Annotated in this window: 53 protein-coding genes and 1 pseudogene (2 of these 54 cut by a window edge); 24 read left to right on the top strand and 30 right to left on the bottom strand. The window is 37.5% G+C overall.

From position 1 onward, the window contains the following. Nucleotides 1–482 carry the start of a carboxypeptidase-like regulatory domain-containing protein gene (locus tag ACFO3O_RS15765; RefSeq protein ID WP_379980519.1) on the bottom strand. 2,383 nt of this gene lie to the left of the window's left edge, so only the first 482 of its 2,865 coding nucleotides appear in the window; the start codon lies at nt 480–482; its stop codon lies beyond the left edge, outside the window. Nucleotides 483–610: 128 nt separating this feature from the next. On the opposite strand from ACFO3O_RS15765, the gene ACFO3O_RS15760 reads away from it, so the two are divergent. Continuing rightward, nucleotides 611–1,672 (top strand): endonuclease/exonuclease/phosphatase family protein, encoded by a 1,062-nt coding sequence (locus tag ACFO3O_RS15760; protein ID WP_379980517.1) that lies wholly within the window; start codon nt 611–613, stop codon nt 1,670–1,672. Nucleotides 1,673–1,785: 113 nt separating this feature from the next. Here ACFO3O_RS15760 and ACFO3O_RS15755 read toward each other — a convergent pair whose 3' ends face one another. From ACFO3O_RS15755 to dinB, 9 genes are all read right to left on the bottom strand, one after another. Then, nucleotides 1,786–2,220, bottom strand: a complete 435-nt coding sequence (locus ACFO3O_RS15755; protein WP_379980515.1) for a hypothetical protein — start codon at nt 2,218–2,220, stop codon at nt 1,786–1,788. 121 nt (nt 2,221–2,341) lie between these two features. Beyond that, nucleotides 2,342–5,620 (bottom strand): TonB-dependent receptor, encoded by a 3,279-nt coding sequence (locus ACFO3O_RS15750; RefSeq protein ID WP_379980513.1) that lies wholly within the window; start codon nt 5,618–5,620, stop codon nt 2,342–2,344. 175 nt (nt 5,621–5,795) lie between these two features. Beyond that, nucleotides 5,796–7,409, bottom strand: a complete 1,614-nt coding sequence (gene pgi, locus ACFO3O_RS15745; protein ID WP_379980511.1) for a glucose-6-phosphate isomerase — start codon at nt 7,407–7,409, stop codon at nt 5,796–5,798. Between the two features lie 23 nt (nt 7,410–7,432). After that, entirely contained in the window at nt 7,433–8,722 is a 1,290-nt protein-coding gene (locus ACFO3O_RS15740; RefSeq protein WP_379980509.1) for a peptidoglycan DD-metalloendopeptidase family protein, read from the bottom strand. A 19-nt stretch (nt 8,723–8,741) separates the two neighbouring features. Beyond that, entirely contained in the window at nt 8,742–9,680 is a 939-nt protein-coding gene (locus ACFO3O_RS15735; RefSeq protein WP_379980507.1) for a tryptophan 2,3-dioxygenase family protein, read from the bottom strand. 9 nt (nt 9,681–9,689) lie between these two features. Next, nucleotides 9,690–10,493, bottom strand: coding sequence for a DUF3108 domain-containing protein (locus tag ACFO3O_RS15730; RefSeq protein ID WP_379980505.1), 804 nt, complete (start codon nt 10,491–10,493; stop codon nt 9,690–9,692). Nucleotides 10,494–10,619: 126 nt separating this feature from the next. Further along, complete coding sequence (hppD, locus tag ACFO3O_RS15725) at nt 10,620–11,780, bottom strand: 4-hydroxyphenylpyruvate dioxygenase (protein ID WP_379980503.1); 1,161 nt, start codon at nt 11,778–11,780, stop codon at nt 10,620–10,622. Nucleotides 11,781–11,914: 134 nt separating this feature from the next. Continuing rightward, nucleotides 11,915–13,075 carry a homogentisate 1,2-dioxygenase gene (locus ACFO3O_RS15720; protein WP_379980501.1) on the bottom strand — a complete coding sequence of 387 codons (1,161 nt, stop codon included), beginning with the start codon at nt 13,073–13,075 and terminating at the stop codon, nt 11,915–11,917. Between the two features lie 232 nt (nt 13,076–13,307). Further along, nucleotides 13,308–14,417, bottom strand: a complete 1,110-nt coding sequence (gene dinB, locus ACFO3O_RS15715; protein ID WP_379980499.1) for a DNA polymerase IV — start codon at nt 14,415–14,417, stop codon at nt 13,308–13,310. Between the two features lie 229 nt (nt 14,418–14,646). On the opposite strand from dinB, the gene ACFO3O_RS15710 reads away from it, so the two are divergent. The 5 genes and pseudogenes from ACFO3O_RS15710 to ACFO3O_RS15690 all read left to right on the top strand — a co-directional run bounded on the left by ACFO3O_RS15710 (nt 14,647) and on the right by ACFO3O_RS15690 (nt 17,116). Then, entirely contained in the window at nt 14,647–15,315 is a 669-nt protein-coding gene (locus ACFO3O_RS15710) for an NAD(P)H-binding protein (RefSeq protein ID WP_379980497.1), read from the top strand. Next, complete coding sequence (locus ACFO3O_RS15705) at nt 15,299–15,709, top strand: VOC family protein (RefSeq protein WP_379980495.1); 411 nt, start codon at nt 15,299–15,301, stop codon at nt 15,707–15,709. The genes ACFO3O_RS15710 and ACFO3O_RS15705 overlap by 17 nt, the downstream gene beginning before the upstream one ends. After that, a pseudogene (locus ACFO3O_RS15700) lies at nt 15,699–15,971 on the top strand (VOC family protein); the annotation flags it as partial. The gene ACFO3O_RS15705 and the pseudogene ACFO3O_RS15700, both read left to right, overlap by 11 nt. 105 nt (nt 15,972–16,076) lie before the next feature. Beyond that, entirely contained in the window at nt 16,077–16,598 is a 522-nt protein-coding gene (locus ACFO3O_RS15695) for a CYTH domain-containing protein (protein WP_379980793.1), read from the top strand. An 11-nt stretch (nt 16,599–16,609) separates the two neighbouring features. Beyond that, the gene (locus tag ACFO3O_RS15690) at nt 16,610–17,116 is read left to right on the top strand and encodes a YciI family protein (RefSeq protein ID WP_379980493.1); all 507 of its coding nucleotides are present in this window, start codon (nt 16,610–16,612) and stop codon (nt 17,114–17,116) included. A gap of 78 nt (nt 17,117–17,194) precedes the next feature. Here ACFO3O_RS15690 and ACFO3O_RS15685 read toward each other — a convergent pair whose 3' ends face one another. The 8 genes from ACFO3O_RS15685 to ACFO3O_RS15650 form a co-directional block, all read right to left on the bottom strand. Further along, on the bottom strand, nt 17,195–17,893 hold the full coding sequence (locus ACFO3O_RS15685) for a DUF6193 family natural product biosynthesis protein (protein ID WP_379980491.1): 699 nt from the start codon (nt 17,891–17,893) through the stop codon (nt 17,195–17,197). 40 nt (nt 17,894–17,933) lie between these two features. After that, a complete protein-coding gene (locus ACFO3O_RS15680) occupies nt 17,934–18,398 on the bottom strand; it encodes an RES family NAD+ phosphorylase (protein ID WP_379980489.1) in 465 nt (154 codons plus the stop codon). A 2-nt stretch (nt 18,399–18,400) separates the two neighbouring features. Continuing rightward, on the bottom strand, nt 18,401–18,901 hold the full coding sequence (parS, locus tag ACFO3O_RS15675) for a type II RES/Xre toxin-antitoxin system antitoxin (RefSeq protein ID WP_379980487.1): 501 nt from the start codon (nt 18,899–18,901) through the stop codon (nt 18,401–18,403). Nucleotides 18,902–18,963: 62 nt separating this feature from the next. Continuing rightward, nucleotides 18,964–21,321 (bottom strand): penicillin-binding protein 1C, encoded by a 2,358-nt coding sequence (pbpC, locus tag ACFO3O_RS15670; RefSeq protein ID WP_379980791.1) that lies wholly within the window; start codon nt 21,319–21,321, stop codon nt 18,964–18,966. 258 nt (nt 21,322–21,579) lie between these two features. Continuing rightward, nucleotides 21,580–21,969 carry an endonuclease domain-containing protein gene (locus ACFO3O_RS15665; protein WP_379980485.1) on the bottom strand — a complete coding sequence of 130 codons (390 nt, stop codon included), beginning with the start codon at nt 21,967–21,969 and terminating at the stop codon, nt 21,580–21,582. Nucleotides 21,970–22,211: 242 nt separating this feature from the next. Then, nucleotides 22,212–27,809, bottom strand: a complete 5,598-nt coding sequence (locus ACFO3O_RS15660; RefSeq protein ID WP_379980483.1) for an alpha-2-macroglobulin family protein — start codon at nt 27,807–27,809, stop codon at nt 22,212–22,214. Nucleotides 27,810–28,217: 408 nt separating this feature from the next. Continuing rightward, nucleotides 28,218–28,556 carry an antibiotic biosynthesis monooxygenase family protein gene (locus tag ACFO3O_RS15655; protein ID WP_379980481.1) on the bottom strand — a complete coding sequence of 113 codons (339 nt, stop codon included), beginning with the start codon at nt 28,554–28,556 and terminating at the stop codon, nt 28,218–28,220. Between the two features lie 60 nt (nt 28,557–28,616). Then, nucleotides 28,617–29,357: a T9SS type A sorting domain-containing protein gene (locus tag ACFO3O_RS15650; protein ID WP_379980479.1), complete on the bottom strand. Its 741-nt coding sequence runs from the start codon at nt 29,355–29,357 to the stop codon at nt 28,617–28,619. Nucleotides 29,358–29,490: 133 nt separating this feature from the next. On the opposite strand from ACFO3O_RS15650, the gene ACFO3O_RS15645 reads away from it, so the two are divergent. Continuing rightward, entirely contained in the window at nt 29,491–30,819 is a 1,329-nt protein-coding gene (locus ACFO3O_RS15645) for an alkaline phosphatase D family protein (RefSeq protein ID WP_379980477.1), read from the top strand. A 206-nt stretch (nt 30,820–31,025) separates the two neighbouring features. On the opposite strand, the gene ACFO3O_RS15640 is transcribed toward ACFO3O_RS15645, so the two are convergent. The 4 genes from ACFO3O_RS15640 to trxA all read right to left on the bottom strand — a co-directional run bounded on the left by ACFO3O_RS15640 (nt 31,026) and on the right by trxA (nt 34,547). Beyond that, on the bottom strand, nt 31,026–32,522 hold the full coding sequence (locus ACFO3O_RS15640; RefSeq protein WP_379980475.1) for a peptidase associated/transthyretin-like domain-containing protein: 1,497 nt from the start codon (nt 32,520–32,522) through the stop codon (nt 31,026–31,028). A 289-nt stretch (nt 32,523–32,811) separates the two neighbouring features. Continuing rightward, the gene (locus tag ACFO3O_RS15635; protein WP_379980473.1) at nt 32,812–32,970 is read right to left on the bottom strand and encodes a hypothetical protein; all 159 of its coding nucleotides are present in this window, start codon (nt 32,968–32,970) and stop codon (nt 32,812–32,814) included. Between the two features lie 219 nt (nt 32,971–33,189). Further along, nucleotides 33,190–33,789, bottom strand: coding sequence for a thiamine phosphate synthase (locus ACFO3O_RS15630; protein WP_379980471.1), 600 nt, complete (start codon nt 33,787–33,789; stop codon nt 33,190–33,192). A gap of 461 nt (nt 33,790–34,250) precedes the next feature. Next, entirely contained in the window at nt 34,251–34,547 is a 297-nt protein-coding gene (gene trxA, locus ACFO3O_RS15625) for a thioredoxin (RefSeq protein WP_379980469.1), read from the bottom strand. 310 nt (nt 34,548–34,857) lie between these two features. Here trxA and ACFO3O_RS15620 point away from each other — a divergent pair, with 310 nt between their 5' ends. Both ACFO3O_RS15620 and ACFO3O_RS15615 read left to right on the top strand, forming a co-directional pair. Next, nucleotides 34,858–35,142: a DUF2188 domain-containing protein gene (locus tag ACFO3O_RS15620; RefSeq protein ID WP_379980467.1), complete on the top strand. Its 285-nt coding sequence runs from the start codon at nt 34,858–34,860 to the stop codon at nt 35,140–35,142. Between the two features lie 679 nt (nt 35,143–35,821). Continuing rightward, nucleotides 35,822–37,996 (top strand): ATP-binding protein, encoded by a 2,175-nt coding sequence (locus tag ACFO3O_RS15615; RefSeq protein ID WP_379980465.1) that lies wholly within the window; start codon nt 35,822–35,824, stop codon nt 37,994–37,996. Between the two features lie 103 nt (nt 37,997–38,099). On the opposite strand, the gene ACFO3O_RS15610 is transcribed toward ACFO3O_RS15615, so the two are convergent. From ACFO3O_RS15610 to ACFO3O_RS15575, 8 genes are all read right to left on the bottom strand, one after another. Beyond that, the gene (locus ACFO3O_RS15610; protein ID WP_379980463.1) at nt 38,100–38,879 is read right to left on the bottom strand and encodes a hypothetical protein; all 780 of its coding nucleotides are present in this window, start codon (nt 38,877–38,879) and stop codon (nt 38,100–38,102) included. 9 nt (nt 38,880–38,888) lie between these two features. After that, a complete protein-coding gene (locus tag ACFO3O_RS15605; RefSeq protein WP_379980461.1) occupies nt 38,889–40,613 on the bottom strand; it encodes a sodium:solute symporter family protein in 1,725 nt (574 codons plus the stop codon). A gap of 60 nt (nt 40,614–40,673) precedes the next feature. Next, entirely contained in the window at nt 40,674–40,940 is a 267-nt protein-coding gene (locus tag ACFO3O_RS15600; RefSeq protein ID WP_379980459.1) for a DUF4212 domain-containing protein, read from the bottom strand. 96 nt (nt 40,941–41,036) lie between these two features. After that, on the bottom strand, nt 41,037–42,140 hold the full coding sequence (locus tag ACFO3O_RS15595) for a hypothetical protein (RefSeq protein WP_379980457.1): 1,104 nt from the start codon (nt 42,138–42,140) through the stop codon (nt 41,037–41,039). Between the two features lie 80 nt (nt 42,141–42,220). Further along, nucleotides 42,221–43,207 (bottom strand): carboxypeptidase-like regulatory domain-containing protein, encoded by a 987-nt coding sequence (locus tag ACFO3O_RS15590; RefSeq protein ID WP_379980455.1) that lies wholly within the window; start codon nt 43,205–43,207, stop codon nt 42,221–42,223. A 13-nt stretch (nt 43,208–43,220) separates the two neighbouring features. Next, complete coding sequence (locus tag ACFO3O_RS15585; RefSeq protein WP_379980453.1) at nt 43,221–43,895, bottom strand: Spy/CpxP family protein refolding chaperone; 675 nt, start codon at nt 43,893–43,895, stop codon at nt 43,221–43,223. An 11-nt stretch (nt 43,896–43,906) separates the two neighbouring features. Next, nucleotides 43,907–44,248 (bottom strand): hypothetical protein, encoded by a 342-nt coding sequence (locus tag ACFO3O_RS15580; protein ID WP_379980451.1) that lies wholly within the window; start codon nt 44,246–44,248, stop codon nt 43,907–43,909. Next, nucleotides 44,245–44,724, bottom strand: a complete 480-nt coding sequence (locus ACFO3O_RS15575; protein ID WP_379980450.1) for an RNA polymerase sigma factor — start codon at nt 44,722–44,724, stop codon at nt 44,245–44,247. Before ACFO3O_RS15575 ends, ACFO3O_RS15580 begins: the two co-directional genes overlap by 4 nt. Nucleotides 44,725–45,467: 743 nt before the next feature. Here ACFO3O_RS15575 and ACFO3O_RS15570 point away from each other — a divergent pair. From ACFO3O_RS15570 to ACFO3O_RS15500, 15 genes are all read left to right on the top strand, one after another. After that, the gene (locus tag ACFO3O_RS15570; RefSeq protein ID WP_379980448.1) at nt 45,468–46,031 is read left to right on the top strand and encodes a Crp/Fnr family transcriptional regulator; all 564 of its coding nucleotides are present in this window, start codon (nt 45,468–45,470) and stop codon (nt 46,029–46,031) included. A 149-nt stretch (nt 46,032–46,180) separates the two neighbouring features. Then, nucleotides 46,181–46,921, top strand: a complete 741-nt coding sequence (locus tag ACFO3O_RS15565; protein WP_379980446.1) for a DUF3108 domain-containing protein — start codon at nt 46,181–46,183, stop codon at nt 46,919–46,921. Nucleotides 46,922–46,944: 23 nt separating this feature from the next. Next, the gene (locus ACFO3O_RS15560) at nt 46,945–47,394 is read left to right on the top strand and encodes an SRPBCC family protein (protein WP_379980444.1); all 450 of its coding nucleotides are present in this window, start codon (nt 46,945–46,947) and stop codon (nt 47,392–47,394) included. A gap of 8 nt (nt 47,395–47,402) precedes the next feature. Continuing rightward, nucleotides 47,403–47,957, top strand: coding sequence for a hypothetical protein (locus ACFO3O_RS15555; protein ID WP_379980443.1), 555 nt, complete (start codon nt 47,403–47,405; stop codon nt 47,955–47,957). Then, nucleotides 47,957–48,886 (top strand): TolB-like translocation protein, encoded by a 930-nt coding sequence (locus ACFO3O_RS15550; protein ID WP_379980441.1) that lies wholly within the window; start codon nt 47,957–47,959, stop codon nt 48,884–48,886. The genes ACFO3O_RS15555 and ACFO3O_RS15550 overlap by 1 nt, the downstream gene beginning before the upstream one ends. Nucleotides 48,887–48,951: 65 nt before the next feature. After that, nucleotides 48,952–49,968: an OmpA family protein gene (locus ACFO3O_RS15545; protein WP_379980439.1), complete on the top strand. Its 1,017-nt coding sequence runs from the start codon at nt 48,952–48,954 to the stop codon at nt 49,966–49,968. Next, entirely contained in the window at nt 49,968–50,651 is a 684-nt protein-coding gene (locus tag ACFO3O_RS15540; RefSeq protein WP_379980437.1) for a hypothetical protein, read from the top strand. The genes ACFO3O_RS15545 and ACFO3O_RS15540 overlap by 1 nt, the downstream gene beginning before the upstream one ends. A gap of 7 nt (nt 50,652–50,658) precedes the next feature. After that, nucleotides 50,659–51,552 (top strand): alpha/beta hydrolase fold domain-containing protein, encoded by an 894-nt coding sequence (locus ACFO3O_RS15535; protein ID WP_379980435.1) that lies wholly within the window; start codon nt 50,659–50,661, stop codon nt 51,550–51,552. Between the two features lie 114 nt (nt 51,553–51,666). Beyond that, nucleotides 51,667–52,314: a hypothetical protein gene (locus ACFO3O_RS15530; protein WP_379980433.1), complete on the top strand. Its 648-nt coding sequence runs from the start codon at nt 51,667–51,669 to the stop codon at nt 52,312–52,314. 544 nt (nt 52,315–52,858) lie between these two features. Continuing rightward, nucleotides 52,859–53,932 carry a 3-keto-alpha-glucoside-1,2-lyase-like domain-containing protein gene (locus tag ACFO3O_RS15525; RefSeq protein WP_379980431.1) on the top strand — a complete coding sequence of 358 codons (1,074 nt, stop codon included), beginning with the start codon at nt 52,859–52,861 and terminating at the stop codon, nt 53,930–53,932. A gap of 92 nt (nt 53,933–54,024) precedes the next feature. Further along, the gene (locus tag ACFO3O_RS15520; protein WP_379980429.1) at nt 54,025–54,903 is read left to right on the top strand and encodes a TolB-like translocation protein; all 879 of its coding nucleotides are present in this window, start codon (nt 54,025–54,027) and stop codon (nt 54,901–54,903) included. Between the two features lie 87 nt (nt 54,904–54,990). Further along, a complete protein-coding gene (locus tag ACFO3O_RS15515) occupies nt 54,991–55,986 on the top strand; it encodes an alpha/beta fold hydrolase (RefSeq protein WP_379980427.1) in 996 nt (331 codons plus the stop codon). A gap of 262 nt (nt 55,987–56,248) precedes the next feature. Continuing rightward, the gene (locus tag ACFO3O_RS15510; protein ID WP_379980425.1) at nt 56,249–56,617 is read left to right on the top strand and encodes a GNAT family N-acetyltransferase; all 369 of its coding nucleotides are present in this window, start codon (nt 56,249–56,251) and stop codon (nt 56,615–56,617) included. Between the two features lie 27 nt (nt 56,618–56,644). Then, nucleotides 56,645–57,211: a Crp/Fnr family transcriptional regulator gene (locus ACFO3O_RS15505; protein ID WP_379980422.1), complete on the top strand. Its 567-nt coding sequence runs from the start codon at nt 56,645–56,647 to the stop codon at nt 57,209–57,211. Nucleotides 57,212–57,275: 64 nt separating this feature from the next. Further along, on the top strand, nt 57,276–57,671 hold the 5' portion of the coding sequence (locus tag ACFO3O_RS15500; protein ID WP_379980420.1) for a hypothetical protein. It continues 249 nt past the right edge of the window; only the first 396 of its 645 coding nucleotides appear in the window; it begins with the start codon at nt 57,276–57,278; the stop codon falls past the right edge of the window.

Genomic DNA, 57,671 nt, shown 5'->3' with positions numbered 1-57,671 from the left:
CCTCTTGGTCTGAAAAAAGTAGCGCTCCAATCAAAAGCCGCTGCACTTAAATAGGTATCACGACCCGCAGATAGCAATCCAGAGATATTAAATCCTCCTAAATCATCATCTTCCCGATTGAGGTCGTTATCCGATAAAGAAATAAGGCCATTGAGTTGTTGCTCTGCTGTGACATCCACATCAAAAGTAATCTCTCCTAGATCTAGTATATTGTCTTTATAAATAACGATAGGAAATCGTCGTGTCACATAGCCTTCTTTTGAGATCCTAAGAATTTGATCTCCTATAGCTATATCCTGAAATAAAACAAAAGCACCCGACGTATCTGTTTGTGTCGCTTGAGGTGTTCCTTCTAGTGTAACATGTACATTTGGTAACTTTTCTAAGGTGATTCTGTCAATTACAGTTCCTTTTACGGACGTTTGACCCATTGCAAGAGGCATGGTCAAAACCAGTAAAAATCTAAAAATAGCGTACTTCATGAGGGTTTAGTTAATCATAAATCCCGCATAAGATTTTTACATTACACCCAAATATACTCATTTTCAATGTATTCACTATATTTAGCCTAAAATATCTCAGTTTTTTTCAAAAAAATGTAATCCTCAAAATGAATTTAAAAACGTATCTATTCTTCATTTTCCTTGTATCTTTTGCTTTCGCGAAAGCGCAAGACCAAAAAACCTACAAGCCACATACCATCGCTTTTTATAACGTAGAAAATCTTTTTGATGCGGAAAATGACCCCATTACATTTGATGATGACCGTACACCAGAAGGAAAAGACCATTGGACCGAAGCTATATATGCAGATAAAATACAGAAGATGGCACGTGTCATTTCAGAAATAGGCCAAGACATTACAAAAAATGCCCCTGCTATTATTGGACTTGCAGAAATAGAAAATAGAAAAACGGTAGAGGCCCTTGCTAATGATCCTCAATTATTAGATAAAGAGTATGGCATTGCACATTTTGACTCCCCTGATCGAAGAGGAATTGATGTAGCCCTTATGTACCAAAAAGCATTATTTACGCCCATACACATTAGTAAACACGAACTTATTATTTATGACAATGACGATGCTAAAAAACGTAAATACACGCGGGATCAACTACTAGTTTCAGGAGTATTAGATGGCGATATGATTCATGTAATTGTCAATCATTGGCCCTCACGTTCTGGAGGAGAAGCCCGAAGTCGCAAACAACGCATGGCAGCCGCCGCACTTAACAAAAAGATCATAGACAGCCTGCAAAGCAATGACCCGTATGCAAAAATTATCACGATGGGAGATCTTAACGATGATCCTACAAGTCCGAGTGTAAAAAAAGTATTAAAAGCAAAAGGGGATAGAGATAAGGTAAAAGATAAGATGATCTACAATCCTATGGAGTCTATGTTTAAAAAAGGCATTGGCACATTAGCCTATAGAGATGGTTGGAATCTTTTTGACCAAATTTTAATTACAGAACCATTACTACATAAAGACTATAGTTCCTACAGGTATTTTAAAGCAGGTATTTTCAACAAAAATTATCTAAACACCCCAAAGGGTCGATATAAAGGATATCCGTATCGTAGCTTCGCAAATGGAGGATATACGGGAGGGTATAGTGATCATTATCCCGTATATGTTATTCTTATTAAAGAAGTAGTAGAAAACGAATAGTATGTACACGCTCTCGCCTGCCAGCTAGGCAGGTTTACTTTTACGAACCCGCAAAAAAACAGGGAAGGATGTAAACATCTTCCCTGTTTTAGTATATACTTATTTCTATTTTTCTAAAACCACTGATTCCATGGAATCATCGCTAATACAGCAATCAATGCTAGGGTATAAAATATGGCTAGTTTCTTAAATTTGGGTGTAGATAAGCGTTGTTTTTTATGTTTGGAATATCCAATAGTTACCAGCACTACAGCAATAATCATTAGTGTAGGGTGCTCTACAGCAAGTCTGCGAGCTGTAGAAGATAGCCCTCCCATTCCGTTTGATGTAATTGCATTTAATCCGTTAGGGGATACAAAAAATAAGACCAATCCTATTAAAAGCTGTAAGTGCATGGTGATTAATGTAAAAAGTGCCAGACGCATATCTTTGGCACCATATTCTTTTTTTCCAAAAAACTTAGCAAGTGAGTTAATAGTTGTAATCACTAATATAGCCAGCACTAAGTAGGCCCATATTGAGTGTACAAATTGAATCGTAGAATACATAATGGTATGTGTTTAAATAATGACTACCCAAAGATAGGGCATTTTAAACCAAAAAACCGACACTGTGTAGTGTCGGTTTTAAAGTTTTCGCGAAAGCGAAAATATATACTATGCTAAGAGATTAGTTAAAGATATAACGTACTCCTATTTGTGCTTGCCATCTTGAAGACTGAAGACCAAAATCATCAATCTCTTCTACATTAAGACCTGTTGGGTTACCAGCATCATCATATGTAAGTATACTATCTACAAAGCTAAAAACAGGTGTGCTATCTGAAGTAGATACCGTTTGTAATGGCTGAACGTTGCTACGTACAAAATTACGAACACCCCATTCTTTGTTGATTAAGTTTGTAAAGTTGAAGATATCAAAAGATAATTGTAACGTATGCTTCTTCTCTCCTGATCTGAAGTAGATATCTTGTAAAATTTTTAAATCTACTACGTGATTCCAAGGCCCTCTAGATGCGTTACGCTCTGCGTACTCACCTCTACGTGACTTTAAGTAATCATCATTTTCAATGAAGAAGTTAAGACGCTCCCATTGTTGTGCTTGCTCAGCAGCATCTCCTGAGAAGATAATCTCACTAGCATTAGCTGGAACATAAATCAATGCGTTATCTCTAGAATCATCATTTAAAAGATCACGCCCTTCTCTGTAAGTAAAGCTATAAGGTCTTGATTGCGCTCCTTCATAGAAAAGTCCAACGGTAGTCTTTCCTCCAAATTCTCCACCGTACTCAATCTCGTAAGATGCGTTTGCAGAAATACGGCTTCCTAAAGCAAAATCAGAACGAGATAATGGAATATCAGAGTTCTTACCATTTACTGTCTGAATACCTCTCCACTGAGAACTGTTTTGAGAAGAAGTACCATCAAAGATTTTCTTAGACTCTCCATATGCATAAGAGACTTGCCCTTGGAAACCATTTTGGAATGGCTTTCTTATGGTAAGAGATGCGTTTGTAGCATATCCTTCACTCGTGTTTGATGCTAGGATAATTCTTCCATACGTATCATCTATTTCATCACCTCTGTTGTAAAATGGTCTTGTATCTGCTCCTACATAAGATCCTACAGGGTCTTTTAGGTTCAAGTTCTCATATCTAATATCTGTTAAAACATCAGTGTATGTGAAGTCAGCAGTAGCAACTAATCCCCATATTGGTAATTTTTGATCTACAGCAATATTAAACTTAGATACTTGAGGTAATTTAAAGTCTTCAGCAAAAAGATCAATATTACCACCTACACCTCCTGTTCCAGCTGGAACAACTTGTGTTTGTTGGTTAACATCTGGTTGGAAAGCTACTTGTCCAAAAAGGAAACTAAATCCTCCAGTGACACCATTGTTATTATACGTTCCTCCTGGCCATACTAAAGGTAATCTTGAAGTAAATACTCCAACACCCCCACGTACTTGTGTTGTATTATTATCAAATACATCCCAGTTAAATCCGATACGAGGTGCGATATGAGCAGATGGAGTTACATTAGGTCCTACACGAGCCCCTTGTAAATCTTTCCCTTCTGCTTCCAATAAAGGAATTGTACGTCTATTAAAATCAGCATTTGCTGTTCCGTCTTCCCAATAAGGAATATCTACACGAATACCTGCTGTTAACTTAAAGTTATCAGCCACTTGCACTTCATCCTGTACATAGAATCCAGCTTGGAATGTTCCAAAATCTGCAGATCCTGCAGACTCATCACCTACCGCACCATCACCTACAAGAGAATACCCGTGTTGGTATACATCTGCATTTTGTCCTGTTAAGAACTGGTTAAGACCTGAAGATACTAAGTTTCCATCGTCATCAAATTGATCTTCAAATGTGTAATCTCCAAAGTTAAAGGCAAAGAATAAGTTCTTTGCAGAAGCCCACTCTAAGTTCGCTCCCAATGTCACTGTATGACGTCCAGCAAAAATCTCAAAGTTGTTGTTGATAGTAAAGATATCTTGCTCTAGTAAGTTAGCCGTTGAAAAAGGCTCTGCTCCAAATGAAAGTGTACCAGCACCATCTTGAATATCTACTGTAGGAAATGGATTCCCAGCAGGGTCACGGTCATCACTTACTCTTGTATATCCTACTTTAAGGTTGTTGGCAAATTTTGATCCAAAAGTCGCATTCCACTCAAAAGCTCCAGAATATGTGTTTGTTTCAAACAACTCAGATCCGTTAATGAATCCAATGTTTCTATTTCCAGAACTACGTGCTTCAAGGTTTTCAGCTTGAACAACGCCTAAACGTAAATATAATTTGTGATTTTGACTTGCGTTTAAATCTAAACGTAAGTTAAATTTATCACTATCTAACGTTCTTGTGTTTGCATCAAAAATCCCAGGATTGTATCCGTATTCTGACTGTAAGAAGTTTGTCAATGTATTGATATCTTCTAAAGAAGAATTCCCTGTGTAGTTTGAAAACGTAAAAGGTTGTGGCGTTTCATCTTCTTGACGCTCATAGTTTACAAAAACAAATAATTTGTCTTTAATAATAGGACCTCCTACACGTACACCATAGGTTAGTGCAGAAAACTCATCTAGGCTTTCACGACTGTCACCTTCATTCACAAGATCTACTGGCGTCTTACCAGCTAAACTCTCGTTTCTGTAAAATCCATAAGCCGATCCTTCCCAATTATTAGATCCAGCACGCGTTACTGCGTTTATAGATCCTCCTGAGAATCCTGATTGACGTACATCAAAAGGGGCAAGGTTAATCTGAAAAGATTCAATAGCATCTACAGAAAAAGGATTTACACCTGTTTGACCTCCATTGGTTCCTGATCCTGCAAGACCAAATACATCGTTGTTTACAGCACCATCAATATAAATTGCGTTGTAACGGTTGTTTTGTCCAGCTAGAGAGATAGAAAAACCATCATCTCCTTCTGAAAGTTGTGCAGATGGCGTCACACGCGCAAAATCTGCGATAGATCTAGATACTGTAGGTAATGTGTTAATGTCACGCTCAGAAATAGAAGTCTCAGAACCCGTTTTATTACTGTTAAAAATTCCATTATTTTGTGCAGTAATTACGATTTCATCAAGCGCATTGGCAGATTCTGCCATAGTAGTACTAATACGCTTAGACTCCCCTAAAGAAAGACTAAACCCATTATTTGTAAAATCTTCAAAACCTACATATGATATCGTTAGGTTGTAAGGCCCTCCCGATTTCATGTTAGTAATACGGTAAAAACCGTCAAAATCTGTAACGGCTCCATAAACAGAACCTGTTGGTAGGTGAGTAGCAATAATGTTGGCCCCTGGTAATGGACTCTCATTATTATCTAATACTCGACCGTTAATCGAACTCGTAGTTACCCCTTGTGCAAATGACACCGCTGTCATAAAGAAAAGAGCAATTACGGATAAAAATGTAATTTTCTTCATAATGAATTGATTGAATTAAGCAACGCAAAACTAATCAATTCTTCTATCTGTTAAGATTATCACAACGTTAATTAATTAACATTAATGCTGTTTTTATAAACATAATGCATTAATCACCAATAAATTGTAATTATTAATAAAAAATTGCAATTATCAATAACTAATTCTTACTTTTTTATGCTTTTTTATACGAAATTAACAACTGCTTTGTAGACGCGTCATGTACAGAGGATTCGACATCATCAAAGTCTCTAAGTACTTGTTTAGCAAGTTGTTTACCCAATTCCACACCCCATTGATCATAACTGTAAATATTCCAAATGACGCCTTGCACAAAAATTTTATGCTCATACATAGCGACTAAAGCGCCTAAAGTCTTTGGAGAAAGTGTATTTATGAGATACGTAGTAGTTGGTTTATTTCCTTCAAAAACCTTAAAAGGGGTAAGCTGCTCTATACGCTTTCGCGAAAGCGGACTTTCCCTTAATTCTTCTGTTACTTGAGCCTCCGTTTTACCATTCATCAAAGCCTCTGTCTGTGCAAAAAAGTTAGCCATCAGTTTATCATGATGATCTACATTGCCATGAAGACTTTTCTTAAACCCTATAAAATCAGCAGGAATCAATTTTGTTCCTTGGTGAATTAGTTGAAAAAATGCGTGTTGTGAGTTGGTGCCTGGTTCACCCCATATAATATTTCCTGTTTCATATCCAACTGGGTTTCCATTGCGGTCTACACTTTTCCCATTACTTTCCATAATGGCTTGCTGTAAATAGGCGGGTAATCTATGTAAGTATTGTGTATACGGAATAACAGCTTCACTCTCGGCACCGAAGAAGTTATTATACCAAACACTTAATAAAGCAGTAATTACGGGTATATTTTCGTCGAAAGGCTGTTCTTTGAAATGGATATCCATCTCTTGGGCACCTCTCAACAAATCTTCAAAATGATCATATCCTACAGCTAGTGCAATAGAAAGCCCAACTGAACTCCAAAGAGAAAAACGACCCCCTACCCAATTCCACATAGGAAAAATATTTTCTGATGCAATTCCAAAATTTTGAACGGCTTCTAGATTGGTAGATACGGCTACAAAATGACTTCCTACAGCTTCTTCCCCCAACTGATCTACAAACCAAGCACGCACCGTAGTGGCATTACTCAGTGTCTCTTGTGTGGTAAAGGTTTTTGAAACGATCACAAAAAGAGTTGTCTCAGGATCAAGATCTTTTATAGTTTCCATCACATGATCCCCATCTACATTCGAGATGAAGTGTGTGGTCAAATGATTTTTATAATACTGTAATGCCTCTACGACCATCACAGGTCCTAAATCTGATCCTCCTATACCTATATTGACAACATCAGTAATCGTTTTACCAGTAGCTCCTGTATGTGTGCCTTCTATAATACTCTTTGTAAAAGTCTTTATAGCGTTACGCACGCCCGCAACTTCTTCTTTATGGTAGGCTGTAGCTGAAAAGTCTCGTAAAGCAGTATGCATTACAGGACGATCCTCAGTTTTATTTATGGCTTCTCCTCCATAATAACTAGCAATTGCTTCTGAAAGACCCACTTCTTCCGCCAGTTCAATGAGAAGTGATTTGGTTTCTTCTGTAATTCTATTTTTACTGTAATCTACAAGAAAGTCCTGCCATTGTATCGTAAATGTTGCTGCTCTACCTTGATCTTTGAAAAGCTCCTTAAGGTGTGTGTCCCTTATGGTATCAAAATGTAATTGTAATTTCTTCCAAGCATTTGTTTCTGTTGGGTTGATATTCATCATTGGGTAGTCTTTACTATAGATTATTATAAATCTTGTTCTTGAAGTGCATTAGAAGCACCTATACCTTCTTCACTGTCTGTTGTAAAAGGAATAGTCTCTAATTGTTTTTGCAGCGGCTTCATAATACTGTCAAATATAGGCCTAAGCTCATCAGCTAATGGCTCTGATGCAGGTAAGTCTTCTTTAAAAGGATCAACTTGTCTTCCATTTTTCCAAAAGCGATAACATACATGAGGGCCTCCGGTATTTCCAGTCATCCCAATAGTCCCTATAACATCGCCTTGTCTTACAAAATCACCCACGCGCACACTTCTTTTTTGCATGTGTAAATATTGGGTCTCATAGGTTCCATTATGCCGTATTTTTACATAATTTCCATTACCTCCTTTACGTTCTGATTTTGTAACAGTTCCATCTGCCGTAGCAAGAATAGGGGTCCCAATACCGCCGGCAAAGTCAGTTCCTTTATGAGGTCGTACTTTATAACCGTAATATTTAATACGTCTTTTCAGATTATATCTAGAGGAAACTCTATTAAATTTCAGAGGGCCTTTTAGGAAAGCACGTCTTAGGTTATCACCATTTTCATCAAAATAATCAGAACCTCCAGGAAGAGAATCGTTTTGGAAATGATACGCGTATACAGACCTTCCTTTATGCTCAAAAACACTTGCTTTAATTCTTCCAATACCTGCCGGAACAGTATCATTCACAAAGCGTTCTTCATAAATCACTTTAAACCGATCTCCTTCCTGAAGTTTAAAGAAATCTATGGTCCATGCATAAATATCAGCCATTCTGTAAGCAACTAAAACATTGGTATCTAGCTCATCAAAAGTAGAGGACAAATTACTACTAATGACACCTGATATTTCTTTTTCTACAATAGTGATAGGGTGTGATTTTTCTTCTGCTATAACCTCATCTTGAAAATCTACTACGACGTAATCTTCTCTATTTTTTTCATAAATAAAGACTTGTGCCTTTTCTAAGGAATCCTTCGATTTTAGTAACACATAGGGCTTTCCTGCCTTTATCTTACGCGTGTCAAAAACGTCTTGTATCGTATCTGATATTTGTTGTATGGTACCATATCCTACATGGGAATCAAAAAGGATTTTTCCAAAACTATCCCCAGATTTCACCGTGTCTCGTTCTACAATATAATTGTCTAGAACATATCCATAAGCCTCTACAGATGGCTCTTCAACCATTTGCTCCTCAAAAACAGGTGCGGGTTTCTCTTCTTTATCACCACAAGCAATAAAGCTAATTGCTAGCAATGCTATTGTAAAAATGGTTACTAATCTCACAGGTTTTATCATCTGTCCTTTATACATCTTGTCCCCAGTTTGCTAATTCTTCTGTAGTCCAAACCTCTGGAAAAAATATTCTGCGTTGATACTTAGGGTGCATATATTTTGTCCATTCACTTCCTCCTGTTGCTTCGACCACATGTTCTCCATTATTCAAGTAATGATTTGCTGTGTGGTAGTGTGACATCACCCAAGTTACATTGACCGTATAGTCATAGTGTCTCATTGCTTTTAACAATGTTGGATTATTTCGATCTGCTTCAGATAGTGATTTGAATTTTGCATACAAATTTATAGTATTATATTCTTTTGTAAATGCTATAAACTCATTTTTATATTTTTCTTCAAATGCATACAACAAATAACTCTTTTTACCCGTGTTATAGTCTTTTCCAGCGGCTTGCCAATACAAATGTTCTAAGGCATGCTCATAGGGCGTATTTCTATCTATGGTTTCGCGAAAGCGTGCGTCTATCAAATTGATCAAATCGGTGCTTGCAAATTCTATCTTTCTATATTGTGCGCTTTGAAATCCGCTGGCAGGGGTTAACGTCTTTCTGAATTTCATATACTGCTCAAGATCCATCCCGTCTTTCATTATTGTAAAGGAAGAGGTCAGTATATCAAAATAACGACTTATACGCCCCAAGCGTGAGGCAAAAAAATCAACCGTAAGATTTTTGTGATGTGCGACTTGTTCTATTTCCCAAAGTACCATTTTAAAGAGAAGTTCATTAACTTGATGATACATGATGAATACATTCTCATCTGGAAAATTTGTACGTGGTAGTTGGAGATTCAGTAATGCATCTGTATGGATATAATCCCAATAGGTAATGGGCTTGCTCTGTAATAAACCTTCCAGATGATCATCAAGGTCTTGATCTATTTTTTCATATTTATCATCAAGAGCATCAATAATGCGCTCAATATCTGGTTCGATTTTTTTCTTCATAGAATTTGGTTAATTATCTACTACAATCTTAAAGGAATGCTTGAGTCCTTTAAAAGCCTCAAGATCTGCTTTTAGGGACCCTACAGCGAGACTAGCTTTGATACGAATAGGCACCTTGTTTTCATCATCACTCACCCAAACCGTAAGACTTTCTTGCTCTTTAAAGACGCGCCCAGATTGCACCAAAGGTCTAAATTTAAGGCATCTTATTTTACCAAACTCCGTATTCATGACCTCACGTCCTAAAAAACGAAGCTTAAAAGGATAATTCTCACTATCAAAAAACATAGTAACACTTGTTTCATCTCCTTCTTTAAGCTTTGAAGTATCTAGGTGGTTGCGTAAATAATAAAAAGCTGACACCATATCTTGCACGTCAACAGCGGCATCTACAGTAGTACGAGTATTATGCTTCCTATTGAAAATATGTGCTTTATGATTTTTTTGATCAAAGTCTATGACTTTATCTTTGGTATGCCCTCCTTCATCTATTTTTCGAATGAACTTATAGGGTAAATCTGTTTCTTTATCTATATAGCTTTCGTAATAATCTTCTACTTTGAAAAACCATCTAGAAATACCGCTCGTTTCTCCAAATCCTTTTACGTGATAAACAGGAATATCTTTGTACTTTGCTTCTTCAACGGTGAGTGTAGCATATCCAGCAGTAATCAATCCGTAATGTACTCTAAATTTGAACCACTCGCCTTCTTGATAGGCTGGTTTTATTTCCTGTGCATTTCCTACCAAAGCAATTAGTGTAAAAACACCTATGAATAATAATTGTCTAATATGATGTACTAATATTCTCATGCTTGGCACTATTTGGTTATCTAGGGGCTTATTTACAATAGTTATTCCAAAAATACTATAATAAAAAACTTCGCCCTATAAAGGACGAAGTTTTTATATAAATATTGTGTTAAGCTCCTTATAAAATTATAACGTACCCCTTTGCTCTTGTTCTCGCTCTATAGATTCAAAAAGGGCCTTAAAGTTTCCTGCACCAAATCCTTTAGCTCCCATACGCTGAATAATTTCAAAAAACAAGGTAGGTCGGTCTTCTAGAGGTTTTGTGAAAATCTGAAGCAAGTATCCATCCTCATCAGCATCTACAAGAATAGAGAGCTCTTGTAGTTTTTCAATGTCTTCTTTCATTACTTTCATGTGCTCCCCGAGTCGTTGTGGGATATCATCATAATAGGTTTGCGGTGGTGGCGGTAAAAACTCAATCCCGCGAGCTTTTAATTGTGCTACGGTTTTAATAATATCATCGGTAGCCATAGCGAGGTGTTGTACCCCTGCGCCTTCATAAAAATCTAGATATTCCTCAATCTGAGATTTTTTAGGTGCTTTAGCAGGTTCATTGATTGGGAACTTGATACGCCCATTCCCATTACTCATCACCTTACTCATTAATGCAGAGTACTCTGTGTGAATTTGTTTATCATCAAACGACAGGAAATTGACAAATCCCATCACATCTTCATACCACTTTACCCAAGTATTCATTTGTCCCCAACCAACATTTCCTACCATATGATCTATATATTTAAGACCTGTTGGCGAGGGATTATAGTCAGATTTCCATGCTCTAAACCCTGGTAAAAAAGTTCCTTTGTAGTTCTTACGTTCTACAAACATATGTACCGTCTCCCCATAGGTATAAATTCCTGCACGTACCGTCTCCCCATGCTCATCGGTTTCGACTTTAGGTTCCATATATGATTTTGCACCTCTTTTAGTTGTTTCTTCATACGATTTTCGGGCATCATCAACCCAAAGAGCAACCACTTTCACCCCATCTCCATGCTTGACAATATGATCATTAATAGGAGATTTACTATTTAAGGGAGTTGTCAAAACAATTCTGATCTTATCTTGCTTTAACACATAACTCACCTCATCTCTAGACCCTGTTTCCAATCCTTTATACGCATACGATTGAAATCCAAAAGCAGTTTTATAAAAATGAGCTGCTTGCTTTGCATTCCCCACATAAAACTCCACATAATCCGTCCCTAAGAGGGGTAAGAAATCTTGTGCTCCTTCAAATATTTTTTCCAGTCCGTAATTTACGGGTTGTATATCCTTACTCATGATCCTTGATTTTCTTTACTATTTTATTTGACTTTTTGTGTTGAAAATATCAACACGTCTGTATTCTCTTTATACGCTTTCGCGAACCTGCCTGACGGTAGGCAGGAGCGTACTATTATTAATTAAAATTTGAATTAATGATCCAACCATGATTTGTGATAGTCCTCATCGGCGATTTCCATAGCGGCTTCACACACTTTTAAAGGCTTAAAAGTGTCTACCATCACCGCCAATTCTTCAGTACCTTCTTTTCCTATACTCTTCTCTACCGTCCCAGGGTGTGGACCATGTGGGATTCCTGCGGGATGTAATGAAATATGCCCAGCATCCACATCGGCTCTACTCATAAAATCACCATCTACATAATACAATACCTCGTCACTGTCTATATTACTATGATTATACGGCGCCGGAATACTTTGTGGATGGTAATCGTACTTACGAGGCACAAAACTGCACACTACAAACGCATCCGTCTCAAAGGTTTGATGTACTGGTGGCGGTTGGTGAATCCTACCTGTAATCGGTTCGAAATCATGGATACTAAACGCGTACGGATAGTTATATCCATCATATCCTACCACATCAAAAGGATGTGCCGCATAGATCATTTCAAAAATGTCATCTTGTTTTTTGACTTTGATTAAGAAATCTCCTTTCTCATCATTGGTCTCTAACTCATATGGCTGACGTAAATCACGCTCACAAAACGGGGAGTGTTCTAATAATTGACCAAACCAATTACGATAGCGTTTAGGTGTATAAATAGGTCGGCGTGACTCTACAATAAAGAGTCGGTTGTCTTCTGTATCAAAATCTATTTTATAAATCACCCCTCGCGGAATCAGCAAATAATCGCCATATTTAAAATCCAAATTCCCTAAATGCGTACGTAGTTTTCCTGATCCTTTATGAATAAACAAAAGTTCATCAGCGTCGGTATTTTTATAAAAATAGGCTTGCGTTTTTTGTTTAGGTGCTGCTAGAATGATGGTACAATCACTATTGGTCAACACAGGTTTACGACTCTCCAGATAATCCTGTTCTGGTTTGATCTGAAACCCTCTAAACCGATAAGATTTTATACTGTTTTCCAAGGCAATTTTTGGCGCTACAGAGTATTGCTTACGGATTTCTTTGACTTGCGTAGGACGGTGTACATGATAACTATTGGTACTCATCCCATCAAAACCAATGGTTCCAAATAATTGTTCTGAATACAGCTCTCCGTTAGGTTTACGGAACTGCGTATGGCGTTTAGGAGGAATCTCTCCTAAGGTATGATAAAAAGGCATGATGTTGTAAAAATTTAGATTGCTATTAAAGGTACTTAAATTCGAGCAATCAACTACTATTCTGGATTCCTCTTGATAAGAAATTTCAGTAATAATGGAAGGTATGTCCAGCTTTTGTTTGACATCGCAGTAAAGATACGGAAAAAGTTGGAAGCTGAAACACTGAAGTAAGGAGTTCTAAACTGATTGAATACGCTTTCGCGAAAGCGTATTTTTGAAGATTACCCTGCGGTTAAAACTCAAACCGTAATTGCACATCAATCTCTTTTTCTTTAGGGATTTGCTTGGTCTTTTTCTTATCTTCTGTATTCAAATTGGAAAGAGAAATCCCCAATAATCGCACACTATCCTTCATTTTTTCTTGGTACAATAATTCTTTGGCGGTTCCTAGAATCACATCTTTGGTGCGTACATAATAATCCAATGTTCTGCTACGCGTTTGAAGAGTGAAATCAGAGTATTTAATCTTAAGAGTCAGCGTTTTTCCAGCTACTTTACTTTTTGAAAGTCGTTTTTCTACCTCTTCAGCAATATGATCTAAACGCTCCATCATAAAGACTTCGGAGGTGATGTTTTCAGAAAATGTACGCTCCGCAGCGAGGGATTTCCGAATCCGATTGGGTTTTACTTGACTGTATTGAATCCCTCGCACAATATCATAATAATACGCTCCACTTTTTCCAAAATGCTGCTCTAGATATTCTTTGGATTTATTTTTCATATCCAGCCCTGTAAAAATCCCCTTTTGGTACATTTTTTCGGCGGTTACCTTCCCGATTCCATAAAACTTACGAATATCTAAAGTTTCTAAAAACGCTACCACCTCCTCGGGAGGAATCGTTTTCTGCCCATTAGGCTTATTGATATCGCTGGCGACCTTAGCCACAAACTTATTAATACTGATGCCCGCCGAAGCATTCAACCCTGTTTTCTCTTTTATTTTTTGACGTATCCATGTCGCAATCACTGTGGCGCTGGGCATACCCACTTTATTTTCGGTCACATCCAGATAGGCTTCATCAAGGGATAAGGGCTCTACAAGATCTGTGAATTCATGAAAAACTTCTCGTATTTGTTTGGATACTTCGTTATATCTCGCAAAATCCGAACGCACAAAAATAAGCTCGGGACATAATTTACGCGCTAGCACGCCGCTCATGGCACTTCGCACCCCGAATTTACGCGCTTCATAACTCGCCGCACTCACTACACCACGCTCACCTCCACCGCCGACAGCAATCGCTTTTCCTCGTAAACTAGGATCATCCAACTGCGCCACAGACGCATAAAATGCATCCATATCTACATGAATAATTTTACGAATAGGCAGGGAAGTTTCCATGACATGCAAGGTACGGATAAGCCTAGAAGTTTTCAACCCTCATTCTATATTAGAACTTCGTAGTGAAACTTAAAAAAGCAATAAAATATGGTGTTTTCTGAGTTTTAGCATAGTGCAGCTATGGTAAAACTCAAAAAGATAGTGTAACGATCTATTTTGAAGCTTTTTCAAGTTGTAATAGATTTTCTAATGCGGAATAAGGGTTTAATAAATATTGTACATTTGAGATATGCCAAAAACAGCCATCATATTAGGTGCCACAGGACTTACAGGAGGCCTCTTAACCGAGCTTCTCATCAATGATCCTGCCTATTCAAAAATCAAACTCTTTACCAGAAGACCTACCACATTTTCCAGCCCTAAAATAGAAGAGATTATATGTGATCTCCTTGAATTAGAAACCGCCAAAGAAAATTTTACGGGCGATGTCGTTTTTTGCTGTATCGGCACCACAAAAGCAAAAACACCCGATCGAGACCAATATCATAAGATTGATTACGGCATTCCGCTAGAAGCAGCACAACTTGCTAAAGAGAACAACATAGACACCTTCATGGTAATTTCTTCCATGGGCACTTCTGCCAAAAGTCCGTTTTTCTACGTCCGTACCAAAGGAGAAATGGAACGTGATGTCCTAAAAATAGGGATCTCGCAAACCTATATTATAAAACCAGCCTTTATCAATGGCCGTCCCGATGAAGATCGAAAAGGCGAAAAAACACTTAAATTTTTTATGAAAGTAATGGACTTTTTTATGGTAGGGCCTCTTAAAAAATACAAATCCATACAGGGACTACAAATCGCCGAAGCCATGGCATATCTAGGAACACACGACTACAAAGAGCAGAATGTGTTCAATGAGCAAATCAAAACACTAAGTAATGCCTATAGAATTTGACCACATTACGGCTCCTTCAAAAAACCTTGAAGCTTCCATTGCATTCTATAAAAAGATAGGAATGACGCTTATCGAAGTAGAACCTAAGCATCATGCCCACTTTGAAAATAAAGAACATCACACCATCTTTACCGTGTATTACAACACAAAACGCCCAGAGAAGGAGGTCATTATTTACTTTGAAGTCACCCATATTGAGTGGTTGGAAGTCCGCTTTCGCGAACCTGCCTCGCCGACAGGCAGGAGCAAAAACTTCGTAAAAACAGCCATCACTGCTTCATGGGGAGGTAACGAACTTCACTTGAAAGACCCTGACGGAAATTATGTAATTTTATATCAAAAGAATCAGGTAGAAAACATTCCACCTTGGCAAACCGCAACACATGAATCTTAATCAAATCACCATACCCTCTATAAACGTTACACAATCCGTCCGTTTTTACGAACAGCTAGGATTACACCTCATCGTTCACGTACCAGAGCAATATGCGCGATTTGAATGCCCCGATGGGGATAGTACGTTTTCTATTCATAAAATAACCAAATTACCTTCGGGAGAAGGGGTCATTGTATATTTTGAAATAGAAGATCTCGACAAAAAGGTAAAAGAGCTAAAAAATTTAGATGAACATACGATTCATTTTGACCTTCTTCCTACAGACCAGCCATGGTTGTGGAGAGAAGCACGATTGAAAGATCCCGACGGCAATCAGCTTATTTTATACCATGCAGGAAAGAATAGGAAGAATCCGCCATGGCGAATTGGAAGTAGTGTCAAGACAGAAAAAGATTCCCGTCTTCACGGGAATGACACGAAAGAAATAGAACGTAAATTTTTACTCACATCAGATGCTTTTAAAAAAGAGGCTAAGACAGCAACGCGCATTACGCAAGGATATCTTAGTACAGCCCCTGAACGTACGGTGCGTGTTCGCAAAAAAGGAGACAAAGGGTTTCTCACGATAAAAGGAAAGTCAAATGAGAGTGGTATGACGCGTGTTGAAGTGGAGGAAGAGATCGCTTTCGCGAAAGCGGAAACACTCCTCAAACTCTGCCTTCCCGGGATCATAGATAAAACCCGATACGAAGTCAGTAGCGGGCAACACACCTGGGAAATTGACGAATTTCATGGGGCGAATACGGGGCTGCTTCTCGCCGAAATCGAACTCTCACACGAGGATGAATCTTTCTCAAAACCTTCTTGGATCGGAGAGGAAGTCACTGGAGATAATAGATATTATAATTCGTACATCAGTGATCATTCCTATACACTCTGGACCTAAAATAACACAATATGAAAACAAGTATCACCTTCCTTTCACTCATCCTTTTATGTATTTCTTGTGCACAAACTAAAAATCAGAAACAAGAAAAACTCACTGCTACTGAACAATCTTCTGTAGATAAAAAGGCTTCTGTAGCTTCTCAAATCGCACGATTAAAAGCAGATGGCTTTCAGATTTTTGATTATGTAGATGAAAAAACAGGAGATACGGTGATTATGCAACAATACTTCATGGCATTTTTAAAAAGCGGTCCTAACCGAGATCAATCGGAAGAAGAGGCTGCAAAGCTTCAAGAAGCACACATGGCACATCTTGGTCGTATGTACGAAGAAGGATATGCTGATATTTCGGGGCCATTTGATGATGACGGAGAGTTACGCGGTATTACCATATATAATGTACCTACCCTAAAAATGGCAGATAGCCTAGCTCATCTAGACCCTATGATGAAAGCTGGTAGATTGGTTGTGGAGATCAAACCTTGGTGGGCTGGAAAAGGGTATCCGTTACGGTAAAATTATGTCTATTATTGTATATGGAACTTTCTATTTATGGTTTACATTAAACACCATTAAGTACAATAGTATTTTTATTTACAAATCATCTGCTGTTCCTTTTACTGCTGGTTTAATGTTTTTTGGCAAATGAGATTTTAACATCTTTAATGTTTGTATCGCTGTTCCTCTTCCTATTATTACATCATTACTAGAACGAACTTCATACTTTCCCTTTTCATCAATGATTGGAATTACGATTGGTATATCATATGTATATGGATACCCTGTACATCTACTAAAACAAAGTCTCATTAAACTAGTAAAAGGAAACAATTTTCCAATAATTTCATCCTGTTTAGCAATTTCTATAAATTCTTGAAAATCCTTGAAAATCTCATTTTTCAGATATGAATTCCATGCATATTCTACCGCCCTATTTTCATCGAAAGCTATTGCTTTTTTGTTTGGCTTGACCCATATAAATGTTTCTGATAATTCGTTTGTAGAAACATCATTTAAAAGCCAAAAGTCAACTACCCTCACCAACTCATTTAATTCATTTGTTTGTCCATTTGCAAGGCAAACCCCATCTCTCCAAAAATCAGGCAGAAAAACATGCTTCTTCCCTGCTAAGTAAATTTGAGAAAATTTGTTCCTATACTCTACTAGTGCATATGTCAAAGGAAATTTATCTATTGATTCGCTTTCCTGCACCCTTAACGGTGATTTTATTTTTGCAAACTCACTATTAAGAGCATTATTTATGTTTCCGTATTTTTCTATTTCAAGATACATCCCCTATTACTTTTCTTTACATACACTCACCAAAATCTAATCACACCCCCTTCAATAAACGTTTGTCAAAAACAATAGGAAACTCATCTACAATCTTAACCTCAGAAAAATCAGGATGCCTAGGATTAAGCAGTATATTTTCATCCATAGTATTGATTGCAGAAGGCACTGTAAGGCACAAAAAATTAGCCTGAGTCACAAATTGATCTCCTATATCTAATACCTTAGGATGCTCTGATCTATGTATCCAATCTTCAGGTAACTCCTCTAATGTAATGCGACCTGTAGCTATCGTATCTGGAAATTCCAATACGATAATTTTTAAATCTTTAGGAAATACATACACGGGAATATGCACTAGTTTTTCAAGCATCGCCAGCGAGCTATTCGCTGCTGCATATAGCATAGAGGTCCCTCTGCGGTTCCATCTTCCACCATACAAACGTGCCCCTTCTCCAGAAAGGTCTTGGGCATAAGTGTCTTTGGCAATTCTATATACACGCATCCCTACACAACAATACCATGAGCCATCCTATCAAGGAGTACTTCTACAGAGTCTATACCGTATTTTGTGTCTAGCATTGATAAAGGCGTTTGGTTTTCAAAAGCATAATTGGGAATACTTAACCATTTTCTAAACGCTTCTTTACTTCCAAAAAAATCCCAGCCTTTTTCAAAGAGAATAGATACTTCAAGAATTCGTTCTGTTTGAGGCGTAGATAATCGTTTTTTATCCTTGTGAATACGCTCTAAGGTGCGCTCAGAAATATGAAGTAATTGAGCAAGTTCTTGTTTTGAAAAATCAAAAGCCTCTACAGCCAATAAAAATTTTGGATAAGACAACCCTTCTCTAGAAACGTGAACTAATCGTAAGGTGGAACGATCTCTTACTGGGGTATGACCCATGATAACTGCGGGTTCTGAAACTCCAGAAATGTCAATATCACTTCCTGAAACTAAGTTTTGAACTAAGTTTTCAGATGTATTATATACCGTATCGTCACTCATAATCTTCTAAATTTACACAAAGATAAGAAATTTGTCGTGAATATAACGACATTTGTTTTATTTTAAGATTTTGTAACTTTTATTTGCTGTTTCAACTGATTTCCTTCGGCATCTACCACCGTTATTATATAGTCTCCTTCTTCGGGTAAAACGGCTAATTCATGGAAGGTTTCCGTATCTCCTATAAAGATATCATTTAGATACCAAAACACCTTCGTATCTGGACGACGATGTGCTAGCTTTAAAATCAAATCATTGCGTTTTCCATCAAAATCTTTTGGTAAGATAATATCCTCGTTCTTTTTTGGGTATATAAAAGACATAGGTTGCTCTCCTAACATATCACAATCAGGGTGTATAGATGGTAATTCTTTATACTCAGGATGCTTACTCGCATAGTAATAAGCAATCGCAGGAGAGAGTACAAACCGCACTTCAGAGGTCATTTGATCTAACGCATAACAATCTGAATTCACACGATAATTTCCAGAAGCAGTCACATATATTTGTTTGTGATACGTGCAAGACACACTGTGAATACCAGCCTCTGGAACTAATATTTGTTTTGTCTCTGGACAATACACACTTGCTAAGTTGCCACTTTTTGAGCACACACTAACTTCGGTAAGGGCATCAAAGGGTTTGGAAAACCAAGTCCCTTTATTAGGAAGTGTTCGTAATACATCAAAAAACAAAGGTGCTGCTGCTTGTATACCTGTTATACCTGGTCTCCCTTCGCCATCTGCATTGCCTACCCATACCCCAATGGCATATTGCGGAGTAACCCCCACGGCCCATGCATCTTTAAATCCATAACTTGTTCCCGTTTTCCAGGCAATAGGTTGTGCGTCCTCATAAAACTGCCAATTTTCCTCGCCAGTAGGTCTATTGACTTCCCGCAGTGTTTCTAAGGTATGATAAATCGCTCCAGCATCAAAAATAGAAGGATCTGCAAAAAGAGGCTCCTCATGAGAAGTGTGAGGGATGTAAGAATATCCTTGAAAAGCGGTTTTGGTATATTCACTAGAGGTCGCCGTATAGGTATTTAAAGTATGTGCTAGCCCTGCATAGGTTTTGGTCACTTCCCACAAACTACTCTCAGCCCCACCTAAAATAAGAGAAAGCCCATAGTAATTAGCTGACTTATCAATATGTTCAATTTCCATCTCTTGTAAATTAGTATAAAATTTATCCAATCCATACCTACGTAACATTCGTACCGCAGGTACATTAAGAGACCTTGCTAAAGCATTGCTAGCCGGAACCACCCCTTGAAACTCTTTGTCAAAATTTTGAGGTTGGTATCCATTAATATACGTCGGAATATCCAACACCAAACTCTCTGGCAAAATATCACCCGCATCCAACATTCCTGCATATAGTAAGGGTTTCAACACACTTCCTGTGCTTCTAGGACGCATCACAATATCCACATCTTTTTGATGCTGACTCTTGGTAGGGGCGTTACCCACATAGCCTATCACTTCTTTGGTAGCAACATCCATCACAACCATGGCGAGGTTATAAATCTCATTTTGCTGCAATTGTGTATAATGCGCTTCTGCCAATCGATTCAAATCTCTTTGCACATCACGCTGAATGGTCGTTTTAATACGTTTTCCGTTATGTTCTTTGCGGATTTGTTCGGTGAGATGTGATGCTACTTGTGGTAATGCATAGGGTTTTCCAGGCAATTCTTCTAAGATAGAAAGTTGATATGTACGCTCATCAATAATTCCTTTTTTCCATAGCTTTTCTAAAAGTTGATTCCGCTTTCGCGAAAGCGTACCCTCATTCTTTCCCGGTCGTACCATCGACGGATTATTAGGCAGTACTGCCAGTGCCGCACTTTGCCCCCAACTCAGTTGATGCGCCGGAAGCCTAAAATATCGCCAAGCAGCAGTTTCTAGCCCTACCACATTCCCACCAAAAGGGGCATACGTGGCATACATAGCTAGAATCTCATCCTTTGAATATTTGGTTTCTAGACGTGTGGCTTTTACAAGTTCTAACAGCTTTTCTGCATACGTACGTTTATTATTTTTTCGTGAAAGCCTGATCACTTGTTGCGTAAGGGTGCTTCCCCCGCGTCGTTTATCTGTGGTAAGATTTCCATAGATGGCTTTTCCCATTGCTACCGGATTAAAGCCAGGATGGGTATAGAAATACTCGTCTTCAAACAACAACAAACTCTGCTCAAACCGATACGGCACACTATCTAACGTAGGAAATCGCCATTGCCCATCATCAGCAATACGGGCTCCTAACAAATCCCCCGCACTACTCTCCACCACCGTCGATGTAGGATCTTTAAACAAAGTCGCTGGCAAGCAAAACAACCAATACAAAACTACCAACACAAACACCGAAAGCTTGATTTTATGCTTTGTAAGCTTGAGAATGATATGTTGTTTTTTAATGTTCACGTGTGATTTTAAGCGTTATTTTTGGATTGTTATTTTTGTTTTATTTTGATATCTCTACCCCTTCCGTCTATTCTTCCACTTCGTTTCAGAATAGCCACCTTCCCCTGCAAGGGGAAGGAGCACTTAGGCTTATTATTTTGTTATTAAGCACAAGCTATTTGCTTCGAACTTTATTTTAAAAAGCTCTCCTCCTTGAAAGGGAGGAGTGGCATTCGCCCAAGCGAATGACGAGGTGGGTCAACTCACCATCTATTATTCTCTATTCTCCCTATTCTCCATAAAATGATCCTCAATATCCTTCAAAACACTCGGTAGTAAATTAAAAACCATCTTATTCTCAAACCGAATTACTGTCAACCCCTTAGATGCCAGAAACTGTGTTCGTTCCTCATCTTTTACTTGTGCCGTTGGATTCATATGAGTTTGCCCATCTAATTCTATCACCAACTTTTCCGAAGCACAATAAAAATCGACAATAAACTTCCCTACACCATGCTGTCGTCTAAACTTTCTCCCCGCTAATTTTCGTTCTTTCAAATGATTCCATAAAAACGCTTCCGCCGATGTTAAACCATTACGCAATGATTTACGAAAACCTTTTGTGTATTCGGGATCGTGGAGTTTTGGTTTTTTACTTTTCAAGATTGTGTTTTTGTATTTACTTTTATACTTTCTATTCTCACCCCTTCCGTCAATAGTTCCGCTCTCGCTTCACTATTGTCTCCTTCCCCTGCCAGGGGAAGGAGCACTTACTAAGTACTATTTTAATTTGCTTAAAATCTATTTGATTTTAAGAGCTCCCCTCCTTGAAAGGGAGGGGTGGCATTTGCCAAAGGCAAATGACGGGGCGGGTCTCACTAGTCACTCTGCAACTCACCCACTCCCTACTTCTCAATCTCAACCCACGCTCCTTTGTTACGCGCATAATAGGTATTGTCATACATCGCTTCTACCTGTGTGCCCGGCAAATAATACTTTCCTAAATAGGAAGCATTGAGACGTACGGTAAATGTTTTAGTACTTGCCTTACTTAAATCAAAGTAAAAATTGACACGATCATCACGTATATCGGTATATCTAGCAGCGCCTTCTGTACCACCGCTATCTTCGGTAAAACGGGTATTTACAATTTCCCATCCGCTTGGGAAGATTTGTGTAAGTGCTATATTGTCTACAAAGTCTCGACTATCATTACTCACACTAATTTTAGCAACAAATTCTTCTCCTTGTCTCAACTTAGCGATATCTATTGACTGACCATCTGTACCCACAAACCTTGTCGTTACTTTCAGCTTACTACTTCCTGACAACTCTTCGCCTAACGGTAATTTTCCGCTTTGAACTACACGAACAAACACTACATTTTCTTTAGCATTTTGAAGGGTGATGGTGTTACCGCCTTCTTTCGTCTCTAAATCTCTCAAAGCAATCGCTTGTTGCGTATCGATCGTCATTGACTTTCCATCTTTGGTATACTCCAATTTAATTGACTTCCCTCCATTTTTAATGACCATTTTCGCCATAGCCAGTAAGGCATAACTCGTTTCCTGAGTACTTAACCAACGTTCTGATGATAAGGTTTTGGCTAAAGAAATAGCAAGATCTTTTTGTTGATTATCATCCATAGCGACCATTGTTTCCAATGCCATCGCGCGATTACGAAATACAGAACCATAGGTATGATAATTGCTTCTGTCAGGTTGAAAATCAATATTTGCAGTGGCTGCCAATTCTTCAGCAGCTTTTGTTTGCCCCGCTAATGCATAGGCGGCAGCCAATCTCCATTTGCTGTCATTGCTCAGGTTTCTACTTTCGCGTAAGCGGTTCATCGCTGCAAGATCAGGTTGACCTGCCAGTGCTAGGGTGTATAAACGATATGCTTGTACAAGGGTGGTATTATACGCACGTTGACCAGATCGCCATTCACGAGCGGCTTTCTTCTGAAAACGCAACCAATTACTCATAAAGGTAAGGGGTAAGGCATAGCCTTTTTTCTGCGCTTCAATCATAAAATGCCCCGCATAATTAGTACCCCAAGCATCGGCGACGGTTTCTCCCTGCCAATAGCCTAATCCGCCATCTGCATTTTGAAAATCTCCGAGACGTTCTATGCCTCGTTTGATGTTTTCTTGCGCTTTTTTCTTTTGCTCAAAGGTCAAGTCAAACACATCATCCATAAATAATTGTGGAAAAGCACCCGATGTGGTTTGCTCTACACATCCGTGCGGATAGCGAATCAAGTACTGCATCCGTTTGGTAAAATCCATGGGAGGTAAGGTAGAAAACTCGATCGCCGATCCATTAGACCCTGCGACCCCAAAGGTTGAATAATCAATCGTTAAATTCCCCGATGCAGGCAACTCATAATCGGTTACTTTTTGAGTGATCGGATTCGGATTTTCAACATCTATTTCTACTTGATAGGTCGCGCGTTCTCCGTTTCCTTCGGCAATGATTTCGATGGTTTGAATCTCATTCACGGCTGTCACATCAAATTCAAAAGGAACGATTTGCTCGCCTACAGATGAGAAATTAATCGTCTTGGTCGTGCCTTCTGTAGCTTTAAATGCTGCTGATGTTTTGACAGTTATTTTAGCTTGTTTAATCTTAGACTCCATCGCAAAAACGGTCACAGGCAAGGTTACGTGTTCGCCCGGAGATAGCTTTCGCGGAAGCGAACCCAACACCATTAACGGTTTACGCACAGGGACGGTTTTATCTGCAGCGCCATAAGCAGATGTTGTAGGATTGCCTGCCACGACCATCGTCCGTACAGAACCAACATAGTTAGGCATCTGTAGGGTGTGGGTTTTGGTTTCATTTTCGCTTAAAGCGAAAGGACCTATATACGTCACCACGGGTTTAAAACGCTCAGCTTTTCTGTTTTTTGCCGCTGCTGCGGCATCGCCCCCACCAATCGCATAGATGTTTCCTACACTGCCTGAATAGGCGCCAATCACATCATCAAACATATCAAAGGTCATAACACCCAATGCTTCTCTGCTATAAAAATGATCGTGAATAGCAGGAGTTTTATAGCGTGTCAAGTCGAGTAATCCGTCGTCTACTACCGCAATGGTATACGTCATGGCTTTTGCATTGGCTTCACTAACTTTGATGGTATAGGATTCTTCAGGTTTGAGGACATCAGGCATCGTGATTTTAGGGGTTAGTATCGTATTTGGGTCTTCAACCAGCAACGGAATGACTCCATACAACCGAATAGGTAAATCATTTTTGGTTTGCTCATGGGCTTGCAATAAGGAGATATTGACATATACATTGGGCGCCATATCTGAGGTCACCGGAATCTTGAATTGTGTTTCGCCATTTTGGGCATCTACCCACCAGCTATCTAATACTTGAGTCCCATTTTCTAAGCTGATCAGTGCACGCGAACTATCGCCTGACGGAAACGTAATAGTCGCCGCTTCCCCGACTTGATATTTTTCTTTGTCTGAAGAGAATACCAGCATTTTAGCACTTTCGGAATCACTTTGCAAACCACTCCAATTGCGATAAAAATAGGCTACACGTCCCGTGGCATGTCCGCTTTCAGGATCAATCACTCTGATTAAATAGCGTCCACTTTCTTTCTCTGGAATATTCACCGTAAAACTGGTTTTTCCATTACTGCCTGTAGTGACTTTAAAATCTTTTACGGGGGTATGTACAGTTCCAACTTCATAATTGGAATAATTATCCCGCCCGCGACTCCACCACCAGCGCCATCTCATTTTAAATACTTTAACCTCCAAAGTTCTATTACCTGTGGCTTTTCCTTTGGTGTCCGTGGTGACGACATCAAATTCGGTGTTGTCATCTGTAAAATAGCTTCCATAGGCACGTCCTTTGGGCGATTGTAGTCCTACAAAATGATCAAAAGGGGCAATGTCTTTGGTCACGACATCTAATGAGAAGTCGCCACCACCTTCATATGCTTTGGTTACAAAAGTCCCTTTCAGCATCCCTGGAGCACGCTCACTGAGGGCTAATTTTTGACTAATATTTGTACTACCTTCTTCATTTAATTGACCGTCAAGTACCGTCATTTCTACGTCGTTAAAACTACGAACTGGGTCAAAGAAGTTATAGTTAGGAAAGCTTTTAAAACCACTTGAAGAACTTCGGATCGTTACATCTGATTTAATCTTGAGATTACGCGCAGGTGCGCCGTGCAACCACGTTACTTTTGCAGTGCCTTCCAATGTACCACTCGCATCTATGATATCATCTGCAAAGTCTAAGTTGACTTTTAACCGGTTAGGTTTTATGGTTTCTACTTTTAAGGTTTTAGAAAAACTGGCACCGCCAACACTCACCATGGCATTCCAATTTCCAGTAGGATCTGTAGGTGCTGTGGTAATAGGAAAATAATACACATTATTAAGTGCTTTTCCTGATGTAGACACCATGTTTCCAGTGAGCACCTTACGATACGTAAGTTTTCCTCTGGCATCACTTACTTCTAGCTTTACAGGGTGATCTTTTGGCAATGGATTATTGGCATCATTCAATACAAACGAAAGGTGAATGCTATCACCCGGGCGATGCACGCCTCGCTCAGTGTAGAGATATCCTTTCAATCCTTTTTGAAGTCGTTTTCCAGAAATGTCAAACTTACTCATCGAAAGGGCATTTCCATCTTCTATTTTTAAATAGGCATAATTGGCACCTTTTTGAGCGACAGCAAATACCGCATATCCTTTGGGAGTGATGGTCGCAAGTCCTGCGGCATCTGTAGTCACAGTTCCTATAGGCTGTTTTTGATAATTGTATAAAGTGATTTTAGTATTGGCTTCTGGGGTGGTGGTTACAATATCTGTCGCGGCAAAATGATAGCCATTGTCTTTTCCTTTTTTGACAATCAAGGCAAGATCCGAGCCTAAAATATTGCTCTGGATAAACCGATCTTCTTGGTAATAGGCAGGATGGCAGGGGTTTTCCTCTTGTCGCCAATTATAGACTTGATTTCGCCAGCGATAGATTCTATTATCCCAATATTGCTCCTCTCGTTCGTCTTCATTAGTGCTTTCTACCTCGGTAAAACCCTCATCATAATAATCGTCTTCATAGTAATCATCATAGGTGTCTTCTTCTATTTCAGTTCCATCATCTACACACTCATAGGCGACATAGCTTTGCTTGTAACTGATCTCTACCCGATACAATGCTCCTGGATCTGCCTGAAAGATTTTTGAAAGATCAATGCCATGCACACGCCACTGACTATCCCCGACATCATTTGATTCAAAACTAGCATCTTTTAGTGTGATGGTTTTCTTTGTGACGCGTCTTCCCACTTGCTTTAAGCCATAGCTATTATTACTACTTAGATTATTTTCTTGTAAATATTCAAGTACGTTGTTTTCATATATTTTAATAATTCGAACATCCACATGACTCAAATTAACCGCTTCAAAATAGAAAGGATTACTTCCTGCCTGAGGTAAAATTACGCCATTTGTAATCGTACGCAATGCTGGTTTTAATTGCTCAAAAGAAACCGTTTCTGTAAAAGGCATTTTCAGTTTAAACCCATCGGTACTTTTGATTCCCTGAAAAACCTCTACAAGGGATTTCCCTACAATTTTATTTTCTGGATATACATGTAACACATTCCCATTCACTTCAAAACGTAGTGTTCCCGCGCGTTGAATTGTCACCAAGCCTTTAAAATTTTGTTTTTCTTCTAGTGGGTCAGAAAAATTGATCGCCAACGAAGCATTAGCACCCAGCGTCTGATTAATTTTTACAATTTTAAAATTATTCCGCCCAGGAATCAGCACCTCATTCTCCCCTTTGGTTTCCTCGGCATCAATGGCGTCGCCATCCCAACTGACTTGAATTTTTGAGTCTTCCGTTTCTCTTCGGATACTATCAATTTTAAACACATGATAGCGAGCGGTGGTTTGGTCACTCAGCCAGATAATGGATAACGGTTTTCCGTTTTGTGTCGCTTGTATGAGTTGTTTTGCTTTCGCGAAAGCGATCACATCGGCACCCTCAACTTGACCCTCTAGATATTGATATTCCCGATCATACGATTGTAAGGCACGGAGATCTACTTTAAAATCGGGCGTGATGGTTTTGAAACTAAATGCAAACGTGCGCATCTCTTTAGGCAGGTCATCATAGAGTTTATCCAGAAGCACCTCCACTGAATATTCAGTATCTGCCTCAAGAAGTGCATCAGGGACAAATTTTAAGGTACGCTGTCCAGAAATCGTCAATGTTCCCGATGTTTTTGGCGTAATTTTCAAAATCTCTGAAGGAATTTCTTGATCTACTTCATACTGCGTCAACGCCTTTGCTACTTGCACAGTAATAGGATTTGCAATAGACTGCCTGCCGCTTGTAGCGTAGGAAATATACTCCTTGAATTTAAACAGGTTGTCCGTGGGTTGGTCAGCGCCTTTTTTATCACAAGTGATGAATAACAGCGGAAGGAGAATGGCAAGAAGAAAATGAATTTTACGCATAATGATGGTGTTAGGTAGCCTCTCTATCTCTTGCTCAAAAAGAGCAGAAACAGATAAAAAGGAATTCAAAATATGCTACTAAAGATAACAGATTTTAAATAGATGAATATGAAATTACTTTGATGCTTTTACAGGCTAAGATTGGTTCAATCAGCCTGTAAAAAAGGTATAGAAAATCGAGTGGTTATAGGGCTAACGCATTTGTTAAAATGTGTAGTATATGAATGTTAACATTTGGCACGGATTTAACAGTTTAGCCTCACTTAAGCTCTCTCTGTCATTTATGATAAGTGAGGTTAAGAGGAGTATCAATTTGTCAAACTGAGCCTGTCGAAGTTTTTATCTTTTTACTGAAAATATCCTTCGACAAGCTCAGGATGACAATATCGCACCCTTAAGTTAAGCGTACTATTTAGAAAAATGATATTCGCGTTCTACTTTACAGATCCGGACGCTATAAGATTCGTACCAGGTAGTTTTTCCTGTGGTTTGTGCGGCTTGGTGATCAGTTTCTGCTTTCCAATGGGCAATATCTTCTAGGGTTTTCCAATAAGATATGGTAATCCCTATTTCGTTCCGAGCATGATCTATACCTAAGAAACCTGGCATTTGGCTCGCTAGTTCTTCTAAATGTTGTGCTGCCATTGCATAACCACGCGTCACACTGGTCTGCGTACTTGTGAAAATAACAGCATAATAGGGAACTTCGTGGTCAAGAAATGTAAGCGGAGTGTTGCCTGATGCCATACCTGATGATTAGGACTTAAAAATACTCCTTTTTAAAAATGTACGCACAAAAAATAGGTGTTACTTTTTAATAAATCGTTGTGTAGTCATTACTCCGTTTTGACTTTCTAAACGCACAAAATAAACACCAGATGCCCAGTTTTGAATCTGTATAGGGGTTACTTCAAATGACTTTTCTGAGGTTTGCACGAGTTGTTTTCCTTGTACATCAAATATCGTAATTGTGTAGGCTTCTGAAATTTTATGGGTGTCTATAAAAAGCTGATCTTGTGCGGGATTTGGATAGATAGAAAAAGAGGGCTTATTAAAACCATTTAAAGACAATATTGGATTTCCATAAATAGCAACATACCCATTTGAGGAAGTTATTATCAAGGCTGGATTATTTCCGAGAAATTCAAGAGAATACTCAAATGGATCTGAAAGAGACGTTTCATAAAACGCAAAATAGATATTTTGAAAATTTTGATTTTCTGATGTATCACAATTGGCAAGAGTCGTCACATAATCATCTCCAATCATAAAGGAAGGAAATGACCCGTCTGCTTCTTGAAAAGTCACACTCGCCGAGAAAGCATCACATACAGAACCTATGATCATATCGGGATTTCCATTATTAGCTTCTTCAAAAATGAGATCAACAGAATCAACCTCCTCATTAGAAGGGGGAAAAAATTCCTCCCCATCTATCGTTATAGACTCTAATTCCCAAACTCCTTCAAAAAGAATTGGATCTTGAGCAAAGCTATTTTGAGAAACAACAAAGCACAATAGCACCAAAAAGAATCTATATATTGTCATGATGTAGTATTTATAACTTCAATATACTGTATATTATACGCATTTCCAATAGACTCATTAATTGCTTACTTTTAATAACGCCATAACATGAATCTCTCTCCTTTTTAAGAACTTTACACAAAATAGTATTCTTATGAACCGTACGATCCTCTCTTTTTTAGTTAGTGTTTTTATTTCTGTGTCTACTTTCGCGCAAGCGGACCTATTACAATCAGGGCCCATGGTAGGGTATTCTGATTTTCGGGAAGTACTCATTTGGGTACAAACCAAAGCTCCAGCCGATGTAAAAATCGGGTATTTCGCTCAAGGCGAAAAGGAACGATTTACACCCACCGTTGCGACCACAACCGGTGAAGATCATATTGCAAAACTATTCCCGAGTGACGTAGCATATGGAACTACTTATACCTACAAATTATATATCAATGATCAATACGTAGCACGCCCATATCCACTAGAATTCCAAACACAAACCTTGTGGCAATACCGCACTGATCCACCTCCGTTTAGCTTTGCTATTGGCTCTTGCTTTTACCGCAATGACCCAACAGATGACCGCCCCGGAACACCCTATGGAGATGTCTATGGAATCTTTGAGCGTATTGCTGAAAAAGATCCTGATTTTATGGTTTGGCTAGGGGATAATATTTACCTACGCACACCTGATTTCCAATCCGAACGCGGTATTCGCTATCGCAACCGAGAAGCACGCGCAACCACAGAACTACAGCCCTTATTAGGAAGTGTACATCACTATGCCATTTGGGACGATCATGATTTTGGTCCGAATGATTCCGATCGTAGTTATGTACATAAAAATATCGCTGAAAAAGCCTTTAATGATTATTGGGGAAACCCCAGTACCAATGCGACTGGAAAAGGAGGTATTACTGGGCAATTTGCGTGGAATGACATTGAATTTTTCTTAATGGATGATCGCTATCACCGCGCTCCCAACCGAAGTCTTGATGCAAACAAAGACTACTTGGGAGAAGCACAACTCAACTGGCTCATTGATGCCTTAACGGCCAGCAAAGCGTCTTTTAAAATTGTATGTATTGGAGGCCAAACCATTAGTGATGCCGCAGTCTATGAAAACATGGCCACCTACCCAGAAGCACGTCAACGTTTACTAGATCGAATCGCCGCCGAAAAAATAGAAGGTGTGGTCTTTATGAGTGGGGATCGGCATCATACAGAAATCTCCCGTCTAGAACGTACAAATGCCTATCCGCTGATTGATATTACGTGTTCGCCGCTTACATCTGGCACACACAAAGCCCGAGATGAAGGGAACACGCTACAAGTAAAAGACAAAACCTATTATGAACGCAACTTTGGTGTTGTCAACGTCTCTGGAACGTATGGAAAACGTACGCTGCTACTCACTATTTATGATGAAAAAGGAGCAAAAGTATGGGATTATAGGATCTCACAACAGGAGTTGAAGTATCAGAAGTAAAGCCGGGGCTTCGGTACAATTTTCGCTTCCGCGAAAATCACTCAGCCGCCTTTGATTCGTTTTCTGAGTCGGCATTTCGGTACATTTTGCTTTCAGCAAAACACTCAATGTCCTTGCATTTAGTTTGAATAAAAAAATCAAAGGACATTGAGTGATTTCAGAGTTCTTTTTCAGAACTCTGAAATAGTACCGAAATGACCGGCGTTTTACTCCACCACCTCAAAAGCTTGAATCGCGGCGTTAGGCTCCATAATGGTGTAGCCCTTCCAAAATGTGGGGTCGTATTTTGATAAATACGTCGCCTTTACATTTTCATTTTCAGGAGCCACCTCATACGCATCACTCGAAATATCTTCTGAATTAAAAATAACCATCTCGTATTTTGACAATGACGTTCCTTGCATATCGATGTTTAACGAAAGCTCATTTTGCTTACGACGGCCTTTGACAAACTTGTTTTTTTCAATCACTTTTAATGGACGATCCACGCCAAAATAGTTTCCATTCTCCAACTCTAAATACCGCGGACTATAACTACCGCTGGCGTTTTTAGTAAATAACATTTTCCCTCTGTACACATTTTCACCGTACTTGATGCCTAATAATCCAAAGGTAAATAGTGGACGCACATTGTCAAATTCTAAGCGTACGATCGCAAAATCTTCGATGTTGACATAAGCGGTTCCTTTAAAATCTTTTTTGCCTTTCGGCGAAAAGTCAATTATATACACTGGCTCTTCATCTATAAACGTATAATCTCTGATGTCAAACTCATACCGATTGGATTTGGTGAGGATATCAATCTTAGAATCTTCATTAAAAAAGAGTTGAGTGTATAGTTCTGAAATTCGGTTTTTAATCTGCTCTTGGAAATAGTTTTTATCGCTTGCATTTTCTACCTCTACTTTTACCTTATTAGCATCTTCATTGGCCGCTGTGATAGAGTCTAATTGCACTTTGGTTCCAAAAAGCCCTGACTTAATTTTTAGGTACGAGTTAGGTTTTACATTTTCTTTAAAAATGGTTTCCAGACGCTCACTGAGTCCGTCGACAGAGACATCTTTGGACTTATCATACAACTCCGCTGCTTTATCTACATATAATTTATGGGTGTTGTAATTCCCATAAAAATCACCTACGGCTTCGCGATAATAGGAAGATTCACGTGGAACAAGGGTGGCAATACTATCAATCAATTCTTTGTCTAGCTCTTCTATCGTTGATTTTTTAAAAGCAAAGTCGACTTTTTTCATGGCGTTAAAATCCGACTGTCTAAAGAAAATTTTCTTTCTAGATAATTCTTGAACATTGTAGTTTTTATCCATATTCTCTTTGACTTTCTCTATCACCTCTTTGGCTGAAAGCGGATTACTAGAAAGAAAAACCCCTTTTAATTCGAATGATTTTGGCGAAAGCCTTACGATACTATCTGTAAACGACGCTATCCAGACACCTTTACGTTCATACCCCATGGATGAAATATACACGGAGTCTTGTATTTTTTTAAGTTGGTCAGGATTGATAGTAAAAACCCCATCTTCATTTGAAATTACGCCTTGATTTTCTGAAAGTTCAATGGTCGCAAACGGAATAGGTTCTTGTGTTTTATCATCAATAAGTCTGGCTGATACGGTTTGTGCTGTCATTCCTGATACGAGTAATCCAGAAAGGAGCATTAAAATGTACTTTATAAGTGTGGTCATGTGTGATTGTTTAGTAGTATAGACGCGTCATCTTTATAAAAGGTTGCCTCGCATCTTTTTTAATGACGATTTTGGAGAGGGAATGTTACTTACGTTGGGGGTTCGGTACAATTTCCGCTTGCGCGAAAACCACTCAGCCGCCTTTGATTTCGTTTTTGTTATACGCTTTCGCGAAAGCAAAAGATCACTCAGTCGCATTACATTGTGACAAGAAAAGGACATTGAGTGATTTTAGCGTTCTGAAAAGAACGTTAAAATTGTACCGAAATGCCGATTCGATTATACGATATCACTCTTGATTATTTTGCGCTTTTATTTTTTCTTTGAGGATTTTCATATGAGCCTCGCGAGCGTCTTTCTTTTCACGTTCTTTCTTCTTCTTTTGTGCCATGAGCTTAGAATGCTTGGCTTTATTTTTTGTGTTTTTGGGACTTCCTGCTTTTGCCATATTTAAATATAGTGAAAATTAATTCGGGGCTTCGGTACAATTTTCGCTTACGCGAAAATCACTCAGCCGCCTTACCTTATCTAAACATAGGACATTGAGTGATTTTAGAGTTCTGAAAAAGAGCTCTAAAATAGTATCGAAATGCCGGTATCATGAGTTCGATTTACCGTTTCACTCTCCCTCTGGTTGTGAATCTCGCAAGTTCGATTTCGCGCCTGCCTACTCGGCAGACAAGAAAGCGGTTTGCATCTCTTTAAAAGCTTGTACAGGATTTTCTGCATTCCAAACACCGCCTAACGCGCCAACACCCTGAAAACCTAATTTGATTGCCTCTGGCGTAGTCTCTACACTAATCCCGCCCATACCCGCAATGAATTTTGGAATGTGACGTACATCAAACCCTCTGCCTTGCATATCACTTTTGGAAATCGCCGCAAACACCGGACTTAATAAGTGATAAGCAAAATCAACGGATTGTGCCGCGAGGTCTTCGGGTTCGTGATACGAACTACTGACGGCAAACTCTTTATCTGTAAACGACTTCACATAAGCTCCTAACTCGTCTCCTTGGGCTCGCCATTTTCGTTCTTCCAGATGAATCCCTTTTATGGGGAACTCGGCTGTGAGTTCGTGATGGAAATTATGCGTCATGATATATTGATAATACTGCGGATCGACCTGATCCAAATACGCACAGTGCGCCTCTAATGTTGCCTCTGGCTTTCTAAAATGAAAGTGCTCCAAGCCCGCTTCAAAGAGTTTATGTAAGGTTTGAATTTCTGTAGCGCTGGTCTGTTCTGGTGATATGAGTAGGATCATGGTTTTTCTTTTCATTCCCGCACTTCGACTATGCTCAGCATAAACTCCGGCAGGAATCTCATCATAACGTAAAAGTACGGTTTAATTTGTGTAAGCAGCAGTGAGTTTAATTTATAACTTAATAAGATTCTTTCTTTTCTGATACAAAGGGTACACTTTACTTTTCGGCCTTCGAAAGGTTGTCGTAAAATGTGAAGCGAGTATTCCGTAGAATTTCATACTGTCTGAGCGTAGCGAGTTTAGGAAATTCAGTAATTGAGCAATACATTTAGACAAGGTTTCGCCAGCCTAGCCTTTTTTGGTTCTTTTTTTGGCAATGAAAAAAAGAACAGAAATATTGTCATTACGTAAATAGCATGAGATTCCCTCCCCTGCCTACCGATAGGCGTACAGTAAAATAACATGAGATTCCCGCCGGAGTTTATGCTGAGCATAGTCGAAGTGCGGGAATGAAAGTATTACTAACTAGAAGCTATCACCTGCTTCAACTGTTCTTTCTGCACCACACCCGACTGTCGCCAAACTTGTTTTCCGTTTTTGAATAAAATCATGGTAGGAACACCACGCACTTGGTATTTGGTAGCCAGCGGTTGATTTTTATCTACGTCTATTTTGACGATTTTAACCGCATCGCCTAGTTCTTCTTTGACTTGTTCTAGGATAGGCCCTAACATTTTACACGGCCCGCACCAAGTTGCAAAAAAGTCGACTAAAACAGGCGTTTCTGAATGGATGATGTCTGAGAAGGAAGATTTCATTTTGGTTGTTTATTATAAAGTTACAAAAAAAGAGGCTATTGACTGAATCAAACGCGGGGCTTGGGTTCAATTTTTAGGATTGCTTTCTGCAATTATAAAAATCACTCAGCCGCTTTACATTGGTTTTCAAAATCGGGACTTCGATACAATCTCGATTTCATCGAGATCACTCAGCTTCCTTACTTTTTCTTTCATATCAAATCATAGGACATTGAGTGATTTTAAAATCCTGAGAAGGATTTTAAAATAGTATCGAAATGACCGTAATTCTAAAATAATAGTATATTCAACATCGAAAATTAGAATCTCTATGTCTAAAGACACATCCTGGAAACAACTCATTTTAGACCTCGTCAAGGCGATCTCTGAAAGCTTAACTGGCACTTCACGAAAAAGAACTTGGCACCAACATGTGGTGCCGTATGAAGACGGTTGGGCAGTACGTCGTGAAGGAAATAAACGGATTACTTCCAAACACCACAAACAAAGTACGGCGATTTCCAAAGCTAAAACCATCGCCAAAAAACGCAAATCTGATGTGATTATTCACCGAGCGAGTGGTGGGATTCGAGAGCGGATTGGGTATGGGGATTGAGGGTGGTATTATTTTTACCTGATTTTTTAGTGTGTTTCTGATTTGTTATTTATTAGTTATTACCTGTATCGTTTTGTATGGTTTCCATAATTTATCTGAAACTATGAACCCCCAACTCAAAAATTCAAAAATAGAGTAACACTCTAAATTAGAGTACTGCTCTATTTTTAATGGAAGATCAGAAATATGGCGCCTGGCATTTCGGTATAATTTTGTCTATGACAAAATCACTCAATGTCGTATGATGCTAACAATAAAAGCGGCCGCTCTTTATAAATCACTCAATGTCCTTTCTGTGTTACAATGTAAGGTGGCTAAGTGATCTCGATGCCATCGAGATTGTACCAAAGTCCCGAGTTAAAAAACTAAAATATGTCTACGAAAAAGTATCCAATACACTCAATATCATAGTATCGTCATCCATTTTGAGAGTTTTACTATGAAGTGAATCATTTTTTAGATAAAAAAAAAGGACAATAATGTGCTAAAAAACCATGTTTATTTCCTGGTAAATAGCCATTTTAACATCAATTTTACGGTATCCCCACATATTCTATATAATAATGAGTACCATGGTATCTAGTTAGAGATAAAATAGTTATATTTCCACTCCCAAATTAGCCTGATGCTTAAGACTGTCAAAATCTTGCTCTTTTTTTTCTCTTTGTGCTATTGTTCTTTGGCAGCACAAGACTTACAGCAATATGAGACCTCAAGAAACATTCCCTATACCTATACAAATGCTCAAATAGACTCTATTACTAATATTTTGCGGCATTATTTTTACGAAGCGAGCTATGATAAAGTGATTGAGGAAACACCAACGCTTATCGATAATGCTCGGGATATTAATTATAAGATGGGGGAAAGACGTTTGATCTCTATCCTTGGAAATGCCTTTATTCAATTAGACGACATAGATAAAGCGAGTGAGTTTTTTAATAAAGCACTTTTGAGAGCTCAAAAAGAAAAAGATACCGTTTCTTTAGGAACCCTTTTTATCAATCTTGGGAATACCTACATCAAAAAAGACCCTCAACGAGCTATCTCCTATTTTGAAAATGCTTATGAAGCAGGAAAACAGCTAGAAAGTGACCGTATTATATTTATTGCACTCAACAACCTTTCAGAATTATATGTAGGGACTAAAGATTTACAAAAAGCACAGTATTATGTAGATAAAGCTCTGCCTTTGTTACTCAATAGTAAAACGATTGATGAAGCACTGAGAGACGAATATATTGCAACTGTATATCACGTACAAGGAGCTATCTTTTTATTACAAGAAAAGAATGACCAAGCCATTGAGTATATCTTAAAATCTATGAAGGTTGGGAAAGGTAAATACCAAGAAGAAACACTACTCAATAATTTTACGAATTTAATAGATGCCTATGAAAACACGGGGCAATATGAAAAATTAAATGTCATTCGAAAGCGCTATGACTCCTTACGAGATAAACGTTACGAAGCCGATAAGATCTTACAACAACAAATTGCTCGCTCTAAGTTCAATTTAGATCAATACGAACAAGATCTAAAAGCGTCTGAACTCGAAAGACAACTCGCAGAACAAAAAGCATCAAAGAGCAAATTGCTCTCCATTTTCTCCTTGACCTTAGGAGGCATTTTATTATTAATTCTTGCACTCTTACTCTACGTGAGACGTAAGCGTTTTAAACTGCTTAAAGATTTAAAAGCAAAAAACGCACAGTACCTAGAAGCGAAAGAAAAATCAGAACGACTCACGCAAGCCAAGACACAGCTATTTTCAACCATTAGTCACGAGTTACGTACACCATTATACGGTATTATCGGGCTCTCTTCTATATTACTCAAAGACCCTAAATTTCAAAATAACCTAGAAGATCTTACATCTCTTAAGTTTTCAGCTGACTATTTATTAGCCCTTGTCAATGATATATTAAACTTAAATAAACTAGATTCTCAATCTGGACAGCATATTCAAAACAGCAATTTTAAATTAGAGTCCCTAATTCATAACATCACCCAATCGTTTGAGTTTATTAATCAACAAAACAACAATTCGGTGTATATTGATATAGATCCTACCATACCTAAAATTCTTTTGGGAGATCAGACAAAAGTCTCGCAGGTACTCATGAACTTGGTGAGTAATGCCAGTAAGTTTACACAAGATGGACGCATTGACATTATTGTAAAAAAACACTACATCGACGATAAAAAAGTCTCTTTATCCTTCTCTATAATGGATACCGGGATTGGAATTCCAGAAGAACAAAAGGAGAAAATCTTTGAAGAATTTACCCAAGGTGCCAACTACAGCGAGTATGAAGGCACAGGACTCGGACTTCCTATTGTCAATAAAATTTTAGCCATTTTAGGGAGTAAACTCATGTTTGAAAGTACCTATGGCAAAGGAACTACCTTCTCTTGTATTTTGACTTTTTCTAGAGGTGCTGCTGATATGCCAGAAGATACTAACAGAGAAGATGTTTGTGTCAAAAAATTACAAGATAAAAAAATCTTGATTGTTGACGATAATAAAATCAATCAACTAGTCACTCAAAAAGTACTGGAACAACACGGGATGTTACACGGTGTTGCCAATAATGGGTTAGATGCGTTAGAAAAAGTAAAAGAGCACGCTTTTGATGCTATTTTGATGGATGTAAATATGCCCGTTATGAATGGGCTTGACTCCAGTAAAGCCATGCGAGATTTTGGCTTAAACACCCCTATTATTGCTTTAACGGCAGTCAATGCTGTAAATCCAGAGAAAGATTTTGGCACGTATGGGATTGATGATGCCATTGTAAAACCATACCGAACAGAACAGTTACTAGAACTTCTTGTGAAGTATATTTACTAGAAGGAAGGGATTTCTTTTTACGCTCCTGCCTGCCGGCGAGGCAGGTTCGCGAAAGCGTACACATCTACACCATACGTCTACCGAATTCTGAAAATAAGATTTTTTAATACCCGTTTTTTTCGATCTCTTTTACGAGATCAAGCAAGACAAATACATCTACCAATTTTTGAGATCCTGTGGTTTTTATAAAAAACTGATGAGGTAAAATCTCTACTTCCACACCTCGAACTTTAGCTACCAGATGCATTATATTTTCTACAGCTCTCGTTGTTTTTGAGTTTTGAATAGGAAAACATTCATAATCTGCTACTTGAATAGCATCATCTGGTCTGATTTTGTCTAAAATTCGATCTGAAATCGTTTTTTCTTTGAAAATATAATGCCCAGAACTGTACTGAATAGGAATGGATAGGGCTAGCTCATAGGCGTTGTGAATCGTAAGAATTATGGCAATCATCTTTGCGTTCTCAAAAAAATAGCGATACCCCCAATTCTCATCCAATTGATCTAATAGTTGAAGGCGCTCAAAAACTTTAAATTGCTCTTCAGATAACGGACTTTTTACTTTTACAAAACCTTCTTTTATGAGCTCCTTTCGTATAGATTCTGCGACGAGGTCTTCTTCAAAAAATTGTTCCCTTTTTTCCGTTTCACTCATTTTTTTGGAAGCGTCCTCTAAGTCCCAAATACCTGACTCTGCTTCTTCTAAGGTAATGTATGTATCAGTTTCTGGGTCGTATATTCTAGGATCTTCTAATCGCTTTTTTAGCAATGCTTCGCTTTCTTTTTCTTCCTTATATATCGGTCGGTCTGCTAGCGATATGATAAAAAATAAAACCCCTATAAAACCTGCTATAATTAATAACCCTCCTAAAACTCCCATTTATAAAAACTAATGCCCACTCGCTTCTCCAGCTCCACTTGGAATTCTAATGGTTTCTACGATTTCTTGTACCTCAGCTGGTGGCGGTGGTGTGAAACGATTTACAATAAGAGCTACTATAAAATTAACCGCCATGGCAACGCTTCCAAATCCTTCAGGAGAAATCCCGAACCACCAATCACTTTGGAGAGCTGCAACAGCTTCTTTACCACCATCAAAAACCCCAAATTTGAACTTCAATATATAAAAGATCATCAATAGGGTACCTACAATCATTCCACCAACTGCGCCTTCTTTATTCATTCTTTTGTAAAAAATTCCTAAGACAATCGCGGGGAAGAAAGAAGCAGCAGCAAGCCCAAACGCCAGAGCTACGACTGCAGCGACAAATCCTGGCGGATCAATCCCAAAATAACCTGCAATCACTACGGCGACAGTGGCTGCTATTCGAGCAATCCATAATTCTTGTTTGTCTGTAATATCTGGTTTAAAGGTTTTTTTAACAAGATCATGAGATACCGATGAAGAGATCACTAGTAATAAGCCCGCCGCGGTCGATAATGCGGCTGCAAGTCCGCCAGCGGCGACCAAAGCAATGACCCAGGCAGGAAGGTTCGCAATTTCAGGATTTGCCAGCACCATAATATCACGATCTACGGTAAGTTCATTGGCTGGGTGTCCGTTTTCCGCTTTCGCGAAAGCGGTATACTGCACCTTCCCATCCCCATTTTTATCTTCAAAAGTAATTAAGCCTGTCGTTTCCCATTTGGTGAACCACTCAGGCATTTCTGAATACGGCTGATTGCTCACGGTAGTAATCATATTGGTCCTCGCAAACACTGCTACTGCAGGAGCTGTGGTGTACAAAATAGCAATCAACAACAAAGCTATTCCCGCCGATTTCCGAGCGTCTCTTACGCGTTTTACCGTAAAAAATCGAACGATCACATGCGGTAATCCTGCCGTTCCTACCATCAATGCCAGCGTAATCATAAACACGTCTATCTTTGACTTAGAACCGCTGGTGTACTCAGCAAAACCAAGATCTTGTGAGAGACCGTTGAGTTTATCCAAAAGGTAGGTACCGTCTTCTACGCTACTTCCCATCCCTAGCTGCGGAATCGGATTTCCTGTCATCTGAATGGATATAAAAATAGCGGGCACCATAAAGGCAAAAATGAGTACGCAATATTGCGCGACTTGGGTATAAGTAATGCCTTTCATACCGCCTAATACGGCATAAAACAACACGATAATCATCCCTATAATGACCCCTGTATTGATATCGACTTCCAGAAAGCGTGAGAATACGAGTCCCACCCCTCGCATCTGTCCAGCAACATAGGTAAATGACACCAACAAAGCACAGCAAACAGCCACAACTCTTGCCGTTTTTGAATAATACCGATCGCCTATAAAGTCAGGTACCGTAAATTTACCGAACTTCCTGAGATAGGGCGCTAATAACAACGCGAGAAGCACATAGCCTCCTGTCCATCCCATGAGGTAGACAGAGCCATCATACCCTCCAAAAGAGATAATTCCTGCCATCGAAATAAAAGAAGCGGCACTCATCCAATCGGCAGCGGTGGCCATGCCATTTGCCCATGGAGAAACGCCTCCGCCAGCGACATAAAATTCTTTAGTAGATCCAGCACGCGACCAAATGGCAATCCCAATATAGAGGGCAAAGGTGATGCCCACGAGTAAATATGTCCAAGTTTGTACAGTCATAAAAAAGGGATTTGGAATTGGAGATTTGGAATTAGCATGCTGAGATTCCCCTTTTGAGGGTTAGGGGGCTTCATCATATCCATGTTTTTTATCTAGCCGATTCATCAACCATACGTACACAAAAATGAGAATCACAAATACATAAATAGACCCTTGTTGTGCAAACCAAAATCCAAGCGGAAACCCTCCAAGTTTTATAGTATCTAGGGTATCTTTAAAAAGGATTCCAGCGCCATAAGAAACGGCAAACCAAATCAACAACAGAATCAACAAATACTGTAAATTTTTCTTCCAATAGGATTGTGGAGTGTTTTGTGATGGTTTCATACAATACATAGAATGTTAGACTCCGTAAATTAGTAAATTAAATTGGAATCGAGGTATATTAACATTTCTACTCGAAAAAATACGCTTATGATTTATTTAATGCACCATCGTTTCAAAACTTCCGGGTAAGGCAACTTCGAGAAATTCTAGATCTTCAGAAATGTGTGTGAATTGATACTTCATATCCGGCGGAATAACAAATGCATCGCCTTCGGCAAGGTGTTGTATGTTTTGACCTTCGGCGGCGAGTCGCATAGCCCCTGAGAGTACAAAATTAAATAGGATATCTGTTGTATGACTTACAACAGGGCTTTCTTGCAGTGCCTGAACAGGCTGGATCACATGAACGGCAGCATCGCCTTGGGTGGCTTCTTTAATTCCGCTTTCGCGAAAGCGGAAACCTGCGATACGCCAATCTTCCCACACGGCATCTTTGACTTGGTGATGACAGAAACGCTGCCCTTGAAAAAGTCGGTCGGGGCGGTAGGTGGTTGTCGGAAGTTCTAGGTCGTGATCTATGGTGGTCATATGCTCGGCGGGTACACCAATTTCTATCACTTCTAAATGATCTGAAGCTTCGAGTACGCGATGGCGGATTTCGGGAGGCTGGGTCACACAATCGCCTGCGCGTAAAATAAAAGGCGGACCTTGGTCTTCATAGACTAGTTTTACCCACCCACGTTTGCAAAAAATGAGTTGAAACCCAATAGTATGGTAATGCACCATATCGGGCACAGGGCCTCCTTCGGGAATGCTGATGTGTGAGGCAATGATGCTCCCACCCAATCTATCTGGAATCAGATCACGATAGAGCATGCCCGCACGACCAATTACCCACGAGGATGCTTCGGATAATTTACGGACCTCAAAGTGATGTTGAGTGCTTGGAGTGACCAGTGTTTGGGTTCTGGGTAGTACATGAAACACGGTTCCATTGGGAGCTATGAGTTCTTTTTTTCCGTTTGCGATGGTTTCTGGCGTATCGGTAATGATATTGATAACTGCTGGTGGACTTGTCACCCGTTTATCTAAAACGAGGTGCAGATCAAATCCTGAGAGCATGGCCACCGCAGGGTCATCTGCTGGAAAAATTTTATCCAATCGAAACCCTATTTGGATGAAAAAATCCATATCAGCCGTCAGGTCTTCTGAGGGTAAACGCAGCTGTGCGTAGGATGGAGTAGGATGGTATGTGCTCATTGCAAATAAACAATATGTTGATAATACTTCCTCACAAAATACAAATTAGAAATGTAAGTGCTTATGTAAGAATGAGGCTGCTACAACCCATAATCCAAAGGAAGGGCGTCTCCAAGGCGTTGCTGCCCCATTAACCCGCTAAAGATAAGGGCATCTGGAGGGTTAAAATTCCCAAAACCATCTATGGTAAAGTAGGAATATTTGGGACGGACATCGGATCGTTTTTTCTTGTTGTATAAAACAGCAACAGGGTCTGTTAATTGTACTTTTTTGATGCCGAGTGTATCGCTGACAATAAAATGCGTTTTGGGATAAACCGGTAGTCCTTTTTTATAAATCGCAAAATCTTCTTCATCCCAGGTTTCGGTGGCTACCGTTCGCATAAAATGTAAGGAAGAGCCTTCATAGACTTCTTTTCTTCGCTTCTTATATTTTCTAACGTCTTTTTTCTCATCAATAAAGAAACTGGTGCCTGCGTAATAGGATTGTATGACATGATAGGGCTTAATGGATTTTGCGACATACGAAATCTTGCAGTCATACAATCGGAAACGTATCTCATAGCCTAAATACGGGTTTTTAACACGCAAAATCTCATCAGAGGTTACGATTAATTGCTTTTTGCGAGCGTTGTAGGATAACCTGAGGGCGTCTTCATTGAGAATTTCGCAAGATTCTCCCGCTTTGGTGGCACCTAAAAACTGGGTTCGAAATGCGGCTAACAATTCTTTTCTGGTAAACAAAGGAGTGGCGGTTACGACCACCTCATCGAGGGATTCTTCCTTTGGGATCAGGTACACCGTCAGAGGGGTATTTCCCGAAAGGGATAACACCGCATCTGTATATCCAAGATAGGTCACCACGAGTTGAGAGGTACTGGTTATTTCTGAGTAGAGGTTAAATTTTCCTTGCTCATTGGTGATACCTCCTATGGTAGTACCTTCAAAATATACGGAAGCTCCAAGTAAGGGTTCTTTGGTCACACCATCATATACAGTACCCCTCACTGTTTGAGCAAACATACTGCCCCCGAAGAGAAACCAAAGTATGTACATGTATATTTTCATATGCACCGAACTCCTATTTATCTTTTGTTTTTATTTCTATGACTCCGTTTTCTCCCTCTTTTCCATATTTCAAAGTGGCAGCTTTCCCTTTAATTACATTTACGCTTTCTATATTATTTGGATCTAGGGCTTTGAGTTTTCCTTCTCCCTTACTTCCTTTATATTTTTCTTCTCCATTTTTATTAAAAATAATAAATAAAGGGCTTTTACCGTCTTTTGTAGCACTACCACGAATGACAATACGAGGATTTTCACTAATAGGTGTGGTTATATTGAGTGCAGATAAATCAGTATCATCTCTAAGTTCTTTGAGTCTATTTTGTTGTTTTTCTGTAAGTTCGTTTTTGATTTTGACCAACATTTTGAGGCGTTGTTTTTTTAGTTTTTGTTCCAATATGGAAATCTCTTCCATTTTTAAGAGAGCTTCTTTTTCGTCTACTTTACTTTCTGATATCAATTTATTGAGGCCTACTTGTAGTGCGTCTAAATCCCATTTGGTCGTATTAAAGTCGGTAATATTATCATTATAAATCTTTTTGATAATCCGCACCTGATCGTCTGTGAGTTCTAAATCAGATCTATATTTTAATACGGTTTCTGCTGAAAATAATTCACTTTGGAAGGTGTCTTGTGCTGCAGCATTTGTATACACTGCAAGGCATAGTAAAAGGGTTATTATTTTTTTCATCGTTTGTATATTTAATCGTTAAAATCATTTATTAATGCGTCTGTTTCAGATTGCCATGAGAAGACCGACATGGTATCTGTGAGTAAGCTTTCTGTGGGAGTTTCTGCGTTGGTTTCTTCGCTTTCTATCGTAATTACTAAAGTCTCTTCTGGTGTACTGGTTTTTTGAGTTGTTGTCCAAATTCCAAATCCGATGATTAATGATGCTGCAATACCAATAGGGATGATATATCGCATTGGTGATGACTTCTTTTGAGGGAGCATCGCGTCAAACTCAGGGATAGCTAGTTGCTTTTCTTTTTTACGCATTTCTGCGAAAAAGGATTTGATATTGTGATCGTCTTCTGGGTTCATAATGCTTGTTTTACTAGTAGGTTTCGCATACTTTGTTTGCCTCGTTCATAATGAGTACGAATGGTTCCAATGTGTAAGCCTGTGATAGTGGCTATTTCGGCTAGGGTCATCTCGTGATAAAAAGCAAGTAACAGTACTTGGTGTTGTCGCTCTGGTAATTTTTTTAAAATCTCTTTATAGTCGATCGTTGTTACTTCATAGGGAGGATCTTCTACTCCAATTTTTACATGTTCTAAGGACTCAAAGCTTTTTTTCTTTTTTAAATAGTCGATGGCTGTAAATCGAATGACTGAAAATAACCAGGTTTTAAAAGTTGCTTTTTCTTTATAGATGGCTTTTTTTTCTAGAATCTTTATATAGGCTTGTTGTAATACTTCTTTTCCTTCTTCTTGATCATACTGACAGCAATGTGTTGCCCACAAAAAGGCATCGGCGTGGTGGGTTTGTAATACATCTGTGAGCTGCCTTTTATCCATTGTTGCTTATTAGTCTATAAAATAGTCTTGGTATATGACATGAAATGTAGTTTTTTTTGAATTAATGAGTATATGGGGCATTTATATACAACAGGGGACAAGAATTACATCTTAATTCTACTTTTAAAATCCGACAAATAAATAATTTCTGTAAGCAAAAAAAATAGGTTTTGCGTCTTCTTAATTCTCAATCTTATCAAAACGTTATCAAAAATACACGCGATCAAGTGTAAAATCAATTGATGAGGCTGTTTTCACCTCTTAGAACACCTTTTTTTTGTGTAAAAAATATTTATTATAAAATACTATATATCAATTTATTAAGTGTGTTTTTTAACAAAAATATAGGAAAATTATTTGTTTGTGATGTTGAGAACTTTGTGGATAACCATCGTGTTAAAACGTGTCGACACCCTCAATTTTTGCAAAACGAACATCTGTAAGTTTACTTGTCTACACGAAGAAGGAAAGTACACACAAACTCAATAGAAAACTTTCGGAGCGTTTTAAAGTGAGCTTATTACGATTAGAGTATGGTAGTAATTAAGGTTTTATTGCTAAAAACAAATGTAATCTAAGGACAAGGACTAATTTTTGATTTATATCAAAATCATTTAAATAATTATTGTTCCGTCCATGTATTTTATACAATTTTTAAGAGATATTTTCAAGTAACAATTCTTGATTCGAATAGTCTTATACAATTAAAGTGATCATTTAAAAGACTAAACTTATACTAAAAAATGAAAAATATAATTGAGAAATTCAGAGAAAAAGAAAGTTTATCTCTTGAGAATGAAGCTTTATTTCTATGTTCTTTAAAAAGAATTGAATGCGAAGCAAAAACAATACTCCAAGAAGCGGGTAAAATAGCTGATAAAATATATTTTCTAGAAAGGGGGCTTGCTAGAACCTATAATTACAAAGATGGTAGAGATATTACATATTGGATATCTACAGGAAATGATTTTATAGGTGCTGTTGCTAGTTATTATATGCGTGAACCAAGCTATAAATATGTTGAAACCCTTGAAGATTCAGTTTTATGGGAATTTAACTATCATTTATTAGAACCTATATTTAATAAAAATAAAGAACTTGGTAATTTAGCTAGATTTTTTACGAATTTTGGGATGTCGTTAATTATAAAACGATTTGATGGTCTTCATGTTTATACAGCTAAAGAGCGTTATGACCTTCTTATAAAAGAAAATCCCGAAATTTTACAAAGAGTTCCTCTTGGCATTATTGCTTCTTTTTTAGGGGTGACTCAAGAAACCTTGAGTAGAATAAGAGCCCAAAAATAGTTTTTTTAGATTCATAATCTTAATCTATAATCGAATTAAATAAAACACAATTCTGTTTTACTCACTTAATAAGATTATTTGACAAATGTCAAATTTTTACTGTAATCATATTTTCATATTTGTGATATCTCAATCAATATTACACGAATATGAGCAAAATAGTGCTACTTTCTTTATGCTATCTTCTTGGTATCTCAACAGTAAAATCTCAAAATTCATTAAACCCATCAAATCTTAAAATAGAGAAAACATTTGAGTTACCTGAAAAGTACGTGATGGACTTTTTTTTTATGGCTGATACGCTAAAAGTGCCAATAGGGAAAATTTATACAACTATAGTGGAAATAGATGAAAAAATAAGCACTACAACTAAGGTGAAGATGAATAAATTAGATGTCCAGTGGGTTGATAGTACGGTTGTAAATTCATCAAACTTTAAACCCATTTACCATTCATCTGTTAATCAACAACGGGAAATGGTTCTGATATTTGGAAAGAAGATAACTGGATTTTATAAAGACAAAGCAACAGATTCAAATACTCCTATTTTAGAAGAACATAGCTTGTCTTTTTTTGATAGTAATTTCTATCCCCATTTAATAAAATTACTTCCACTTCAGAATGGCTTTACAACTACAATTTCCATTTTTGATTACAATCCCAAATCAAAAGTTGGTGTTATGAATGCAACCATTAAAAACACTAAGCTAATTGTAATGGATTTTAAAGGAGAACAAAGAAAAGTCTGGAAAGTTAATACCACTAATGACATTTCCGATAATAAGTCCGTAACGACTTTTTATATCGATAAACTCACCAAAAAAACACTTAAGCAGATTACTGAAACTGAGCAAGGGCAACTAGTTATGGAACGAGAAAGGCTAGATTAATTGTCCTAATACCTTAAATAATTATGAATACATCAATAAACACCTTAAGTTTTAAAAGAACCTTTCATGCCCCAATGGACTTAGTATGGAAAGTGTACACAGAGCCAGAGTATATTTTAAGATGGTGGAGTCGTCAAGGCATGGAGACCGCAATTGTGCATTACAATTTTAAAGCTGGTGGTGCCTGGCACTACCTAATGAAAATACAAAACGGAATGGAATTTATAGCAGAAGGAAAGTTCAAAGAAATTATTCTTATGAAAAAGATACTTGCAGAAGCAAATTTCAAACCAAAAACAGAAGGTGTTGAATTAGAAGTCTTATTTGAATCTGAAGGTGATGCAACTCAATTCACACTTAACGTGATTCATCCTAATGAGGCGTATAAAATCCAACAAGAGAAAATGGGTGTTGCCAATGGATGGGAATCTGCTTTAGACAGATTATCTAAATTATTATGGAACATTTCTTAATTAAAACTATGAAGAAATATATGTTAACACCTCTTTTATTAGTCTCAATTTTTACTAACGCTCAAGATGTAAGTGTAGAAAAATCCACTTATGGTATTCAAACAGGATTGCTAGGTGTTTGGGTACATAATGAATCAAAATTATCAAATTCAATTGCTTTACGGTCAGAACTAGGATTCGACGCAGGTTTTTGGCTCAACGACTTGTACGACGTAAACGGATTTATAATGGCAGCAGTAATTACGGCAGAACCGCGTTGGTATTATAACCTGAATAAAAGAAAGAACAAATCTAGAAGAACCGATGGAAACAGTGGTAATTTTCTGTCTTTAAAAACAAGTTACCATCCTGATTGGTTTGTGATTTCAAATGTTAATAATGTACAAATAAGAAGTGATTTTTCAATCATTCCTACTTGGGGTATAAGAAGGAATGTAGGTAAACATTTTACCTACGAATCAGGAATTGGTATCGGGTATCAGTATTTTTTTTCCAACCAAAACACAACTACCAATAGTCAGTTAACTCTGAATTTACATTTAAGGTTGGGATATCGATTTTAATGAAAAAGTCAAATATCTACATATCCTTTTTACTATTAATAATACTCCTTGGTTGCAAGAGTTCTAACCTTTCGTATTTCGATAAAACGCATCCTTCAACAACCCCTAAATTATTTGCGCCAACAATTGTGAATACTGAAAGTATTGAGCTTAATGTAGTGTTTAATTATAATCATACAGAAATGTTCTTCTCAAGGATTGTAGATAACAGCTTTGTTATCCATCATTCTGAATTAATTGACGGCAAATGGTCTAACATTAAACCTATTAAAATGTATCCTGATACTATTTTAGTTTCAATCGCTTGTGACCCTACAATTACTAAAGACGGAAAAACTATGTATTTTCTTGGAGTAGACCCCAAGCTTTACAATAATGATATTACCAGAGAAGAACTTTATACCATACCTCCAGATATTTATAAGAGTAAAAAAGTGGATGGAAAATGGGGATTGGCTTCTAAAGTAGATTTTTCAGTTTCTACGGAATATTTTGAAACCTATCCTGTTGTTACGTCAGATGGAAGCCTGTATTTTCGTTCAAATAGACCAACCAAAAATGGAGGAATGCAGACGTATCGTTCGCAATACTTAGGAAATGAAAAGTTCGCAACACCTAGAGTTGTAGACCTTAAAACAGAAAGCAAAGAACTCATAACATATGTTTCACCAGATGAACAGTATGCCATTACTAACGGACAAGGTAAGTTTCAGATAACATTTAATAAAAATGGCGAATGGACAAAACCGAAAGAAATACCCTTAACATATGAAAGCGGTTGGCGTTATTACTGTCCCTATATGTCTTCAGATGGAAAGTATTTTATCTATTCAAGAAGATATAATAACCCTGAAATAAAAGGGTGGGCAGGAGTAGAAAAAGGGGAGGTTTATTGGGTTAATGCTAACTTACTTTTAAATGAAAAATAGAACAAAAATTACTAACTAAGTATATATGTAATAACGGTTTAAATAATAAAACAAAAGGATAAACAATGAAAAGACTATTCTTTATAAGCCTTGTAAACCTAATAATTTTGGGGTGCAATGACAATAACAAAAAACCATCTGAGTCTGAAAAAGTAATTACAACCAAAGATTCGGTAAAAGCGAATAAAACAAACTCTGATATAGAAAAAGCAAAACCATTTAGTTGGGATGATATTGAAGAATCAACAGCTGATATAGGTGCTTACCCATATATACAACCCCCCAAAGGAATGCTAGTAGACAATGAATATTCAACATATTACGAGTTTGATAAGCTCGAATTTTTCAATGGCAACTCTTTTTTCGTATTGGATGGTAAGGTAGAACGATTGAAGATAAAAATGGAAGATGATAAAGAATGGCAAGAATACTATTTTCAAAAAAGCGTTTCGGATTACTTAAAATCTATAGGTGCACAACAATTATTTGATAGTCAAATACCAACTGAATTTACACAAAAATGGGGAGCAGACCCTAACAGCATCTATGAACACATGAATGAATTTTATTCAGGAGATGTGGTAAATTATCCTGTAAGCCTTTTTTTATTAAAAACACCGAATAAAAAAATAGGATTTCAAGTTTCTTCTACTTCAAGATCAATTGGGATTGTAGAGCAGAAAGTTTTCGAACAAACAATTGAAAAAATAACTGCTAACAAAATGATAAACGATATAAACACCAAAGGTTTTACTACTTTATTTATCAATTTTGACACTGGTAAATCAAGAATAAAGGCTGAATCTTATGAAGTGATCAACGAAATTTCAAAAATGCTAAAGTCTAATCCTGATTTAAAAATAAGTATTGAAGGACATACTGATGATGCAGGGAATCCAGAGGATAATATGAGACTATCTGAGAGCAGAGCTCAAGCAGTGCTTTTAGCCTTAACCGATGAAGATGTGGAAGCTTCAAGATTGCAGGGTATTGGTTTTGGGCAAACAAAACCAATAGAAACAAATACAACTAAAGAAGGAAAGGCAAAGAACAGAAGGGTTGAATTAAGAAAAATAGACTAATGAAAAAATTACTAATTATTGTCTTGGGGTTATCTTCAATATTGCAAGTACGCATAAATAATAAAGCCAAACAGGTATCACTTTTAAACCAAAAAGAAGAGTTAATTGATTATGAACTTAGCGATTTGACAGATCAGTCAGACTATTACTGTAAAGTTAAAATCAATAATGACGAAGGTACTACTACTGATTACTTAATGAGTAGTAGTAATGCTATGAAAAAAGAAAGCATAATAACATTATTTGATGCCTCATTAAACGATGCTATGTATGAAAAATATGAACTTTATATTAGCTTAAATAGAGTTCATAACTCTCTAAATCCTAAACTAGAAATAGGAACTTACAAAATAATTCCGCTTATTTCGGATATTAAAGATGATAATTTTAGTTTTCGAATTGGTGAAAGTGTAATTAGCGAGCAAACCTTTGAAGATGCTAAAAATGGTAATATGCTAGATGGCATAGAAGGTAGTCATGTGCTTGTGTCTGATTATCCTAATGTTTTAAAAATTAATAAGGTTATAGATTTAGGAGTAACAGAAGAGAGTCTATACTATACCATGGGGAAATATCGAGTTAAAGGAGAAGCTCAACTCAAATTATTTAGTGTTGATAACATGGAGGAACTAATTGTAATGATGGATTTTGATGTTGAGCAAGAATGGTATATAAGTAAATAATAAAAATATGTTGAAACAAAGCTTTACATACTATCTTACGCTTGCAGTTATTAAACTAAAAGGTTTAAAACAAAAATTTAGTCAAGATCCTATTGATTATAAAGCCATCCGAAAAGAAGATGTGCATCACCCGAGAGGACGATTCTTTAGAAATAACATCACTAGAGAATTTCAAATTTTTGAAAGTTCAATCACTGAAGTTAGTACCAATACTGAATCAAATAAACTCATAATGTTTATACATGGAGGTGCTTTTATCTCAGGTCCAGGACAACACCATTGGGATACTATTAGAACTATAGCTCAGGAAACAGAGTATACTATTTGGATGTGTAATTATCCTAAAGCACCAGAACATAAAATTTCTGAAATTTCTACTAATATAGATACCATTTATCAAGAAGCACAGAAACATTTTAGCCCAAAGAAAATAGTATGTATCGGAGATTCCGTCGGAGGAACATTAATTGCCGCTTTAACCCAGCGACTAATTGCTGGAAACAAAGCTTTACCCAAGCAACTGATCTTGGTTTCTCCTGTGATGGATGCATCTCTATCAAACGAAGATATTGCCGCTTACGACAAAGTGGATCCGATGCTTTCAATCAAAGGAATTTCAAGTGCAAAAAGAATGTGTGCAGGTGAAACCTCTTTAAAAAACCCCATGATTTCACCTATTTACGGAAGCTTTAAAAGCTTTCCTGAAACGATTCTTTTTCTGTCTGAAAATGATATCATGTATCCAGATCAAATGTTAACCATTAATCTCTTGAAAAAAGAAAATGTGCATCACAAAGTTATTATTGGGAAAAGCATGCCACATATTTGGCCTTTTTTACCAGTTATGAAGGAAGCTAAAATAGCTTTACGTCAAATCATTAAATTACTAAATGTATCATAAATGTTTTCTAAACGTCTAACGTATAGAGGTGAATTTAGGAGTTTTATTTTCAGTTCATTCAAACAGAATCCCATCTTAGGGTATAACAAATTATCAACCAAAAGTATTTAAATTATGTATTCAAAATCATTTCAAAAAGTAGGAGGGTTCTCGGCCATTTCACTCGGATTAATTTACATCTTAGCTTTTATTGTTTATGGTGGATTGTTGAATTACCCCAAAGAAAATGTGTCTGAAACCGAAAAGCTAGCCTTTTTGTCCGATAACTATTTAACGCTCTCTGTAACAACCTTTATAAGCTATGTGTTATTTGGTATTTTACTTGCCATTTTGGTGGTGGCAATACACCAGCGAATTAAAAAGAACTTTCCCAACTTTTCATTGTTGACCTCCGTCTTTGGTTTGGTCTGGGTTGGCTTGGTCATCGCTAGCGGTATGATTTCAAATATAGGACTCAATTCCGTCATAGAAATTGGAATTGACAACCCTGAAAAAGCCATGACTGTCTGGGCGAGCGTTGGTATTGTTTCGGAAGGACTTGGGGGAGGTAATGAGATTGTTGGTGGAATTTGGGTATTGCTTCTCAGCATTATACACCTTAAAAGCTCAGTGTTTTCAAAACCCTTGAACTTTCTAGGTTTACTTGTGGGAATGGCAGGTATTTTAACCGTTTTACCTTTTGATGTATTCAAAGAGATTTTTGGTATCAGTCAGATTGTTTGGTTTGTGTGGATTGGCACTTCATTGATTCGTAAATTATAAGATACGAAGGTGCAATCAAATATGATGCGACATACAAGTATGAGTTCACAATTGGCAATCAAGATAATGCTAGGGTCATTGACCTGCATCATCTTCTTTCATTTCAGCATCCTGCTAAAGCTGACTCCTTATGAAATTACATGGGGAGGTAGATTGAAAAGTGATCTAGAGATGTACATTTTTGAAAGTATTTCAATCCTACTGAACCTATTTTTATTTGTTGCACTGCTTATAAAGGGAATGTATTTGAAAGAGATCATATCGATAAAATTCGTGAATTTCATTCTGTGGGGATTTTTTTTCGTGTTTGTTTTCAATACGATCGCAAATCTTTTCGCTCAAACTCATTTGGAGAAATTCTTTGCCATACTCACTTTGATTTTTTCCATCTTGATTTTTTCCATCCTGAAAAAGAGTGATCATGAGTAATCAGCCTGACAAAAAAAGCAATATGAAATACGAAAACATTGCTTTTAATCACGAGTAAATCACATAAAACCGACAAGTATTAATTTTACAAAAACTTGTCTTCAACACAAAAAACATGAAACAACTTATTTACCTTTTCATTTTCCTATTGAGCTTTCAACTTTTAACGGCGCAAAACGCTCCAACAAAAATTGAGATGACTCCCTCCAATTGGAACACCCCTGATGATGCTCTATTCGAAAATTTTGACAACAGGAAAACCCTCGTGCTGAAGAATGGACGAGCAACAGTCAAGAACCTGAGTTTTACCAACGGAACTATAGAGGTAGATGTCTATGCTAAATCTACCAGAAGCTTCGCTGGTATAAGCTTTCGGGAACAAAATGATAATTTAGAAGAGGTATACATGCGATTGCACAAATCCAGTCAGGCCGATGCTGTCCAATACACTCCCATGTTTAATAACGAATCCAATTGGCAACTGTATCGAGAATACCAAGCGAGCACTTCCTTCAAAAATCAAGGATGGAATAGCTTGCGCATTGAGGTGGCAAACCACAGTTCTGAAGTATTTGTGAATAACGTCAAGGTTATGACCATAGATCATTTAAGAACCGATCAAAATGAAGGTCTTATTGGACTCTGGGCTTTATTCGGAAATCGATTTTCAAACTTTAGGGTCATGCATAGCAGTAATTCAGAAAAAGAAGTTGCAACCCCAATAAATATTAGTGAGAACAACATTATAAATCGCTGGGGAATCACAAAAGCGTATCCTTATGAAGAAGGCAAGGTAAGATTCGAAGATTTTTCAAAAGAGAGATACATTACAGTATCAACAGAAGAATCTGGATTATTACCCATCTCTAAATATGTAAAAAAGACAACCTTTGGTAGCTTTGAACAAAATAAGGAAGAATATGTGGTTGCCACTACAACTGTCAATTCTGCGAAAGCGAAAACCCAGATTTTTTCTTTTGACTACAGTGATAAAGTTTTGGTATTTCTTAACGGTAAACTTCTTTTTAATGGTAATAACGCTTTTAGACAAAAAGGAGTCCAATTTATGGGACACATGGATATTAATACAAACAAGCTATACCTTCCACTTAAAAAAGGTGAAAATAATATTCATTGTGTAGTTATAGAAAAAGCAAATGGCTGGGGATTAATTGGAAAATTAGATTAGTGTTTTACAACAAGACCTAAATAATACAATAAAGTATAAACAGAAATTATTTAATAAAACCCGTAAAGTTATTTAAAACCGAAATAGATATTGTGAAAAAGTCTATAATTATTTTACTAGTAATCCTTCAGAGTTGCAAACCTAATAATGAATTATCGGTTTTTTTGACAGCTGCTGTACCTGGTGACATTCCAATTGAATTTAAAGAAGAATTAATACCAGAAAATAAAATAATCCACCGTGGCGTATTTAGTCCAGATTTAGAGCATTATTACTACACAATTTCTGATACGAGTTTCCAAAATTTTGACGTTTTTAGAATCAGTAAAATGAATGGAGCTTGGTCTAATACAAAAAAGGCATTTTTTAATAGTGACTATAATGACCATGGAATGAGTTTTTCACCTAATGGAAACACCCTTTATTTCAGCTCTACAAGACCAACAGAAATTGAAGGAGTCAGCGCAACTTGGCATATATGGAAATCCGATAAGATTAATGGTAAATGGAGCGAACCTGTTTTTGTAGACATACCTAATTTGAGAAATAAATTAGTTTCTCACCCAACCTTAACTAATTCTGGAACGCTTTATTTTCATTCAAGCAATCTAGATTATAGTGAGATGAATATTTATAAATCAAAGGAATATGAAGGGAAATTTAGTGATGCCGAAAAATTTATTCCCTTAAGTCAATTGGATAACGGAGCTTGCACCCCTTATGTTAGTCCAAAAGAGGATTATCTGATTTTTGCGAGGATTGATAATCAACTAGACTTAATGATAAGCTTTAATGATGGTAAGGGACATTGGTCCAACCCGAGAAAATTGAGTGAAAAAACCAATACGCATGGACAAGGAAACCCTTATGTAACACCCGACAACAAATTTTTGTTTTTCACTACTGGTAAAGAGGCAAGCCGATGGAGGATTCAATGGGTGAATATTGAGAGAGAATTGGAAAATCATTGATTTCAAGATACAAGATGGTTAAGTTGTCTTTGCTGCACGCTTCAAGTATGTATTCATGGCAACTCCTCTTAAGTTAAAAAAAGTAGGATGAAAAAGATAGGAAAGACAATTTTAGTACTGGTTTTATTTATAATTGTTCTCCTTTTTGTGTATGCTAAAACTGATAAAAGCCCTGACGAAGACACCATTAGTGATCAATTAAAGAATTGGAAATCAAATTCAGAAGTCTTTCAATTCCAACAATTCAATATTTCCTATTTTGACACCAAAGATGCATCCAAAGAGGTTATTCTATTACTTCACGGGTATCCAACATCTTCTTTTGATTGGAGCTTGCTGTGGGATGATTTAAAAAAGGACTACAGACTGGTTGCCGTGGATATGTTGGGTTTTGGCTTATCCGATAAACCTAGCAATCATAATTATTCCATTGCTCTTCAGGCAGACCTCCAAGAGGCTGTTTTAAAGAATCTCCACATAAAAAGGTTCCATATTTTAGCTCATGATTATGGAGACAACGTTGCTCAAGAAATGATCGCGCGCTTTATGGAAAGCGGATCAAAATATCCCTTTGAAATCAGGTCGGCAACCCTGCTGAATGGAGGCCTGTTCCCAGAAACTCACAAACCTACGAAGGTGCAGTCTTTACTAGCGAGTCCCGTAGGTGGTCTTATATCTCCTCTTGTTAATCAATCGCTCTTTGAGAATAGCTTTAAAAAGGTATTCGCAGAACGATCCCTTCCATCAAAACAAGATCTTATAGATCAATGGTATTTAATCTGTCAGAATGAAGGCAACAGAATTAACCATAAATTGGTTCATGCCAGCAGAGATAGAATTATCAATAAAGACCGCTGGAAAAACACACTAGTACAAAAAAGAATTCCTATACTTTTTATAAATGGACTTCAAGACCCTGTGACAGGCAAAGAGACCGTTGAGCTATACCGAAAGATTGTGAGTAACCCAAAACTAGTTACTCTTGATTCTATTGGGCACTTTCCTCAATTGGAAGCACCAAAAGTGGTGCAAAAATATCTTGTTATGTTCTTGAATGATCCAGAAATTATTTCTGGAGAGTAATACTTTAAGATACTGTGAATCCTAAATCATAACTGTAGCGCAAAATAATTTATAGAATCAAAAATTAGAAAAAGCAAAACCTCCAGAAATACAGTATCATATTACTCCTCTTAATGAAGAAAGGCACAATGATTTTTTCATTTATCTTAAAGACCACATTTCAGATAATGGAAAAAATAACACCCCTAAATTCCTTCCTCTTTCTATTGAAAATAGCAAAATCCCGAAGGAAATAGTTGATAGATTAAAAAATCGTCAAAAAGTGCCTATTGGTAAAATAGGCTGGCGTCGAGTATTAATTGCGGTAAACAATAAAAATCAAATTTTAGGTCATATAGATGTGAAATCATATGACCAAAAGCATACTAGTCATAGGGCAATATTGGGTATGGGAGTTCATAGAGATCACAGAAGACAGGGAGTAGGAGGTTCTTTAATTGAATCAATGTTTTCTTGGGTTAAAGCTAATACTGAATTAGCACAAATTGATTTATGGGTTCTTTCTCAAAATTTAAATGCGATAAAATTGTATTTTAAATCTGGATTTAAAAAGATTGCAGAAGTTGAAGAAATGTATGGAATCGACAATAAGTCTTACAATGCTATTCTTATGACAAAAGAACTTGAATAAAAGTAATAATCCTTTTAAAATAAACATATGCCTGAGAGTAATTCGCTTCAGAACTATTTAACACAATCCATTAATCTTACTAAAAGAGAAACAGACTTTGTGAAGAATAAGCTTAAATATTTAGAACTAAAAAAAGGCGATTCGTTACTTAATATTGGCGATGTTTGCTCGTCAGTTTACTTTATTAACACGGGAAGTTTTTATCAATATCACCTCGATGAAGATTTTAATATTAAGGTTATTGACTTATATCCTAAAGAAGATTGGATGTTAAATCATCGCAGTTTCATTTCAAGAAAACCGTCCCAAAACTCAATTGAAGCTTTTGAAGACAGCACTGTGTTTGAACTCTCAATGGAATCCATACATGAACTCATAGCAATATCTCAGAGCTTTCTTAGGCTTGGGAAAATATTAGATATGGCTAATAATCGTCTAGAGCTTTTTGATAATAACAAATCTGCTGATGAAAAGTATAGATATATACTAACTCAAAAGCCGATGCTAATTCAAAAATTTCCTTTAGCAATGATTGCATCCTACCTCAAGATATCGCCAGAAACATTAAGTCGAGTTAGAAAAAGAATTAATTGATTTTTGTCAAGAGATAGATTTCAAAATAAGATGAATATTTGTCGAAATTTTAAATTTCTCTTCAATGAAAAGTCAATTTTATACTACAGCAGGGATTTCTTTGTCAACAGGTTCATTCTTGGCTATAACTACTATGATTTTACATCCTTCAGGCGGTACGCTTGAAGACATTATTAGTCAGGCACCTCAAATGCAAATAGCACATTCAATTGCGATTGCTTGTATACCATTTATGCTGTTTGGGTTTTATGGTTTATCTGATAAACTTTTAAATCAAAGAAAACTATCTAAACTTGCTCTTATTGCTGTTACTCTTGGACTTTTTTCGGCGATGTTAGCAGCTTTATTTAATGGCTTAATACTACCAAATTTTTTAAATCAATATTCAGCAAATTTAGATCAAAACGAAACAGTATTAAATATTATAGTAAGCTATGGTTTTAGTATTAACAAAGCTTTA

The sequence above is a fragment of the Dokdonia ponticola genome, assembly GCF_042653865.1.
Classification (GTDB): Bacteria; Bacteroidota; Bacteroidia; order Flavobacteriales; family Flavobacteriaceae; genus Dokdonia; species Dokdonia ponticola.
Note: the sequence above shows the minus strand (reverse complement) of the source record. Positions and strands in the feature narration are given on the sequence as shown.

Bases quoted from the DNA above. Each gene is read 5' to 3' on its own strand.
- ACFO3O_RS15555 (WP_379980443.1), top strand. From the start codon at position 47,403: ATGAAGAAATATATGTTAACACCTCTTTTATTAGTCTCAATTTTTACT.
- ACFO3O_RS15710 (WP_379980497.1), top strand. From the start codon at position 14,647: ATGCCAAAAACAGCCATCATATTAGGTGCCACAGGACTTACAGGAGGC.
- ACFO3O_RS15680 (WP_379980489.1), bottom strand. From the start codon at position 18,398: ATGCGTGTATATAGAATTGCCAAAGACACTTATGCCCAAGACCTTTCT.
- parS (WP_379980487.1), bottom strand. From the start codon at position 18,901: ATGAGTGACGATACGGTATATAATACATCTGAAAACTTAGTTCAAAAC.
- ACFO3O_RS15730 (WP_379980505.1), bottom strand. From the start codon at position 10,493: ATGAGAATATTAGTACATCATATTAGACAATTATTATTCATAGGTGTT.
- ACFO3O_RS15640 (WP_379980475.1), bottom strand. From the start codon at position 32,522: ATGACCACACTTATAAAGTACATTTTAATGCTCCTTTCTGGATTACTC.
- ACFO3O_RS15690 (WP_379980493.1), top strand. From the start codon at position 16,610: ATGAAAACAAGTATCACCTTCCTTTCACTCATCCTTTTATGTATTTCT.
- ACFO3O_RS15540 (WP_379980437.1), top strand. From the start codon at position 49,968: ATGAAAAAATTACTAATTATTGTCTTGGGGTTATCTTCAATATTGCAA.
- ACFO3O_RS15750 (WP_379980513.1), bottom strand. From the start codon at position 5,620: ATGAAGAAAATTACATTTTTATCCGTAATTGCTCTTTTCTTTATGACA.
- ACFO3O_RS15530 (WP_379980433.1), top strand. From the start codon at position 51,667: ATGTATTCAAAATCATTTCAAAAAGTAGGAGGGTTCTCGGCCATTTCA.
- ACFO3O_RS15600 (WP_379980459.1), bottom strand. From the start codon at position 40,940: ATGAAACCATCACAAAACACTCCACAATCCTATTGGAAGAAAAATTTA.
- ACFO3O_RS15720 (WP_379980501.1), bottom strand. From the start codon at position 13,075: ATGCCTTTTTATCATACCTTAGGAGAGATTCCTCCTAAACGCCATACG.
- ACFO3O_RS15575 (WP_379980450.1), bottom strand. From the start codon at position 44,724: ATGGATAAAAGGCAGCTCACAGATGTATTACAAACCCACCACGCCGAT.
- ACFO3O_RS15570 (WP_379980448.1), top strand. From the start codon at position 45,468: ATGAAAAATATAATTGAGAAATTCAGAGAAAAAGAAAGTTTATCTCTT.
- ACFO3O_RS15620 (WP_379980467.1), top strand. From the start codon at position 34,858: ATGTCTAAAGACACATCCTGGAAACAACTCATTTTAGACCTCGTCAAG.
- ACFO3O_RS15755 (WP_379980515.1), bottom strand. From the start codon at position 2,220: ATGTATTCTACGATTCAATTTGTACACTCAATATGGGCCTACTTAGTG.
- trxA (WP_379980469.1), bottom strand. From the start codon at position 34,547: ATGAAATCTTCCTTCTCAGACATCATCCATTCAGAAACGCCTGTTTTA.
- ACFO3O_RS15705 (WP_379980495.1), top strand. From the start codon at position 15,299: ATGCCTATAGAATTTGACCACATTACGGCTCCTTCAAAAAACCTTGAA.
- ACFO3O_RS15595 (WP_379980457.1), bottom strand. From the start codon at position 42,140: ATGAGCACATACCATCCTACTCCATCCTACGCACAGCTGCGTTTACCC.
- ACFO3O_RS15735 (WP_379980507.1), bottom strand. From the start codon at position 9,680: ATGAAGAAAAAAATCGAACCAGATATTGAGCGCATTATTGATGCTCTT.
- ACFO3O_RS15535 (WP_379980435.1), top strand. From the start codon at position 50,659: ATGTTGAAACAAAGCTTTACATACTATCTTACGCTTGCAGTTATTAAA.
- ACFO3O_RS15560 (WP_379980444.1), top strand. From the start codon at position 46,945: ATGAATACATCAATAAACACCTTAAGTTTTAAAAGAACCTTTCATGCC.
- ACFO3O_RS15565 (WP_379980446.1), top strand. From the start codon at position 46,181: ATGAGCAAAATAGTGCTACTTTCTTTATGCTATCTTCTTGGTATCTCA.
- pgi (WP_379980511.1), bottom strand. From the start codon at position 7,409: ATGATGAATATCAACCCAACAGAAACAAATGCTTGGAAGAAATTACAA.
- hppD (WP_379980503.1), bottom strand. From the start codon at position 11,780: ATGAGTAAGGATATACAACCCGTAAATTACGGACTGGAAAAAATATTT.
- dinB (WP_379980499.1), bottom strand. From the start codon at position 14,417: ATGGAAACTTCCCTGCCTATTCGTAAAATTATTCATGTAGATATGGAT.
- ACFO3O_RS15760 (WP_379980517.1), top strand. From the start codon at position 611: ATGAATTTAAAAACGTATCTATTCTTCATTTTCCTTGTATCTTTTGCT.
- ACFO3O_RS15550 (WP_379980441.1), top strand. From the start codon at position 47,957: ATGAAAAAGTCAAATATCTACATATCCTTTTTACTATTAATAATACTC.
- ACFO3O_RS15525 (WP_379980431.1), top strand. From the start codon at position 52,859: ATGAAACAACTTATTTACCTTTTCATTTTCCTATTGAGCTTTCAACTT.
- ACFO3O_RS15685 (WP_379980491.1), bottom strand. From the start codon at position 17,893: ATGTATCTTGAAATAGAAAAATACGGAAACATAAATAATGCTCTTAAT.
- ACFO3O_RS15545 (WP_379980439.1), top strand. From the start codon at position 48,952: ATGAAAAGACTATTCTTTATAAGCCTTGTAAACCTAATAATTTTGGGG.
- ACFO3O_RS15580 (WP_379980451.1), bottom strand. From the start codon at position 44,248: ATGAACCCAGAAGACGATCACAATATCAAATCCTTTTTCGCAGAAATG.
- ACFO3O_RS15605 (WP_379980461.1), bottom strand. From the start codon at position 40,613: ATGACTGTACAAACTTGGACATATTTACTCGTGGGCATCACCTTTGCC.
- ACFO3O_RS15655 (WP_379980481.1), bottom strand. From the start codon at position 28,556: ATGGCATCAGGCAACACTCCGCTTACATTTCTTGACCACGAAGTTCCC.
- ACFO3O_RS15590 (WP_379980455.1), bottom strand. From the start codon at position 43,207: ATGAAAATATACATGTACATACTTTGGTTTCTCTTCGGGGGCAGTATG.
- ACFO3O_RS15585 (WP_379980453.1), bottom strand. From the start codon at position 43,895: ATGAAAAAAATAATAACCCTTTTACTATGCCTTGCAGTGTATACAAAT.
- ACFO3O_RS15630 (WP_379980471.1), bottom strand. From the start codon at position 33,789: ATGATCCTACTCATATCACCAGAACAGACCAGCGCTACAGAAATTCAA.
- ACFO3O_RS15635 (WP_379980473.1), bottom strand. From the start codon at position 32,970: ATGGCAAAAGCAGGAAGTCCCAAAAACACAAAAAATAAAGCCAAGCAT.
- ACFO3O_RS15505 (WP_379980422.1), top strand. From the start codon at position 56,645: ATGCCTGAGAGTAATTCGCTTCAGAACTATTTAACACAATCCATTAAT.
- ACFO3O_RS15515 (WP_379980427.1), top strand. From the start codon at position 54,991: ATGAAAAAGATAGGAAAGACAATTTTAGTACTGGTTTTATTTATAATT.
- ACFO3O_RS15645 (WP_379980477.1), top strand. From the start codon at position 29,491: ATGAACCGTACGATCCTCTCTTTTTTAGTTAGTGTTTTTATTTCTGTG.
- ACFO3O_RS15660 (WP_379980483.1), bottom strand. From the start codon at position 27,809: ATGCGTAAAATTCATTTTCTTCTTGCCATTCTCCTTCCGCTGTTATTC.
- ACFO3O_RS15610 (WP_379980463.1), bottom strand. From the start codon at position 38,879: ATGGGAGTTTTAGGAGGGTTATTAATTATAGCAGGTTTTATAGGGGTT.
- ACFO3O_RS15650 (WP_379980479.1), bottom strand. From the start codon at position 29,357: ATGACAATATATAGATTCTTTTTGGTGCTATTGTGCTTTGTTGTTTCT.